This window comes from Paenibacillus sp. BAC0078 (assembly GCF_054483875.1).
Genome location: NZ_JBTLRW010000014.1, coordinates 57,672 through 115,342 on the forward strand (window position 1 = coordinate 57,672; position 57,671 = coordinate 115,342).

Below are 57,671 nucleotides of genomic sequence, written 5' to 3' on the forward strand. Positions count from 1 at the left end.
GCGTAATATCCGGTGTCGCCGTAAGCTGGACATTCGAGTGCGCGGCAGCGTAGGTATCGCCTGGGCCGAAGACCTCTCCGGCATACTGGCCGCTGCTTGGCATCGTCACCCGTACTTGCATCGTCACCGGCTGTGTCTCGAAATTCACGAAATTCAGCAAAATTTTATCTGAAGAAGCCCCTATCGCTGAGGTCCCCAGCGCCGAGGTGTCCACCGCGCGGAAATAAGCCTTTTTCCCGTTTAGGGCGGATGGATTCAGCACTTCGTAGCTAAGCGGACGGCCATGCGTGGCATAAGCGGCAGCCAGTCTGCGGAACGTCTTCAGCCGCGTCTCACCCTGCTCATTGCTGTTCGCGGGAACCGCCACCGTATCCTCGAAGCGGTGTGTGTTCCAGTTGATGCCGGAAGCGAATAATCCGAACTCTGTCCCGTCATTGAAAAAGGCCGCATGCTGCATAATATGGTCCACATAGCCGATATCCCCGCGCAGCTCCCGGTCAAAAGCAGAAGCGAATCTATACGCATACGTGCCGTATTTCGTATTGTCGGAATGGTTGTCGTTGCTGCCTGTCTCGCTCATTGCCATCTTTTTACCGAAGCCTTCGTCTGCTCCGCCGTACACCCGCAGATTCTCATACAGGCTGCCGCCCGGCAGCGGCTGTACACCCGTTCCGCCATAGCTGTGGCCGTTCGTTATATCTGAAAGCGCTTCAATTTCTTCACGCTGTGCAGCATCCCGCTCCCAACCGTCGGGGATTCCGTTGTACGGCCAATAGGCCCAGCCGGGCGCCACAATTTTCAGATAAGACTGGCTATTCGTCTGCCTCTCCTCAGCCATCAGCTCATGAATCGCCAATATAGATTTCTGCGACCACCCGAACAATCCCGGCTCGTTGCCCGTTTCCGCATACTGGTACAAGTCACCGAATTTGCTGACGAATGCGGCATAATTGCTTCTGAGAGCGGCACTGACCGTTCCGTTCACCAGATCGGCATTGCTCTTCCAGTTGCCTCCGATAATATTCATCATCGGTTCCAGATTCAGGTCACGCAGCGTAGCCAGATAGTTCCGTCCCTGCGGGTCCCAGCCCGCGCTTGTATCCGACCAGAAGGAGGTCCGCATCCAGTTGCCGCTGTAGGCAATACCCATCCATTTGGTCATGGGCGCAAGATGGCGGATCGCGTTCTCGTCATATTTGAAGGTGGAGGCGGCAAGGGTCGTTCCCAGATGGACGTATCGCCCATGTATCGGCTCCTCCGCCTGGTGATTCAAGGCCTCCAGCTTGAAATAATCCCACTCGAACCATAGATATTGGTCTCCGTCATAGCCGGGAGACTCCGGGTCCGCGTACAAGCCGCGGTCGACTACGAGCTGAAGCTGATTTTCACCGACATGGAGCTGTTCTTTGGGAATATACAGCCTATAGGTTTGTCTCCATGTACGCTCCAGGGAGACCTCTCCGTTATTCAAGCCGGTGATTTGAAGCAGTCCGCTCATGAGACCGTTTGTGAACACAGCAAGCTGGGGAATGGCGGTGCTGGCGTCGATAACCTTGATGCTGAATTCCGCCCCATACTGCGGAACCGCTTCCAAATCAAATGAAAGATAAACGCTCCCGTTCACACTCGCCTTCATGCCTTTGGAGACTGTATTCCAACTGTCAGAGGGCATAGGCAGGGACAGGTTACTATACACATTATTGAACACTGTAAATTCCGCAGAGCTGTTATCCGGCTCACCCACCTGCCATATCACGCCCGCCGGCTCATAGGTAGCGGTTGTTACCGATGGCAACGGCGTTTCTCCGTAGACGAGGCTGGAGACCTGCTCCGGCGCTTCAGCGGATGGTGCAATTTCCTTAACTACTGCTGCGCCCGGGGGATCGGCCGATACGATACGTTCAGTCGGCATGAGGCAGGACATCACCACTAATACCAGGGTTAGCAGCACACTTGTACTTCTTTGAATTCGCACATTAACACCCTCTTCTATAAGAATAGAAACAGGGCCCCCAATTGCTAATTTGGCGAATGGGAATACCCGACATCCAGGCAGCGGCCATTGCAGGCCCGACTCAGAGAGGCAGGTGGCGGCTATCTACCCGGATATCGGGTCTGCTAATACTTTAATTACTTACTTGGCGGCCAAAAACGCATCCATTTGCGACTGAATTTCGCTTATCACGGCATCCAGACCAGCGGCCTTAAGCTTACTGTTCATTTCCTTCAGGATCGGCTCGGGATCTTTTTCCCCGGAGTACAGGGTATTCTTATATTGCTTCGTAATGTTGATCAGCGCTCCAATCTGCGACTGCACTTTCGTTGAATCGAAGACAAATCCGATGACCGGCGACACTTTAGAATTTTTGTTCCAGTCGGTGTAGAGCTGCACCCGTTTCGGGTCTTCGTCCTTGTTCAGATAGTTGAGCAGTACATTCCCGATCATCCATGAGGATACGGAGTTGTAGCCGCTGTCCGGGATGAACTCCACCGTGTTATCACCCACTTTCTTGTAGTGTTTGCCTTCAATACCAAAGGTGAGCAGGTTATACAGAACCGGATCAGTGTGGATCAGGTTCATGAACATCATGGCCCGCTCGGGATTTTTGGAGGTTCTGGAGATGGCGAGCATCGAGCCCTGCAGGCTTTTGGTGCTTACCTGTACCGGGAGCAGCGTTTTGATGATCATCGGTTTCTCGGCGAGACGGGTCCAGTCATTGGTGGAGGTTGGATTCATGTTGCCGTAGGTGAACCAGGCCTTGCCGCTTTTTACTGCGTCCTTCAGCTCGGTTTTGTCGGTAGCCCCGTTCTTGTTAATATAGCCCGCTTTGTACCATTCCCGGATTAGCTTCAGCCGTGCCAAAATTTCAGGAGTATCATATTCGTTAAAAACCTTCATCGTCTTGTAATCGAGCAGTGTCGGAATTTCGTTGCTGCCGTCGAGGTCTTCACTGTCCGGGTACACCGTGAACCAGTTCAGGCTGTCCGTGTGGTTCATGAACAGCGGCGTGATTGTCGGCTCCTTTTCCTTGATCGTTTTCAGCATAGGTTCAATGTCCTCAAGCTTCTTGATGCTGTTCACATCGAACCCATACTTATCAACAATCGCCTTGTCAAAAGCAAAGCCTACCGACTGGCCCAGCTCTTTTTCCGTTGGAACCGCATACAAATGTCCGTTAACGGTAGCAGCCTGGAGATACGCCGGATTAATCTGGGCTTTGGTCTCCTTGGCATAGGTGTTCAGCAGCTCTTCGAGCGGCAGGTACGCGCCTTTGGCGGCATTGGTCATGAAGTTCCAGGTATAGACCATATCGAACACTTCGCCGGACTGGATCATCAGGTTCACTTTGTCTGCCGGTTTATCCCAGCTCAGTTGATTAATCTTGATCGTGGCATTGATCTTATCCTTCAGATAGTCGTTGATCGCCTGTTCGACGGAAGCCACATCCTTATCCGGCCCGCCGGGCAGATACAGCGACAGCTCCACCTGTTCCAGCTTATTCGTCGCTTCCGTGGCTGCAGCCTTATCCGAGGCGGCCGGTGCGGTGGTGCTTTCTGCCTTTGTCCCGGTAGGTGCAGCCTCCTTGCTGTTATTTCCGCCGCACCCGCTCAGCGATAGTCCGATCAGTAGTACAAGCGACAGCAGCAGACCCGTACCTCTTTTACCTGCCATAGTTTGTTTCCTCCCCTTGATGGTCAATATATGCTAATCGGAATTCCGAGGTTAGCCTTTAATGGAGCCAAGCGTTAAGCCTTTGATAAAATACCGCTGAAAAAAAGGATATGCCAGCACAATCGGACCAATGCCAATCAGCGCCATCGCCATACGGATGGTCTCACCCGGCAGTTTGGCCAGCTCGGTTGCCGAGCCTTGAATCAAAGCCCCGTTGCGGCTCAGGTAATCCGCCTGGGAGATCATTTTGTACATCAGGTACTGCAAGGAATAGAGATCCGTATCCGTCACAAAAATCATGCTGTTAAACCAGTCGTTCCAGTAATGCAGCGTATTGAACAAGCCAATTGTGGCGAACACCGGCAGGGACAGCGGGAACACAATCCGGAAGAACGTCCGCAGCTCCCCTGCGCCGTCAATCTTGGCAGCTTCAATCAGCGCAGGCGGCACACTCATCTGGAAATAGGTTTTCATAATCAGCACATTGAACGGGGACAGCAGCATTGGAACGATTAGGGACCAAATCGAGTTTTTCAGATCAAGCACCTGCGTGTAGACCATGTACCAGGGGACCAGCCCGCCGCCGAACAGCATCGTGAAGAAAATCAGGAAGGCAAAGAAGCCCTTGTATCTGAAATCAGCCCGCGAGATCGGATACGCATAGAGAGAGGAGATAAATACGCTGAGCAGCGTGCCGGTGACGGTTACGAAGATGGACACGCCGTAGGCTTTTGCAATCACGGTATAATCCTTAAAGATATAGGCATACGCCTCCAAACTGAACTTCTCCGGGAAAAATTGATAGCCGTTCAGCACAATGGAATCGTAGTCGGTAATCGAGATCATGAACACCAGCACAATCGGCAGCAGACAGGTGATCGCCAGAATGATAAAAATAATATGGAGTATAATGTTGGCCGGCCTGGATATTTCATTGTTGGTCACTGGTTCCATCCTCCTTCTTCTTCAAAATCCATTGCAAAGGTGTTGCTCGCAACTGCGGTGAATGTTTGGACTTCCGGCCGCTATCGCTCCGTAAGTATCCAAACTTCACCTCCGTTACTCGCACCTTTTTTAGAACACAGCCTGGTCCTTGTCGACCTTACGCACGATCCAGTTCGAGCCGAGGACGAGGAAGAAGCCGACGATGGATTGGTATAATCCGGCTGCAGCGGACATGCCCAGGTTGCCCATGTTGATCAGCGCGTTATAAACATAGGTGTCAATGACCAGCGTGGTCGGATAGAGCGCCCCGGAGTTCAGCGTGGTCTGGTAGAACAGCCCGAAGTCGGAGCGGAAAATGCCGCCGATAGCGAGAATAGTCGTGATGATAATGACCGGACGGATGAGCGGAACCGTAATGTGGAGGATCTGCTGCCACTTGCTGGCCCCGTCGATCAGAGCAGCCTCATAGTACTCATTGTCGATGCCGATAATCGCCGCCAGATAGATCACGCAGCCATACCCTACCCCTTTCCAGAGGTTGATCAGCGGCAGAATGAACGGCCAGTATTTCGGCTCCGAATACCAGTTCAGCTCATTCAGCCCGAACATCGCCAGAACGCCTTTGTTAATGAAACCGTATTCAACATTCAGAAAAGCGAACACGAGGTAGCTCACCACCACCATCGACAAAAAATACGGGAAGAACATGATGCTCTGATAAAATTTTGCCGCCAGCTTATTCTTCAGCTCATTCAGGGCAATCGCAATGGAGACGGCAATCACCAGATTGAGGATAATGAACACGAAATTGTACAGCACCGTATTGCGGGTGATGATCCAGGCATCCGACGTGGCGAACAGAAACTTGAAGTTATCCAGCCCCACCCACGGGCTTCCCAGGATTCCATCCACATAGTTAATATTCTTGAAAGCAATGATGATCCCGAACATCGGCAAATAGTTGTTAATCAGCAGGAAAATAACCCCCGGCAGCAGCATAAGCAGCAGCACCTTGTGTTTCAGCAAATGCCTGAGCATGGAGCTTCTTTTCGCACTCGTCCGCACTTGCACATTCTGCCCGGTACTCAGCAAGCTTCTTTTCTCATGAGTGATCATCCCTTACGCCTCCCGATCCTTCAGCAGTCTCTCTCTTTCCTGTCTTAAGTGTAGCCGGAGAACGGCACAGGCTGAATAAGGCCATCTATAATAAAAGTTCGATAATCTACAGAGTTTGGAGAGGCCCAGCGCGGATATGGTTGTGTATAATAATCAAGATGGATTCAGACGGATAGCACTCATATTGGATGTATGCATTTGGAAGCAAACGGGGTTATCGGGTATCACCAGGCAACCACGCCTCAGCTCCTCCTTATTATGGTTGGGGAAGGCTATGTCCGAGGCGATGGAACAGCATATTGTAAAGTTCACACCGGAGATGCCGTATTCTGGAGCAAAGGGGAGTGGCATGAGACAAAAACAAGTACAGGATTAACTGCCATTGTGATCGAAAGTGAAGAATTACACCCTGCCTCCTATATGCCTTCGGGGAGATAACTGTATCCACGCAGAGCTGTTACCCCTAAATCCGACTACTGCCGAACATCAACAAAAAAGGAGCCTGCGGCCATGTCTTGGACATGCGGAGACTCCTTTTGCTATAAATTTGATACAAGTAAAGACATCTATAGGGAACCGAAGTGGAAAAAGTACCACTAATCCGAAGGATTTGCTGCTCCAGCGACCTTTAGTGGGAAAAAGTATCACTAATTTGCCCGAATTCCTTCATATGCAGTGAATTTCCTCAAAATAGTTGGAGAAATTCCCACTACCCTCTGCTGGGAGACGGATCTCCGCAGAATAGTTTTACTTTTTCCACCTAATCTATTTGCCTCTTCGGACTTTCGGACTTTCGGACTTTCGCACTTTCGCACCTTCGGACTTTCACACTTTCGCACGGACTTTCCGACTTCCTGGCTCTCCCCTCCCAGCCCCTTCGCTTCCAGCTTCTCCTGAACGCTCTACCATCACTCTCACGCAGATCTGCCCGGTCCAGCCCGACCCGATCCCTCCCTCCCTCTCCCTCCCGAACCTCACCGGCTCTCCAGACTCTGCCCCTGCAAAGGCTTCTTCGGATCGAAGTCCGGGTAAATATAATCCTCACGCTTAAAAAAATACCCGGTCGCCGCGATGTCCAGCATCTGGTTGAGCCGGTCACTTTCCGCGCGCAGGCCCGCGCCCACGCTTATTCCGCCGGAAAGGATCTGCAGATAGAGCTGCATCCGGGAGCGGTCACCCGAATCGCGCGGCTCCACGGAGACGGTGTTGGGATCGTATTGGTCCATAATCTGTGGAGAGAGCGGATAGATCGACTCTGCGGCAGTGGGATGGAATTCCTTAAAGTGGCCCAGCCCCGGAACCCGTCTCGGATGCTCCGTGATGCCGTCCACCACCGGCAGTGCCAAGGCCTGCTGGAACAGAATGGTCAGGAAGGCCTGTGACTGCAGGAATTTCCATACCTTCACTGCCGCCCCGCGGTCCGGGGCGCTGCTGTTCACCACCAGCGGGGAGTGCGGAATCATCATCAGCGCGCCGGCTCCCTTCTCGGACGCTGCCCTTACCGGTGGCAGCGCCACTCCCCAATCATCCTTAGGCATATATTCCTGCAATTTCACATAATCTTTGCTGGTTGCATACATCATGCCGATATTCCCGTCGGCGAACTGCCTGAGGGCGCTGTTCCGCTTAAGCAGCGTTTCTCCGGGATACAGGCTGCCCTCTTTCTTCATGTCCAGCATCAGTTGCAGCCACGGCTCATAGACACTCAGGTCATACCTTCCAGTCCGGTAATTATAGAGATATTGCCCGCTGTAGGTGCCTGACATCTCCAGGCCGGTCTGCAGACTGTCCTGGCTGTCGCCAGCCGGAAGCGCGAACCCGTATTTGTTCACGCCAACCCCGGCCCGGCTGATCTTGCCCGCAGCCCGCTTCACCTCGGCAAAGGTAACAGGCGGCTGCGTAGGGTCCAGACCGGCAGTACGGAACAACTGCTTGTTGTAAATTAGGCGCACAGTTTCGATACTTGAGGGGATGAAATAGAGCCCCCCCTTGAACAGCGGGCTATGCGCGTAGTCCCTGGCCCACTGCGGAAATCTGGCCAGATATTCGGGAGTCAGATCACTGTATAGATTGGCAAGATACCCCTTGTTCACATAGGTAGCCAGCCAGCTATTATCCACGCTGAACACATCCGGTCCTTGACCGGAGGTCATCAGCATGTTGAGCGTGTCATCATAGGCATCCGCCTGGATATTCATCATTACAATTTCAATATGGTCAGGATTGTTCAGGTTATATTGCCGGATCGCGTTCTTCACTTCCAGATTGTCCGTCCAGTCATACAGCGCAATCCGCACCTGAATTGCGGGTACAGCCTTGGGCACAGGCTCCGCATTAAATTCCACCAGCAGCGGACGGTCATAGGCTATGGCGTAGATTACAAGTCCGCACAGAGCCAGGCCGATCATGTACAGCAGCAGCCGTTTCATCCTTCACCTCCCGCGTTGACAGCATGAACTAACGCGCCTTACAATGAATACCATCTATTGATGGATATTTTCCAATAATACCTGTTAAATGGCAAGCGAAGATTATCCGCAGAGCTAAAGGGGGTTCAGATGAAGAAATGGTTTGATACGCTATCCAGAACCCTTTTCCTGTACAATTTCAGTATCCGCAGCCGCCTGATCCTCTACTTCCTGTTCCTTGTCCTTCTCCCAACTACAATCATCTCCATTACGGTATATAACAAATCCACGGACATTATCACCCGAAACGTCAACACATCCATCGAAAATAACCTAAACCTGATTCAGGACAATCTGGCTCAGCGGTTTGCCGCAGCTGACAATTCCATGATCGCCCTGTATCTCAATAGCGAATTTGCCGATCTCATCTCCTCCAACCGCCCTACGGACAGTACGGGGATCATTAATGAGCTGGCCGCACTGAACAAACTCCTGGAGAACTTCCCCGGGAGCGGTACACCCGGAAGCAGCTTCGTACCTATGCTCTATATGCTGAACCGCCCGGAATATACGCAATATAATTTCTCCAGACGGGTCTTCAATCTTGACCTTATTTCGCTGAAGCCGTGGTATCTCAGCATTCCGCCCAGGTCCGATTTCACTGTGGTCGGACTCAGCTCGCTGGACTCGAAGTTCACGCTCAAATTTGCAAAACGCCTATTCGGCATCCGCCATGCCCAGTTGCCCTACGTCGGGCTGCTTACCATCGACATTCCGGTGACGGAATTCGACAATCTTCTGGAGCATTACAAACCTACGGCAGGCAGCCGAATTTATATCGCAGACCAGACCGGAACCATCGCGATCAGCCCGGACACGGGACTGGTCGGCCAGAACATCAGCACACAGGAGTACTACAGCCACATGAAGTCCACTGCCGATGGCAGAAGCGGCCTCCATTCCTTCCGCCAGGTCATTCAGGGCGAGAACATGCTGGTCTCCTACACCAAGATACCGGATACCGGTTGGACGATTCTGTCCTTTTCCCCTGTGAGCGAGCTTAACGGGGAACTGGCCTCGTTCCAGCGTGTGATGTATATCGCCATCGGCATCTGCATGCTGATCTCGCTCATGATGGCCCTGCTGCTGTCGGAGAATATTTCGGCGCCTATCCGCAAATTCATCCAGTCGATGTCGCATGCCGAAAGCGGGAATTTCAACATTATAATCCGCTACCGGCGCAAGGACGAATTCTCCTATTTGTTCAACCGCTACAATAAGCTGCTGCAGCAAATCAAAGCACTGATTGATAAGCTCTACGTCACGGAGCTGCGCAAAAAAGAAGCCGAGCTCAAAACGCTCCAGGCCCAAATCAATCCGCATTTTCTCTACAATACACTGGATTCCATCAACTGGATCGCAATCAATCACGATATTCCTGAGATCAGCCATATGGTCACCTCGCTGTCCGACTTCTTCAGATACAGCCTGAGCAAAGGGCGGAATATCATTCCGCTCCGCGACGAGCTGCGCCAGGTGGACAGTTATCTGCAAATCCAGCAGTTCCGCTTCCAGGATAAGCTGGAATATGAGCTGGAGGAGACCGACCCCCGGCTGCTGGAGGAATGCCTTGTGGTGAAGCTGAGCCTGCAGCCGCTGGTGGAGAATGCGCTTATCCACGGCATCCAGAAGCGGCGGGGCAAAGGTAAAATCCGCATCCGCGTGGAATGCTCGCAAGAAATTCTCAGCATTTCGGTATTCGATGATGGGGTGGGCGCAGATCCCGAGCGGCTGAACCTGTTGCTTACGGATAAGCAGCAGGGCAAAGAGTCGTACGGCATCCGCAATGTGCATACGAGAATCCAGCAGTTTTTTGGAGAGGCCTACGGCATTCGTTATTATGCCAATGCCGAAGATGGGTGCGGCCTCTTGGCTATAATCCGGTTTCCGGTGGTGACTACATGGGATGAGGTGATGGAAGATGTTGACGATGATCGTGGCAGATGATGAGCCGTTTATCCGCACAAGTCTGATCCGTGTATTTGACTGGCAGGAGGAGTTTGGCATCGAGATCATCGGGGAGGCCGCGGACGGACAGGAAGCCTATGAATTATGTATGGAGCTTAAACCGGACATTCTGTTCACAGATATTATGATGCCTATGCTGGGAGGCCTGGAGGTAGCAGAGAAGCTGAAGGAAGGGAACTGCCCCACCAAGATTATCGTGATCAGCGGGGCACAGGATTTCTCATATGCCCAGAATGCGCTCAAGGTGAATGCCGAGGGATACATCCTGAAGCCGGTCAAATTGCCGGAGCTTCGGGAGGTCTTTCAGGAGGTTGTCGCCCGTATCCGCCAGGAACAAGAGCGCCAGATGAATGTGGAGCAACTGAAAAAGCAGCTTCAGGACAATATCCCGCTGATCCGCGAGAAATTCCTCCAGAACTGGATTGCGGGGATGTACCGGGATGAAAGCGAGCTTAGGGAGAAAATAGCCTATTTTCAGCTCCCCTTCAAGCAAGGCGACATCTTGACGGCAGGTGTACTTCAGCTCGATGATTACCGGAGCGCAGTTGACAAATTCTCGGAGGAACACAAGCAACTGCTGTATTTCGCCATCCAGAATATGATCACCGAATGCCTCGGGAACCCTCCCGGCGGAATCTGCTTCATCGGCGGCGAGAATGAGTTTATTCTGATCTTCCGCGCGGACGAACCCGCTTCTCCCGGCACTAGCGCCATCTCAAGTCTCTGCGAAAAGATCACGAAGAGCATTAAGACATATCTGCGGCTGGACGCCTCCATCGGCATCGGCAGAGCCTGCCCCCGCATGAGCGAAATGGAGGACTCCTATAAGGATGCGCTGGCCGCGCTGGTGTACACCTTTTATACCGGCCATGCTTCCATTCTCTATATCAAGGATATACAGCCCGAGACGGGGACGCTGCAAAGCACTTTTTTCTACAAATTTCACGCCCGGCTGATGAATGAGCTGAAGGCAGGCCATACCGGCCAGGTCCTGGAGCTGCTGGAGCGACTGTTCGACCGGCTGGCCGCCCCCAAGCTGCAGATCGGCTATGTGCAGAGCATCTGCGCTGAGATTATTTTCACCTCGGCAAGAACCCTGTATGAGCTGGATGAGGATATCGAGGAGGTGCTGGAGGACCGGACCATCATCATGGATGCGCTGTACGGGCAGAAGAATATCTCCGGGCTTAAGGCTTATATGCTGTCTCTTTTTAATGATCTCTCTACCTATGTGGCAGGTAAAAACACGAACAAGAACAGCCGCACCATCAGCAGAATCAGAGCTATCATCCAGGAGGGCTATGCCCAGGAGCTGTCCATCGCACGGATCGCCGAGGAGGTGTATCTGACCCCCAACTACATCAGTCTTATTTTCAAAAAAGAAACCGGCGAAACCATCACCGACTATATCACCAAGATCCGCATCGGCAAAGCCAAAGAGCTGCTGCAGACCACAGATTTGAAGGTCATGGAGATTGCCGAGCGCGTCGGCTACGAGAATCCCCACTATTTCAGCACCGTGTTCAAAAAGACCGTCGGTATGCATCCGCTCAAATACCGCTCCGGCAAGTAAGTAGAAACGGCTGGCCGTTAACGCCGCTACTTAATGATGTAGGAATTGACGCCAATTCTGGAGAATATGGTGTTCCGTGCACCGCTGCCCCCCTTAGGGTACAGTACAGATCGGCTGGACAGTGTCTGCAAATAAGCAAAATCAGGATGGAGCGCTTCATCGGTCAGATAAGCCGAAGTCCGGCTACCCGGAACTCTTTCGCGGTTAAGCGAAGCAATCATGCCTTGCGCGCTTTTAATTCCCAGCCCGTGCCCGTAGTAGCTGTCAGGGCCGAGCAACACGGCATTTTCGCCCTGCCATTCCGGCTTGTCGGGGTCATGATCCGGGTTCTTGAAGTATACGATATCTCCCGGCAGCATCTCGGATTGGCTGAAGGTGGTGATCAGCCGCAGATTGTTGTCATAATTCCAGTCCCACAGGAACAAGTCGGTGAAGTACCGGTCGAACGCCTCTTCCCCAATCATATCAATCGTCGCTTTGTAAAGAATCATGACCATCGCCATAGCACATTCGAAGGCATACAGCTTGCCGTTCACAAAAATATCCTTGATTGCCGCTGAAGGTGTGACATCATCCCTTAACTGGAAGCCCCCATTAGCGGTACGAATCCAATATCTCGGATTGCAGCGCGAGTTCTTAAACGTGGAGAACTCTGTGCCGCCGACATTCATCGCTTTGGCAGTCTGAACGATCCGTTCCCTCATAGTCTGCTCAAATCCCGAATTGGGGTTACCATATCCATAGGCCACTAATCATTTCCCCTTCCATTATTTCTTCACAATAGTTAGGTTATTGTACGTGTCGGGCCTCCGGTTGGTGCGAAGCAGTTTTCGTAAAATCATCCCTCCTGAAACCAGCGGTTGACCTGAGCGGTCTCCTCCGTCAGAATGTCGAGATAGATCGAGGTGCGGTAATCGGTTTCCTTGAGGCTTTTGCCCGTAATCTCGGCAATCCGGTTCAGCCGGTACATCAGGGTATTGGTGTGGATGTGCAGAAAAGCGGCGGACTCCTTGAGATTGCCGTTCAGCGTCAAATAGACGGCGATGGTTTTGAGAAAATCGCTTTTGTGCTCGCGGTCATGCTCCTTCAGCGGATAGAGCAGCGAGCTGCGGCGCGTCCGGCTGCGCTTCTGCTCCATAATGGCCGGGATGTAGGCCCAAAAGCCGATTTCCTCATACAGCAGCAGATGGCGGGCATGATAGGGCAGCAGCTTCTTGATCTCCAGAATCGAGAGCGCTTCGCGGTATGCAGCCGCCGCCGAGGTGTACTCCCGGTAGCCCGGACTGCAGCCCGCAGTAAGCCGGCAGCCTTCACTTGAGTCCATCTGCTGAATCAGCTTACGCACAAATGAAGACAGCAGCTCCGTTCCCTCCACCGGAAACAGGAAGGAAAACAATATAATCAGCCGGTTATGCTCGGCGGTCACAAACAACAGCCGCTGCCCGGCATTCACCTCCATAGTCTGGCGGAACCTCTGCATGAAACGGTCGTCGATGCTTTTATCACTCTCCAGCACCCCAATATAATAGCTCTCCGGCAGCAGAATCGAGAGCACCTCCGCCTCCTGGCGGATACGCAGCTCTGTTTCATAGTGGGAGGTCAGCAGCTTCCAGAAGAAATCCTCATGCGTCTTCTCCTGCTTGGTCTTCCAGCCGCGCTGCTTCAACAGGTAGCGTCCAACAATTCCCGCCGCCTTCTCAACAATGCGCTCCGCATGCCCCTCGGCAAGATCACCGCTGTCCACAACCCAGATGTAGCCGAGAATCTCCTGCTGATGCCGGATGCACATCGCCAGCCTCGGCCCAAGCCCTACCTCCATCACCGCCGGGATGCGAATCGGGTGAGGGGTGTTCTCAAGCTGCTGCATAACGCCTTTTTTGCGCAGGCCGATAATAACCGTATTCGGCACCCTTTTGCCAATTATCGTGGAGATTCGCGCCGGATCACTCTCGAACTGGTGGGAGCTGTAGCCGATCACATGATGATTGCTGTCCTCAATCGTAACCTGCGCCTGCAGCGATTCGCTGATAGTATCCGCCAGGGACTCCATACTGTCAAAAAAACGATCAAACAATGGCTCTGATTCTGTCACTGTCCCCACCCCAACCCCTGAAGAATGGCCGAAATCTTGTACTGCATAAGCTGGTTTTATTATATCCCGCAGTTTTGCGGCTGACTATAGGATGGGTTGTTCTCTGTTGATTGGAAACAGTGTTCCTAATTCTACCTTGCCCTCAGGTCCTCTTAGTATTTCATTGAATGGATTTTTATGTTAATTTTATTGTAACTTTTCCTATTTCACTACGTCTAATGGGAATAGGAGTAGTTAGTAAGGAGATACATCATTGTGAGGACAGGTCATAATAAGAATTAAATTCAGATGAAAGGATGTTTTCTAGTTGCACAGCAAAAAAGACCAAGTTTCTTTATTTTCTTTAATTTTGGCAATTTTGTTTATTAATTTATTTGCTTCCTATTTAAATTTTTTCTTCAATTCGCAAATATATTGCACTTAGCAAAAAAGCGTACATTATGTACTGTATTTAATCTTTTAGCATTATTGGCGGGCCTCAGCACTTTTTTTGTTATTTTATATTCACCAATGGGGATGTTTAATCGAATTTTCTTTTTTATTTTACAAGCCTCCGTTACTTATGCTGAAGTTATTCAATTAAGAATGAGTTTTAGAAAATAAATACAACCACGTATCATCTCAGGCTAGGACCGTTATAAGTAACCATTCCATTGATTATGTGACATTCACTTATACAAATGAAGCCCTTTCGACTCTTATAAAATCGAAAGGGCTGCTGAACAAAATTTCACAATAATTTCAAATCCAAAAGTGCAAGCAGCAAGTACGGTTTAGTGGACAGAAGGCATCTGTTCAGTCTATTAATATCCAACCGCATCATAAGCTGTGGTAGTGTAGTAGGTCCAATAACTGTTAGTAGGATTGACCACTAACTTTTCCCAAGTAGTCACGGTAACTCTAATTCTTCCATACGTTCCGGAGCTTTCTACGAGCGTATGCAGAATTTCAGATAATCTATTTTCTTCAGTGAAATTAGCGATCTGTTAATCGAAGTCTTTCATATTCATGTCATAGACTTTTCCACCATACGCTACATTAGTCTCATATTTTATTATGATCTCAACAATATCATCGTTGCCTGTCTCCGTAATACTATCGAAATCTATCCTACTTTTATCCCCATCGGCACTCTTGGAGATAATTTCCCGCTGATCCTTATCTAATTTATTGAGTTTTTCTAACTCCGCATCGCTAAGGGTGATCGGTTTCTTGCCATCAAGTTCAAGCTGCTTCAGTTTTTGTTCATCGACTTCTTCGATTGTTCCGTCTGCGAGCAATACCCAAGGATTAACCTCGCCATAAAGACGGATATGTTTCCCCTTGCGCTCCAGCTTGAACTTCTTGAACTTGAACTTCGCAAGAATCTGGTCAAGCAAGCCCTTGATTACGATTGTACTGTTAACTCTTAGCTAAAAAACAAAACCAGCAAACCTCTTCATATTGGAGACTTGCTGGTTTCTATATTCGATCCAAATTGACTTATAACTTTTACTGTTACGTGTTAACAACAATAACTGAATGAGTTTTCGCTTATAATTTATTTCCCCTTCTTTCTTTTGACTCTAATCCTGCCTTGCTCTGCAAAATAACGCTATCCCTCAAATCCAATTACAATCCATTCATCAACATAACTCCAAAAATTAATATTGTATTTGGGTTTCATTTTAGACGACCAAAAAGTAGAATTATTATTGTTACAATTTGTATAATCAATAGCTACATAACTTCCCATACCATTACTAAAGAAACCAAATGATGTTTCTAAATTGATTTGAACAGGCTCTTCTAATTCATCAATAACACTCCATTCTAAATCTTCATCTCCAAGATAGGTTACTGATTCGAGAGGCACTAAGCCCATGGATTCACTAGCAAAATAAAAAAAGCCATTATGAACATTTCCATAAAAACTACGTACTGAAGTTGGTATATGACCCCAAGCCTCTTCTAATTCTTCATTTTTTGTTGTCTCTTTTGGATTCCGTCCCTCATAATACATAATTTTTCCTTTGCTATTCTTAACTGTATACAGAATTGAAAATACATTATCAACTTCTATTAATTCAATATTATCCAGGTAATCATGTAAATAAGAAATTGTATTACGCAACTCACTTCCCACGTACTTAGACCATAAATCTAAAATTAATTCGATTCTCCTTTTGATGTTCGTTTCACTAAATATTTCACGCCATGTAATGGGAATAGCCTCAATATTAATATTATTGATCTCATCTTGAGGAACGATTCGAAGACTGTTGCTGTATTCTTTTAAATACATCAGCTTTTCTTCCATATCAATTATTAGCTCCTTTAATAGGATTTAGTTTTTCTTTTTAGTTCTATTCAGTTCAACAAAATCATCAATTTGTTTTTGCAACTTTCTCTCTAATTCCCTTTCAATTTGAATCATCTTACTTCTAAATTCAGGATTAACCTCAATCTCACCTTTTTTCCCTTTCTTGTAGTGTGTCCACTCTTCAAAAGTTTTTGATTGTTTTGAAGTGTTAGCAGATTTACTTAAACCAATAAAGTTCTCTGTGTTATTTAATACGGCAAGTTTCTGTGCTTCTGTTAGATCTCCAAAGCCTTCCATTCTTGTTATTCTGTCCATGGATACTATGTGATCGGCCTCTATTGCTCCTTTAAATGTTTTTCCAGGAAGAACTTCATCTTTTGTTATTGACTTTTTATCATGGCCTTTATTTACTCTATCTCTTAATTCTTGTGTAGGTGTTTGCTCTCTTAATATGTCATATTCTTCATCAGGAATCCGTCTCTCTCCATAGCGCGGTGATGTTCCAACTTCTTCAGCTTTATCCACAGAATCTATTTTCATTTCCGCTATTTTTTTCCACGGATTGATTTGGCCTAAAAGAAAAATATATTCTCTTTTACGCTCCAGCTTGAACTTTTTGAACTTAAATTTCGCAAGAATCCGGTCAAGCAGGACTTTGAGCTTCTTGACCCCCTTCGTGAACCCTTTTTGCAGGCTCTTGATCACTATTTTGCCGCTCTTGATGATCATGCTGCCACTCTTAGAGGCAAGCTTCGCTCCGGTTTTCAGCAGGCTCTTGATACCCTTGGCTCCTGCTCCAACTACGTTCTTCACACCTTTGGCTGTTGCCGCTGCGCCTTTCTTCACGGCTTGTCCAACCTTCTTGAGACCCTTGCCAAGACCCTTGAAGCCCAGCTCCATCGCCAGCTCCACCAGCCCCATCGCCATTGCTGTTGCCAGCGCGATAGCCGCCGGTTCGATCATCTTTTGCCAGCCTTGGCTCAGGTAGGTGCCGATATAGCCCGAGGCTTCAGCCAGTGTCTTCGCCACGGATACAATCGCCTGTGCGTTCATGGCGGCCATTAGTATTTTCATCAAAATCGGAAGAAAAGTCGCGATCGTTCCGCCTGTGAGCGCTAATCCAGCCGCAACGGCGACCAGTCCCCCTACAATGGCGGCCAAGAGCTGCAATCCATGGGCTTTCATCCATTTTATTACATATGTTTTGATCTGGTCAAACAACATTTTGGCATTGTTTGCCCGCAGCGATACGCCGTCTGCGATTTTGCCGCCGAGGCTTTGGTCCGCTTTTCCGGTATCAAAATCCGCCATAATGCTATCCATCGTATGCGGATCGCTGCTGCCCGGCAGCTGCTTGGTTTCGCCGTCCTTGAGGTTAATGTCCTGGACCAGCTCAGGGTCCATTTCGCCCGCTTCCACCGATTCCATTTCGATATCGTCTGCGGTAAGCTTCTCTTCCGGCTGCGGCTCTCCCGCTTCCTGGGTTTGCTCTGCTCCGCCTTCTGCTGCACCTGCGCCTAGCGGCTTCGAAATATCTACTCCCAGCAGATACTCCCACATCTTGCCTTCCAAGTGGCTGAACGACCGCTTCGCTGCCTTGCCGAGCGCCCCGATCCGTTCCATCACATCAAGGAACACGGTTATGAGAAGGTTGCCTATGGTGGAGATTAATTTGGTGTAGAAGTTCTGCACGACCGCCAAGGCCTGATCCACTTTGGTAGCCAGGAAGTCCATGACCTGGGTGACTTTCGTTTTGAGCTTTTGCGCGAGCTGGTTGACAGCTTTGACGGCTTTGTTTACGACACCGTCAATTTTGCTGCAGATTTTGGCCGCGATGCCCGGGAATTTGGCGAACACCACGGAGACCAGCTTTTTGAGCAGCGTGCCTAGGCCTTTGATCAGGCTGGTGATCAGCTTGCGGCCCAGCTCGATGATGCCCAGCACGGCTTGTTTGGCTTTTTCAAAAATAAACTTAACCGCTTTTCTCAGACCCTCGAAAATGAAGTTAACGGCTTTCTTGACAACTTCGACGACAGCTTCGAGCTTGTCTTTCACCCAGCCGAGGAAGCCGCCTTTTTTCTCTTCTTTGGCTTTTTCCTCTTTATGTTTGCCGTCGGCTTCTTTTTTGGCTTTGCTGTAGGCAGTCGTGGCTTCCTGCTCGGCTTCGGACTGACGTTTCTTCGCTTCGCGTTCTTTTTCGGTACGCACGGTGTTAATTTCGCTTTTCTTCTGCTGGGCTGCAGCTCCGGCTTGTCCGGCATAGTCGGCTTCGGCGGCATCAAGTTCTTGTTTCCACTCGCCGCGCAGAGCATTCACTTCGGCTTTGGCTCCGGCCTGCTGGCTGAGCTGCTGCTCCTTGGCTTCGGCTTCGGCCTTCTGGATTTGGGATTGGCTGTCTGCTTTCGAGAGCGTAACCTTGCTATCGAATTTTTCTTTTTCCTTGCTGTATTCGGCCTGCTTGGCCCCGAGCTGCTTGTTCATCTCCGGGGCCAGCGACTTGTTAAGGCCTGCGGTCATTTCTCCCGGGATTGCTAAACCTGGCAGCTTTTTGGCAGCGGGAGTGTTACCGCCTTGCAGCTCTGCGCCAGCCTTCAGGGTCGAGCCATCCGGTTCGGGGAAGATGTCATTCTCACCGAACGGGGTGTTGATCTGACCCATCTCCGCTTGCTTCGCTGCGCCTACTTGCTGGGAGGCTTCCCGACCAAAGCCCTCCACTTGGGAAGGGTCGGCTTCGCCGGTCATGCTGATGCCTGGAGGCTGGGCAGCGGCAGAGCGGATTTCACTCATAATGGCTTCGGGATTTCCCTCTGAGCCGGAAGAGCCGATGTTCATCCGTTCCAGGTTCCCCGGAGCGGCTCCCCCAGACTTTTCGCTCTTATAGCCCTCTGGAGCAGCATGCTTCAGCGCCACCGGCTTCCTCCGGGCTTGCAGCACTTTCCCTTTCAGTCCGGTCGGTGCGGGAATGACCGGGAGGGACTGCTTCGCCTTTTGCTTCTGCTTTGCAAAAGCTCCTGCGGAAACGTCAACCGCCTGGGCATAGGCATCCCCCATCTGCGTAGGCTGAACATGGGTCAGCTGGTCCAGAATCTGTCCCGGATCTTCGCCGCGGATGTTGACCTTCTTGGCTTTGGATGGGGCTTCCTTGTCGTCTCCGGCTATGGCGCCGAGGGCAGCTCCAAGTGAAGGCTCTTTTGACTCGGCTTTTTCGGCTTTTTCCGGGGCACCCTTGCTGCCCTTGCGAGCCTTGGTTACCTTTGCGTCCTGGGGTTCCTTACTGCCTTTCCCCCCTTCAGCTTCCTTCACTTCCTCGCTGCCCTTGGCATCCTCGCCAGCCTTGTCGTCCGCTAGCTGCGAATCGGCCGACTCTGCCGCCGATTCTTTCCCGCTGCCTTCCGGACTCGAAGCGGCTTTCGCTTCTTTCTTTTGCTGAGCCGCTACTTTACCCTCTCCAGCAGCCGAAGGCCCAGTGCCTCCTACACTGCCAGGTGAGGTTTTTCCGGTTACAGAGCTTTCCAGCAGATTCTTCTTTAGAAAGCCTTTGATTCTGTCACTGGTCTTCACCTTCTGATTCAGCTGCGGCTCAGTAGCACCGCTCTGTTTCACCGCCGCCCTTTCTACACTCTGCTCCTGCGGCTGCGGCTCACTCGCCCGCTGCTCCACCTTAACCACTGATTCTTCTTCTACCAGTGCAGATTGTTCAGGTTCGGTTTGTGCAGTTTGAGCCGTCTCTCCCCCTTGAACCTCCTGAACCTCTTGCCCCTCACCAGCCTTCGCCTGACCTCCCGGCTCCTTTCCTTCCAGCTTTCCGCCTGCCTCGTCCTTCTTTTCCTCTTTTTTACCTTTCTTGTTCAGTTCAGATAACAATTGAACGGCGGCGCGGTTGCCCAGGGTGCGCTTGAGCGCCATCTGATCCTCCCGTGTCAACGAAGCCGGATTCTTGCGGATACGCCGGATTATTTCCACCGGGTCTGGCTGCCGCGCAGCCGCTGGTTTCGTATACGTCGGCTCATAGCTGTATGGTTTATGGTGAACGGAAGCCTGTTCCTTTTCCTTGCTCACCTTTACCTGAGTCTGCAAGCTGAGTCCCTCCTCTGTAAAAATCAGTCCTATAGAAGATGTAAATTCTATAGGGGTTTTTACAGCCGGGATGATTAGTAAATCTATTCACTGTTTATTCCAACCACACTATTGATCGTTGGTATATTATAGAATAATATTACATCTATACAGCAAAATTATAATTTTTGGAATTCAGTTAGGTGGTGTATTCATGGTCCCTACTACAGCCACGATTCGCGATTCATTGGCGATGTATCTGTCGCAGGAGGGGATGTCCATTCATCAATTTGCCGGACAAGCCGGAATTAATTCAGGTACGCTCAACCGGGTGCTTAAAGGTCAGCAGCCGATTGCCATGAACCATTTGGAGCGGATCACCAAGGGGATGGGGCTGCCGGAAGACCATTTCTACAGCTTATACGTGGACGAATGCTTCTATCATTCGGCACCAACCTGGCGGCGATTACGGCCGTTTCTATTGCGTTCCGCAGAACTGGGCCGCCTCGATTGCGTTGAACAGGTCGTTCAGAACCTGCTGGAGAATCTGATCTATGTACCGATGCTGTTCGAAGTGGCTGAAGGGCTGTTCCGGGAGGGGCTGTGGCAGGCTGCGGCGTTATTATATAAGAATGTGAGCGCCAGTGAGAAATATCAGAATTCCGAACGGCTGGCGGTATGTCAGTTCCGTCTGTTTCGGATTGCCCTTGGGGACGACCAGACCCAGAATTTGCAGGCTGCACTCCTCTTTGAGTGTTATCTGGACCGGCTGGATGAAGCGGATCAGTTGGATGGATTGAGACATCTGGCTCATGTCTACTTTTCCTTACATAAATGGGACAAGGTAGACGAACTGGCACAGGAGATGCTTCGGCTGGCGACCCTTCGCTATAATCTTCAGCGGAATTCGAAGCGGAGACCGGATCATGAGAAAGTGCCTGAGAAGCCGCTCTACCACTACATCCTATATTCACATCTAATACGTGCGAGTGTCTGCGAGGAGTATAAGGATTACAAGTCGGCGTTGAAATTCGTAGCTCTCTATATGGATGCAAGCTGGATACAAGAAGACGATGAAAATGCCAAGCGAACTGTAGCCCAGTTCCAGGAGTGGGGTACTGCAAACGCGTTGCAATATCGTGTAATGTCAGGTCAGCATGAAGCGTTGTCTGAGTATGTTGAGTATATCTTTCCCCGGACAAATGAGATATTTATAGCTTTATACAATATCATCATATCGGCAAACCTCTATGACTGGAATATAGATCACATTCTGGATCGGTTTTCCGCCTATATTCCCTATCGAACAAATTTCACAGAATTTGGTGAGTACGACCGGCAAATTCTGTTGGATCAGTACGCCAGATTTCTTGCTGAATTAGCAATTTATTATATACATAATAAGCATAATGAAGGAATCAGCCTCATTATGCAAATCTTCACATCTTCCCCTATAATTAATATTAACGAAAACATTATGAACAAATGTGTTGATCTACTTGAACAACATTTAATCAACAGATTACTGCAGGCTAATACGCCAGATTCCTTACCGAACTGGCAAACAACCACTCACATCATTAATTCAATAAGGGGATTAGTCAAAACTGTATAAGCAACCTAATGCAGTCACATCACGACCTCGATCCACAGACCAACCAGCGGTGTTCCCGATATACCGGTTGGGTCCCCGACAAAAGAACATTAATCCCCTAAACAGAATCATACGCAAATAACAACCGCTACCCAGTTCACTGTTTCTACTAAACTTGAACTATTGACCATTGGAATATTATAACATAATATTACATCTATAAAACAAAACCATAATTCTTGGTATTCAGTTAGGTGGTGTCTACATGGTCCCTACTACAGCTACGATTCGCGATTCATTGGCAATGCATCTGTCGCAGCAGGGGATGTCCATTAATCAATTTTCCGGACAATCCGGAATTAATTCAGGAACGCTCAGCCGGATACTTAGCGGTCAGCAGCCGATTGCCATGAACCATCTGGAGCGGATAACCAAGGGGATGGGGCTGCCCGAGGACCATTTCTACAGCTTATACGTGGACGAATGCTTCTATTATTCGTCACCAACTTGGCGGCGGTTACGGCCGTTTCTTTTGCGTTCAGCAGAGCTGGGCCGCCTCGATTGCGTTGAACAGGTCGTTCAAAATCTGCTTGAGAATTTGACCTATGCCCCCATGCTGTTCGAAGTGGCTGAAGGGCTGTTTCAGGACGGGCAATGGCAGGCTGCGGCGTTATTATATAAGAATGTGAGCGCCAGTGAGAAATATCAGAATTCCGAACGGCTGGCGGTATGTCAGTTCCGTTTGTTTCGGATCTCCCTGGGCGACGACCAAACCCAGAATTTGCAGGCAGCCCTTCTCTTTGAGTGTTATCTGGACCGGCTCGATGAAGCGGATCAGTTGGATGGACTGAATCATCTGATCAATGTTTATTATTCCCTGCACAAGTGGCATAAAGTGGACGAACTGGCACAGGAATTGCTACGGCTAGCTACTCTCCGCTATAATCTTGAACAGAAATCTAACCGCAAGCAGAGCAGTGAGAAGAATCCAGAGAAACCGCTCTACCGCTATATCCTATATTCTCATCTAATGCGTGCAAGTGTCTGCGAGGAGTATCAGGATTACAAGTCGGCATTGAAATTCGTGGCCCTCCATATGGATGCAAGCTGGATACTAGAAGACGATGAAAATGCAAAGAGAACTGTAGCTCAGTATCAGGAGTGGGGTACTGCAAACACCATGCTCTATCGTGTCATGTCGGGTCAGCTTGAAGCTCTTACTGAATATGTGGAATATGTATCTTCCCGAAAAGATGAGATATTCGTGGCTTTATATAATATCATCAAATCGGCTAACAACTATAATTGGAATGTCGATCATATTCTGGAACGGTTTGCTGCCTATATCCCTTATCGGACAAATTTCACAGAATTTGGTCAATACAATAAGCAGATTGTAGCAGACCAATACGCCCGCTTTCTTGTCGAACTGGCAGCCTATCATTTACATAATAATCGTAATGAAGGGATTATCTTCATACTACAAAGTTTGGAATCATCTGCTAGAATCAATAACGAAAGTAATGTTATCAAATGTGTCGATCTGTTTGAACAATATCGGCATCAAGCAAATGAAGAAGAGAAAGAACAGTACAAACTTCTGATCAGAGAGGTGCAGAACACAAATGAAAAGAAAACTTATCACGCTTCTAGCTTCGTGTAGCCTGGCTATCGCAATTATTGTACCTGTGGCAACCGTCCAACCTGTAACAGACGGAAATACTCAAATGTTAATTCAAGTTATGGGACACGGTGCAGGTGGTGACTGAATCTTTACCGTGCAGCAATGGATTGATTTCAAGTCCTTTCATTGCCCTTCGTTTTCATTGAAATTCGCAAACCAACCAAACGACGTTCCCGGTATACCGGGAGCGTCTTTCTTTTTATGCAGCTCTTATCCCCAAAGTTATGCACATATTATCCACAACAGAGGGAAATATAACTCCCTTAAAACACAAAAACAGCCCAGCGATTACTCGCCGGACTGCCATTTCCCCTGCTATTCTTCATTTGCTTCTTTGCTTTAGATCAGTGAGAACTCCCGCTCGAATGCTTGCTCTACCGCAAAGTACTCTTCCCCAAGTGCCTCTGCCACGGCTTTGCAGGTGATTTTGCCACCCGCTACGTTAACGCCGCTCTTGAGGCCGGCATCCTCTTTAATCGCCTTGAACACACCTTTATTGGCAATTTGCATCGCATATGGAACGGTAACATTGGTTAACGCGATGGTCGAGGTTTTGGCTACAGCACCCGGCATATTGGCTACCGAGTAATGAAGTACGCCATACTTCTCGAACACCGGATTGTCATGTGTCGTTACCCGGTCAATCGTTTCAACAATTCCGCCCTGGTCAATCGCCACATCTACAATTACGGAGCCGGGTTTCATCGTTTTGACCATTGCTTCGGTCACCAGCTTCGGCGCTTTCGCACCCGGGATCAGCACTGCGCCCACTAGCAGGTCAGCTTCGGCAACAGCTTTGGCAATGTTGTAGGGATTGGAGATCAGGGTATTAATCTGTGCGCCAAAAATATCATCAAGCTGGCGGAGTCTATCCGCGCTCAGGTCAACAATTGTCACTTCCGCCCCGAGGCCGATAGCCATCTTCGCTGCATTGGTGCCGACTACACCGCCGCCGATAATGCTGACCTTGCCTCTGCTGACGCCGGGTACACCGGAGAGCAGAATGCCTTGGCCGCCATAGTTCTTTTGCAGGAATTGCGCACCGAGCTGCACAGACATCCGTCCGGCCACTTCGCTCATTGGTGTTAACAGCGGCAGTGTGCGTTCATGGACAACCGTTTCATAGCCGATGGCGAACACGCCTTTATTTTTCAATGCTGTAGCAAGGGCTGGCTCTGGAGCCAGATGCAGATAAGTGAAGAGGATCAGGCCGGGACGGAAGTAGCCATATTCGCTTTCCAGCGGTTCTTTCACCTTCATGACCATTTCAGCGGCGGCCCATACGGCTGCTGCTTCGGCAATCAGCTCTGCTCCGGCGGCGGCATACTCTTCATTCAGGAATCCGCTGCCTACTCCGGCTCCGGCTTCCACCAGCAATTTATGTCCTTCGGCTACAAGGCTTACAACTCCGGCTGGTGTGATGGCAACACGGTTTTCGTTGTTTTTAATTTCCTTGGGTACTCCAATGATCATTGTTATCGCTCCCGTCTTGTAGATTTCCCTTATGTAAAGAATGATAACATATGAATCCCTTTTGCATTTTGGTGAAAAAGAAAAACTTTATCTGCCATGATTGTGTTTTAACACAATGGAGAAGGAGCAAACTCTAAGATTAGGCGCGTAAAGTATTGGTATATCTAACAATTACACAATCAGCCACGCCAAAAAAAGACACCGTCGCCGGTGTCTCTCCTTCAAAAGCCAATTAATGAGGTTACGGGACTGCTGCCGCACCCTTGCGGAACAAACGCCCTCTTTTCAAACATATACGTTATGTTTCATGACAAAAACTACTTAAAGAGCACCGAAAGCACGGTTTCCAATACAACATTAACACCTTGCTCACATTGCTCGTAAGAGGTCAATTCTTCTTCGCAATGGCTTTTACCGTTCACGCTGGGCACAAAAATCATGGCCGACGGCAGGAAACTTGCGACGAACTGGGCGTCATGCCCTGCTCCGCTGGCGATTTTTTTGCTGCTGTAGCCCAAATGATGCGCCGCCTGCTCCACGAGTGCGCAGATTTCGGGATCGAACCACACCGTATCGCGGCCCCACAGCTTGGTCTTCGACACCGTACAGCCCTGCAGCTCTTCCGGCAAGCCGTTAATGATCTCTTCCACCGTGCGTACGATGTCCATATCCTTGTGTCTGGCTTCAACGGTAAAAATCACCTTGTTCGGTATGACGGTATGGATGTTAGGCAGCACGTTCATTCTCCCCATCGTATACACCAGTTCAGAGTCCAGCACGCCCAGCTTGCTCCGCAGCTCTGTGATAAGATCGGTTGCGGCGAACAAGGCATCCTTGCGCATATCCATCGGCGTTGTTCCGGCATGGTCGGACTCGCCCGTCACCTCAATCTCATAGCAGGCCATACCCACGACGCAGTCCACCAGGCCGATGCTGAGGTTTTCTTTTTCCAGAACGGGCCCTTGCTCAATGTGCAGCTCCAGATACGCCTTCGCTTCCTTAATCCGGTTCGCCGCATCTCCGGCATATCCGCTGGCCTCCAGCGCTTCCGCAAAGGTCGTCCCATCCGGGTCCTTCTTCTTCAGCATCTCCGCCTTGTCGAACTTGCCCGACAGCACACCTGAGGCCATCATCGAAGGCTCGAACCGCGCGCCCTCCTCATTCGTGAAATTCATCACCGTCACCGGCAGGCGCGGCTTGATGCCATAATCCACCAGTGTCCGCACCACTTCCAGCCCGGCGATCACACCGAGCACTCCGTCGAACCGCCCGCCCTTCTTAACCGTATCCAGGTGCGAGCCGATTACGACCGGCGGTCCCTCTTCCGTCCCCGCAAGTGTGGCATACATCGTCCCCATATCATCGACCTTCACCGACATCCCCAGTTCTTCACAGCATGAGGCAAAATAATTCCGCACCCGCACATCCTGCTCCGTCAGCGACAGTCGGGTCACACCGTTATTGTCTGTACGCCCAAAATCAGCAAAGGCCTCAATCGTATCCTTCAGTCTTCCGCCGTTCACGAATATTTGCTTCAGCTGCATGGCCCTACCCCTCCGCTTCGTGGAATGATTGCTTTCTATATATGTTAAATCATTCTCCGGGATTGTCATTTGACACACTGTAATAATTTTTTGGGTAATTATTCACGTTGTGTTACAACACTTCGCAAGAAGTTTGGTAAAATATGAGCTGTCAGCAGGAAGCCCTGGCTGTACCATACATTGTGAAAGGGGAGTCAATCCTAATGAATACTGTTTTGCGCAGCAGCTCGGCGAAAGCCACGATCAGCACCCTCGGAGCGGAGCTTGTCAGCTTCAAAAGAAAGGAATCAGAATATATCTGGAGCGGGGACGCCGCCTTTTGGACAGGCCGTTCTCCGGTACTGTTCCCCATCATCGGCGCAGCCCGGAATGGAGAGATCAGAGTGCAGGGACAAGCGTATAAGCTTGCCAATCACGGCTTCGCCAGACGCAGCGAATTTACAATCGTTGAAGAGGGCGACTCCCGTGCAGTCTTCCGGCTTACCAGCAGCGAGCACACCCTGTCCAGCTATCCTTTCAAATTCAACCTGTATATTACCTATACACTGAATGACAGCACACTGAAGCTGGACTATCGGGTGGAAAATATTGATGAGCAGCAAATCTACTTTCAGCTCGGCACGCACCCTGCTTTCAATTGCCCGCTGGATGAGAACGGAAGCTTCAGCGATTATGTACTTGAGTTCTCAGCGAACGAAACGCTGGATCGGGAGTTCCTGAATAGTGCCGGACTGCGGATTAGCGGCCAACCGGAGACTGTGCTGAGCGGTGAGCGCATTCTTCCGTTAACCCATGAAATGTTCAAGGACGACGCGCTGGTCTTCCAGAATGTAGCCTCCCGGACGATCACGCTGAAAAGCAAGCTCACCGAAAAAAGCGTCACCGTATCCTTCGACGGATTCCCGGATCTCGGCATCTGGCAGAAGCCGAATGCGCCTTTTTTGTGCATCGAGCCTTGGCACGGCGTGGCTGATTCGGATATTTTCGAGGGCGAGCTTAAGGATAAGGAAGGGGCGATTACACTCGAACCAGGCGCACATTTCGCCAGCTCCCTGACGATTGAGATCGGTTAAAGGCCTGCCAAGTAAGCTATATGCTGAACGACTACCGGCTTTAGCCGGTAGTCTGCATCAGCGATTGAAAGTCACCCAATCTCTCATGAACTACAGTCCCGTCCGCTCAATAATGGTTACAATATCTCGTTCCACTTCAAGATGACATATCCCCTTGCCGAGAACAGAATCTTGATGAGTCCGTTTGTCTCTTGAAGTTAATCTCATATTCCCATCAGGCAAAAAAGAGCAGCTTAAAAAGCGGTCGTCATCCATCCACATAAATCTATCGGGATTCTGAAATGTAACGATATCCTTGCCTGTCTCCAGGTCATATAACGTATTCTGATCCTCCTGATCAACTACAGAATAGTATTTTTTATTGATGTATCTGACAAAGTGAATTCCGTTAAAGCTTATTGTGGCCTTGTTGGAAGTTAACGGATCATATCTTGTTACCGATGTAGTAGAACTATCAAAGTGATTCGTATAATAAACAATTTCATTGGAATCAAAAAAATACCCCGCCTGCGCACGATCATTCCCCCATGAATCCATCACATACAGGCTTAGATCCAAAGAACCTTTTCTAACCGCTTCAATAAAAACGTGATCCTCAACCACAACCATATGCTCATCAGCCAAATCCGTACGATGATTTGCATACCATCTCTCCTTCTCAGCGGACAGATACTGGCCTGTTTTGATCACGATATAGTTCACCAGACCCTTCCGCCAAATCGAGAAAAGTTCCAGGTTACTCAAAAGAGAATCCGGAGCAATGAACAACCATTCTCCTGTGAAAGAATCAACAATATAAAAGTGCCTTATTCTTTCTTGACCTAAATGAAAAGAAATGAAAACATAACGTTCATTTATTCCTACAAAGGTTAACAGATTAAATAAATCAACTGCTGATCCTGTAGTACTCCAATTGAAATTCCGTGTAGAAAAACACACACTTTCTTTTGTCCGGCAATTTAATCTGTGGAGCAATATTTCTGTATTGTCATCACTGTAATTCATATAATACAAGGTGGCGGAGCTTCCATTTCCACTCAATGCAAACACATTTTTCTCTGAAAAATAATAAGGCTCTACAGACACTTTGCTCGAATCATGGAAAAAAACTCCCTTGTAAAAACCATATTCAATGGCATGCTGCTCATCTTTGGATAGATCACGTCTATTATGAAATGCAAATAATCGGGTATCCTCATACAAAAAATCCTGCATGTAGATGTCATACGGATCAAGCCCCTGTAAACGAATAACCTTCACACCTGTTCTCTCCTCTCAACCATGTTACCCTCTGTTTCCCAGAAATCACTATATCATACCTTTAACCCATACCTCCGATACCACGAGACTTAGCGGGGTACGCCTTTTATACGGGAAAAACTCATGTATAGCAAGACTTTGGAGATATAAAACTCACGCCCAACAAGTAAACTAAAGTAGTATATACAACCTTTCTCTGCCAATAGTAAGCTTAAGTTAGCTTATAATCCCAAGTAATAATAATAAAAAAAGAATGGGAGAATTGGATAAGGGAGTGGAGTATATGCAAGGATTGTCAGTGGTTATCTGCACGAGGAATCGGGTACAGGACCTGACACGGTGCATTCATTCTATAACTAATCAGGACATTGGCCGGACAACCTCCATAGAAGTTATTATTATTGATGATGGCGCTATACCCGTTAAAATTCTTGGCGAATTTGAAGCTTTACTGACCGCAAGCGGTTATTCTTTTGTCTATCACCGCAAGACTGACCGGGGATTATGGCTGTCCCGGCTCAAGGCGGTGGAGCTGGCCGCTATGGATAAGATCCTCTTCCTTGACGATGACGTCGAAATCCCCGGGCATTACTTGTCCACCCTTATACAGACCTACCTCGATTACCCAAACTGCGCAGGTGTCGGCGGCATCGCCATCGGGATGAGCAACAGCTTTTTCGGTACAATCCGTTGTCTGCTATCCTTCCAGCAATCCCTTTCGAGCGGCAAGCTCTCTCTGAGCGGACAAGCCGGCTCCATGTACAATTGGCATAAGGCGCGGAAGATCTTCAGGACCGAGTTCCAGCACGGCTGCAATATGTCGTTCAGGAAAGAAGCGATTAAGGATCTCAGACCCGTACCCTGGCTCAAAAGCTACAGCGTCGGCGAAGACATTCTCATGTCGCGTATCGCGCAGAAATCCGGCCCCCTCTACATCAATCCCGAGCTGAAGCTGCTGCACCATGAGTCGCCTGCATCCCGAGACAATCTTGAAGATGTCGCCTATACCCGGGTGCTGAACCATGTGCATCTGCTAAAGGACAAGAAGTCAGGCCCGATCGGTTATCTCGCTCTCATATGGACTACAACCTACCTCATTCTCCGGGAGCAGCCTAAGAAGAATATCGCCGCCATCAGAGGCTACAAAAAAGGGCTGAAAGAAATCTTCTCCAGGCAAACCGCAGGATAATCCATCTCACTTCAGGAAGGGAGTGGCCGCATGAGCTTAAGCATTGTAGTTCCGATGTACAATTTAGAACGGTATGTAACGCCCTTGCTGAATTCACTCCTGGATCAGAGCGAGACACGGTTCGAGCTGATTCTGGTGGATGACGGCTCGACGGACCTTACCGCCCGGGTTGCCGAGGAGATTCTCGCAAACCATCCCATTCTCCAGGCCAAGCTGATCCGCACATCCAATGGCGGGGTCAGCGCCGCAAGAAATACGGGACTGGACGCAGCAAACGGCGACTATGTGCTGTTCCTGGACGGAGACGATTATGCGGACGCGAGCCTGGTACAGCGTGTACGGGAATGTACCTCCGGCGGGGATACGGACATCCTCTGCTGGGGTCATAACCTGGTCCGCGAGGACCGGTCAACAATTGTGAGCTTCACTTCAGCCGCTGCGGATACTACGGGAAGCGAAGCGCTGAAGAATATTTTTGTGCATAAAAGTCTAAGAGTCTGGACTGGCAGCATAGCCTTCAAGAGAAGCTTTCTGCTGGAGAACGGCATCCGCTATACTGAGCGCTGTGTGAACGGAGAGGATCAGGAGTTCATCTATAAAGCTTTGTCCCGGGCCGCCCGGGTGATCACGATCCCCGATGTGCTGTCCTACTACTTGCAGCGGACATCGTCGATCACGGGCACGTACAATGTGAACAAATTCGATGTAGTCGCCGCCTTCAAGCGGGTGGACGAATATTTCCGCGCCCATCCGTTCAGCGAGGTCCAGACGATATCCCATCTGCTGCTGAACCGGGAACTGACGGAGAATTATTTTTACAATCTCAAGACCTGCCTGAACGGCACAAGCGGCATCAGCACCCGCAGGCTGCTTCATGATATTGATCTCGCCTACCCCGGCGTGAACCAGGAAATGCAGCAGATTATGCGGGTGTATCAGGGCGATGACCGGCAGCTCGCTTTTCAGATCAAAGCCTTCTTAATTTCCCCGGACCTGTACGGGCGGCTGATTCATCTGGACAGGAGCTGGCTCGGGTTCAAACACAAGCTCAAAGCCGTGATCAGCAGAAAGGAAATTAAGATATGAAGAAAAAAATGATGATCTACGCATACACGGAATTCAATCTCGGCGATGATCTGTTCATCAAGGTGCTGTGCGAACGTTACCCGGATACCCGGTTCATGCTCATTGCTCCGCGATTATATAAGGATGTCTTCAAGAAGCTCCCCAACCTGACGGTCTATGCTTCGGACTCCGTTCTGTTCAAGGGAATCAACTATTTCTTCCGCAAATTGAAGCTGCACCCAAACTTTATGCAGAAGCTTTTGGTGGATCACGGGGACGGCACCGTCCATGTCGGCGGGTCTATTTTTATGCAGGGCGAGCACTGGGCCGAATATGTGGCGAATAACGAGAGCCTCCGCAATAAAAGCAAACCGTATTATCTGATGGGCGCGAACTTCGGCCCCTTTACCGACAAGGCCTACTATGAGGCGCACCGGCGGATCTTCCGGGAATATACCGACATCTCGTTCAGAGAGCAGTATTCGTATGATTTATTCAAGGATCTGAGCCATGTGCGGATGGCCCCGGATATTATTTTTCAGCTAAAATATTCAAATGCTGCGGAGCCTGCCGCCGAAGACCGGTATATCGCCATTTCGGTAATCAAGCCTTCCGCCAAAGCACAGAGCAGTTTTGACAACCTCTATTATGAAAAAATGAAAGATGTTGCAGTCCATTTCATTCAGCAGGGTTATGCCGTGCATTTCCTGTCGTTCTGCCAGCACGAAGGGGATCAGGAAGCCATCGGACAGATAATGGGGCTTATTCCGGCAGAGCTGCAGCGGAGGACGCAGGTTCATTTTTACAAAACGGATATAGATGAGATTCTTGCGGCGCTGGCGGGTGCAAGCTTCATTGTCGCCTCCCGCTTCCATGCGATGATTCTCGGCTGGGTGTTCGGCAAACCGGTCTTTCCTGTCGCCTACAGCAATAAAATGGTCAATGTCATGCAGGACGCTCATTTCCACGGGCAGTATACAGATTTCGCACATTTGGCCGAGGTTACCCCGGAGCAGGTGTATGCGAGCATGGGTACGAACAGCCTTGATGTAACCTTGCAGGCGAACCAGGCGGAGAAGCATTTCGAGCAACTCGATGCCTATCTGTCACCCACGCCGCTTGTGGAAGGGAGAAGAAGCTATGAAAGCTAAACGGAGCATACTGAACCTGGGCTTTGGGCTCACGAGCCAGGTGATCACGATTATTCTCGGCTTTTTCATCCCCCGGCTGATCATGGTCAACTACGGCTCCGAGGCCAACGGTCTGATTGCGTCCATCGTGCAGATCATCAGCTATTTCGCCCTGCTTGAAGCAGGTGTCGGCGCAGCTTCGCTGCAAGCCCTGTATAAGCCGGTCGCGAAGAACGACCACAAGCATATCAATTCGATTCTCACCGCTACCTCCAGCTACTACAAAAAAACCGGGATTTATTATTTCATCTCGGTCGTGCTGCTGGCAGTCATTTACCCGCTTGTGATCCACTCGGAGATGGGTAAGCTGAGCGTTATGGCGATCATCCTGTTCTCGGGCCTGGGCGGGGCGATCAATTATTATTACCAGGGGAAATTCCGGGTACTGCTGATTGCAGAAGGTAAAAGCTATGTGGAGACCTCTATTGTCACCATCGCAAATATCCTGAACAATGTGGTGCGGATCGTTCTGCTGCTGCAAGGCGTGGACATCATTGCCGTGCAGGCGTCCTTCTTCGTGCTGACCGTCCTGCAGATCGTTGCCTTCCACATCTATGCGAAGCGGAATTATAAGTGGATCGACCTGAGCGAGAAGCCGGATTTTGCCGCCATTGGACAAAAAAATTCGGTTATGGTGCATGAGATTTCCTATCTCATCTTCCGCAACACCGACGTGCTGATCCTGACGATTTTTACGAATCTGAAGGTGGTCAGCATCTATGTTATGTACAATATGATCTTCACTATCGTCGATAACATCGTGCAGACCATCAACGGAAGCGTCAAGTCGGCGTTGGGGCAGAGCTATCATGAGGGCAAAGAGGCTTTTGTCAAACTCTATGATGCATATGAAGTCTATTTCATGGGGCTGATCTTCGCCATTCTGACGGTGGTGTACATTCTGATCCTGCCGTTCATGCGGCTGTATACAGCCGGGGTCAACGACGTGAACTATATCAATTTCTGGCTGCCGGTCCTGTTCGTAGTGATCAAGCTGCTGACCAATGCCCGCACCTCATCCAATAATCTGATTACTATCGCCGGGCACTTCCGCAACACCCAGTTCCGGTCGATTATGGAGTCGGCCATCAACCTGGGGGCTTCGATTATCTTCGTTAATTTATTCGGCATTTACGGCGTGCTGATGGGCACCATTGCCGCGCTGCTATACCGTTCCATCGACATTGTAGTGTACGCCAACCGGGTGCTGCTGGAGCGCAGCTCCTGGGTCACGTTCCGCAGATGGCTGACCAATGTCGCCGTGTTCGCGGCCATTGTCTTCATCACCACAAAGCTTGATCTGAGCATCACCTCCTACACTGGCGTGATTCTCTGGGGCGCGGCGCTCGGCCTGATCATCCTGCCGATCTATTACGCAGTCGGCTCCCTGCTTGAGCGCGAGGCGTTCCTCTACGCCTGGGGTTATGCCAAACGCTTCCGCAGCAAGCTGAAGGCGCGGGGCAAGGTTGCTGCGAGCCAGCCTTGAGCGTCGGGGAAGAAGCTGCGCGTAGCTCGGATATCTGGCGGCTTGGAGGGGCGAACGGATTGGGCGTCTCGGCCAAGTAGGCCGGCTGCTCATTTGCTCGGGCCGTTCGAGTGTCTCGGCCCCTAGTAGCTCAGAGCGCTCGACCATCTTGGTCCAGCAGCCCGGTTACTCGGATCGCTCGACCGTCTCAGCCCGAATTAAGTGGAAAAAGGCCACCTAATTCTCGATTCTTCGTGATAATTGAGTATTTATGTGGAAAAAGTATACCTAATTCTCTTCTTTTCGCCGAAATTCGCTTGATCACGATGATTTAAGTGGAGTTTTTCCACTCCGCATTTATCGACCTCTTGCTCAGAAGAAATTAAGTGGAGAAATTCCCACTAGCACATTAGGCGTAGATAGGTTACTCAAGTAAAACTAACTAAATCTGTACTAAATCGGGAATTTCGGCAAAGTAGGAGCGTAGCTCCATTAAACTTAGCAGAGGCTTACGAAGAAAGTTTTGCACGAAGAGGATTCAATGAAGTAACGCTCACAAAACTTAGAGGAGGACTGATTATGGCTCAGAGCGAGGAGTTGCACCAGGCTGGGTATAGATTACTGAAACAGCTCCATGACGATATTCAGCATCCGCAAGCCGGCGGGCCTCAGGGCACAGATCTGCTGAGCAGATACAGGGCCAGCATTGACAGCGAAGCGGACGCCGGTATCCAGCAGAATCTGGAGACGCTGACCGGAGTGATCCAGGCTTACTTATCGGAGCGGGCTTCCGAGGATGCTCTGGAGTATTATTTATCCCAGCAATTTAATATTGAAGCCACGAATATCCGCGAGCTGCTGACCAGCCTTGCCGAAGCAAGGACGGATAACGGAGAACAGGCCAACCCCCTGACCACGGCCGCCGATCCCTCCACACTGCCCAAAATTAGCGTAATCATCACAACCTATAATAGAAAAGAGTTCCTGCACCAGGCCGTCCAAAGCATTCTGCGGCAGGATTATCCCCATAAAGAGATTACGGTAATTGACGACTGCTCCAGCGACGGCACCGCAGACATGATGAGCCGGAGCTTCGGAGATGATCCGCATGTGATCTACATGCAGAACGAAACCAACCGCGGGCCCGGGAATAACCGGCGCAAGGCGCTCTCCGCCCACGGCGACGGTGAATACATTCTGTTCCTGGACGACGATGACTATCTGATCGACCGCAGCTATTTCAGCAGGGCTGTGCATTTTCATCAACAGCACCCGGAGCTTGCTTTTGTAGCCGCCAATGTATTCCTGGAGTATTCCAAAATCGGCCAACTGAAGCCCTCCAGCCTGCAGCTAAGCGAGATAACCCCGAAGGAGGCTTATTTCAGAAATTTTGAGCAAAAGGGCTATCCCAAGCCTGCCTCCACCTTGACTGCAATTTTCAGACGGGATGCGCTCATGAAGATGGATATCCTGAACATGAATATGGTCAACGACGCATCCATTTACCTCCGGGCCCTGCTGATCGGTGACGCCGGGTTTATTGATACTATAGCGGGAGTCTACCGGATTCACGGCAACAATATTACCTTTCACCTCAGCCAGTCTTTCCTGATCGAGAATCTGGAGGAGAAGCGGCTCATCCGCAATATGGCCATTGAACGCTACGGCTACAACAAGACGGAAATGAACGAATGGTTCAACCACAATGTGTATGACACCATCTCCTACTACCTGATGAATTCCGCCAAAAGCCACACCGACTTCAAGTCGATGTACAGTTGGGCCAGCACCCACAGCCCCAAGGCCTACAGCCAGTTGAAACGCCAGTTTCGTACCAAGCTGCTGAAAAAGCAGTTGCTGCGCGTGTCGTTTGTCAGGGCGTTGCTGAACCGGTAGATTTCATTCTTATCCATATATATAAGCAAAAGACACCTTTTTCGGGTGTCTTTTGCTTATATTTTATCTCAATGAACTGGCGGCTTATTTTGTTAAAACTACTTTTTATGTGGTACCTAGGTTTAAATAAAAACCCAGCTCCACTAACGAAGCGGAGAAGGGTTATCTTTAAAGTGCAGCCAGCTCTACTAACGAAGTGGAGAAGACTACACTTAAATAAGTATATATGTAAATTAATAGTATTATGCAGGATTGTAGAAGTCAAGTATACCCCCTGCGGTATGATGAAACGAAAGGAGCTGCGAAGTGAGTTTTCATTTGTATTCTAATGAAGCTAACAAGATTGAGAATGATGTTAGGTTATAAAGATGAACTTGAAGGCAGAGGCAGGAATTCATTCTTGTTGCTATAGCATGTAAAAATCAAAAAGCGGCACATCCAACATGCCGCTTCCCTTCCTTCCATTCAAGCCTCTCTCATCAACCTATCCAGCAGCCCGAACGCCGCTTCCAGCTCGGACTTAACAATGCCGCCGTACAAGTCTCCAATATTCAATTCATAAGAACACGAGGACTCGCCGGTTTCCTTCAGCCGCGGGGTCAGGCCTACGCTTGTTGCTTCTGTGACTTGGATCAGAATCGGCTCCACCTGCTGCCTTGGCAGGGTAAAATGCACATGGAACATGTTCGACACCGGCACCTCCGGCAGAGTACTTACGTTAGGGCAGCCGTTGAACCGGGCCGCAAGCTCCTTGGCCTCCGCATAATATTGTCCCATTTTGCCCACTCTCATCTGATAATAGTACCGGGCAGGGATAATGTAGGGATACAGGCTGATCAGGTCGCCGCCGTGCCGTCTTTTCCAAATCTTCGATTCCCCGGTAAAATCCTCGCTTCCCGCAAGAATAGCTCCGGCGATCCCGCCAATGCCTTTATAAAAGGAGACATATACGCTGTCGAACAGGCTGCAGACCTCGGCGGCGGTTTTGCCGTAATACGGCAGCACCTCGAACAGACGCGCACCGTCCAGATGCAGCATGATGCCCTGCTCACGGCAATACTCCGAAATCGCTTCAAGCTCCGCATATTCCGGCAGTTGTCCGCCAATCTCGCGCTGCGGCAGCTCCAGCAGGAGGCAGGCAACGCCTGTACCCATATTTTTCACATCGTCCAGGGAAATCAGACTGTCCTTGTCGGCAAGCAGGAGCGGCTCCAGATGATGCAGCTCTTTTAGCCCATCCTGCTCGTGGATTTCCAAGTGGCACAAGGGATGGTACGCCACACGCCTGCTGCCCTTGCGGTCACTCCAGATTCTAAGCGCAATCTGCTGCGCCATCGTGCCGCTGGGGAAAAACACCGCCGCTTCCTTGCCTAGCACCTCCGCCATTTCAGCCTGAAACTCCTCGATCAGCTTGCCCGTACCGTACATATCACTGCTAAGACTGTCCTCCACCCCGGCAAAAGCCTCTTTTAGCACCCTTATGTCCCGTTTACCGTGACCGGCCAGTTGTATAGGAGCAGCACTGTAAGCTTCCGCCAAGGCTTTACTGTTATCCGTTACTGTCTCTGTTTTCGTCTGATCCATTCACGCAATTCTCCTCTCAAACCAAACCTCATCTGAATTAATCTTTACAAATTATATCATTTCGCCCCAAATTCCTGCTTTTTTCTAAAGTTCACGTTTTGTTCCTCTAATCCAAGGTGAAAATAATTGACCGCTGTGCTACAATATTGGAATTGCAAAGGCAATTGCTTAGGGAGGTTTATTACAACACCATGCTTATTATTGGTATCGCCGGCGGGACCGGTTCTGGCAAAACGACAGTAGCACGCTCCGTCATCGACCGTCTGGGAACAGATAAAGTGACGTTCATATCTCAGGACAACTACTATAAAGACCATTCACACCTCAGCCTGGAAGAACGCGGAGCGATCAATTACGATCATCCGCTTGCTTTTGACACCGAGCTGCTGATTGAACATTTGAATTGTCTCAAAACCGGACAAGCCGCGTATGCCCCGGTCTATGATTTTACCGTTCATGCCCGTTTTACGGACAAAACCGTGGAGCTTCAGCCCAACAACATCGTCATTGTTGAAGGACTGCATGTCCTCTCCGATGAAATGCTCCGCGCGCAGCTCAATATTAAAGTTTTTGTCGATACCGACCCGGATGTGCGCATCCTGCGACGTGTGCTGCGGGACATCGAGGAACGCGGACGCACCATCCGTTCGATCCACACCCAATATTTGACTACGGTCAAACCGATGCACGAGGCCTTCATTGAACCGTCCAAAAAATACGCAGACCTCATCATCCCCGAAGGCGGACAGAATGAAGTAGGCATTCAGCTATTGTCCGTGCTCACCGAGAAATACTTGTCGGGCGACCAGCAGTGGACTGGAAAGTAAGAGTTAAAGTTTATAAAGGCTGCCGAGACTTCTCGGCGGCTTTTTTTTGTATGAACCATCTTTGATATAATTGGGACAAAATAATATAGAAAGAACGGTGATCGCATGACGCTGATGGAGGAGCTTATTTTTGTGTATTTGCACCATTCCAACGAACACTCTTATGTTCTTGACCTGCCGTTGTTCACGCCACTCCCGGCCTCGGCTCTCCCAACAACGGCATTTCTGCCGTTGTTGTTCCAGAAGCCCCCTTTAGCGGCTGACAAGATGCTTAAATTCAACGCAAGCTCACGACATATATATGGAACATTACATTACATAACAAACCATTATCTTCTAAATTACCCTCGCGCAAATAACTGATTCAGCAACAACACGTCATATTTTCTTACTGGTAGCGCTTTATTCCGTGAATTTAGGGTTGATTATTTTCTCCCCATCCTCTATGATAATCTCAACAGGTTGCTTATAAAGTTTAAGCGATTAAACTTTAGTTTCCGCGAACCCTTATTTTAAATATCAAGATATATCTGTTTGTCCTAAAAATTAAAGCGCTTATACTTTCCAATAAGAAGGGTTGTGTGTCTGTGATTAAGAGTGAAGGCCGGCGGCAGACTTTTTACATGTATATGTTCATTTCTCCTTGGCTAATCGGGTTTCTTATCTTCGCCCTGTACCCCATTCTTTCGTCGCTCTACTACAGCTTCACCGATTATGACATTATCCACCCGCCCAGGTTCATCGGACTCGCCAATTACACGGAGATGTTTCATAATGAGCTGTTCTGGAAATCGGTCACGGTCACGCTAAAATATACTTTCATCAGTGTACCCATCCAGCTCCTGCTGGCCCTCGGCTTCGCACTGCTGCTGCACCAGACCATCCCTCTGAGAGGGTTCTTCCGCACCGCGATGTATTTTCCAAGCATGGTGTCCGGGGTGGCGATGTCGCTCCTCTGGTACTGGATTTTCAATCCGCAGATCGGCCTCTTCAACTATATGCTCTCCTGGTTCGGCATTCACGGCCCGGCCTGGCTGATGAACCCGGATACTGCGCTGTACGCCTTGATCATCATGTCCTTCTGGACCGCCGGTTCAGGCATGATCCTTTTCCTGGCCGGACTGCAGGGTGTGCCTGCAAGTCTAGTCGAAGCCGCCAACCTCGACGGAGCCGGACGGTTCCGAATTTTTCTAAACATCACGCTGCCCATGATCTCGCCTGTGCTGCTGTTCCAGCTCATTATGGGCCTGATCGACTCTTTCCAGGTCTTTACCCAGGCGTTTGTCATGACACAAGGCGGTCCCAATTACTCCACCTGGTTCTACGTCTACAATCTTTACACCAGCGCCTTTAAGGAATACCGCGCCGGATACTCCTCCGCCCTCGCTTGGGTGCTGCTGATCGTTGTTATGTTATGCACGGCCATTATTATGAAGCTGTCGAACCGTTATGTTCATTACGAAGGAGGCGGACACCGATGAGCACCGTCAAAATGACAAACGTCCCGGCTGCCGCTTCCGCGCACCGCCGAAGAATGGACCCCGTAAAAGCAGCCAGCTTCATCACTTTGTTGATTACTACCTTCCTTATGCTGCTGCCGCTGTTCTTCATGGTCTCCACCTCGCTGAAATCGAAGCGCGAAATGCTGAAGTTCCCGCCAACCTTTTTGCCGGAGAGCTGGGCTTGGAGCAACTACAGAGATATTTTTGAAACGCTGCAGTTCGGCACTCTGTACAAGAACAGCCTGATTATCGCTGTGTTCACCGTCATTGGCACCCTGATCTCCTCGGCGCTGGTCGCTTACGGGTTCGCCCGGTTCAAGGGCAGAGGCAACCGCTTCCTGTTCATCCTGCTGCTGAGCACGATGATGCTGCCCTATCCGGCGATCATGATTCCGCAGTTCGTGCTCTTCTCCCACTTGAACTGGATCGACACCTTCCTGCCGCTGATCGTGCCTGCATTCTTCGGCTCGGCGTACAATATCTTCCTGCTGCGGCAATTCTTCTCCACCTTGCCCGAGGAATTGTTCGATGCCGGGCGGATCGACGGCTGCGGCGAGCTGCGAATATGGTGGACCATAGCTCTGCCGCTGTCCGGGCCGGCACTGGCGACCGTGGCGATCTTTGCTTTTATCTACAGCTGGAACGACCTGCTTACACCGGTGCTCTATTTAAGCTCATCTGACAAATTCACGCTTCCCGTCGGCATGGCCTCGCTCACCTCATCGCGCTTCCGTATTCCGCCGTGGCATCTCTTGATGGTCGCTTCCGTACTGGCGATGCTTCCTATCGTAACGCTGTTCGCCATCGCCCAGAAGCAGTTCGTGGAAGGCATCGTGCTGACAGGCATCAAGTAATATCCGCCCTAATCCGGCGGTTCATTCCAGAAATAATATCACTTGAAATCATGGAGGGATTGACTGATGAACAACAACCGTAAGAGGAAAATATCCGCGCTGCTCCTTGCAGCAGGCCTCACAGTGGCGGCATTATCCGGCTGCAGCGGAGGCAAATCGGCAGGCAACGTTGCCACGGGGAACAATGGGGCTTCCGGGAACAGCGGCTCGGGAGAACCGGTGACGATTACGCACTACACCATTGATTCCGAGGACCGGACCTTCATTGAGAAGCTGATTCCCGACTTCGAGAAGGAGCACCCGAACATCAAGGTGAAGGTGGAAAAAGCACCCTACGAGCAGTTCGACAGCAAGCTCCAGACCCTGATTGCCGGGGGCAAATCCCCCGATGTGACCAGCCATTACGGGTATGGCGGCTTCGCTGAATATTACAACAAAGGCATGCTGCTGGACTTGACCGACCTGATCAAGGAAGACGGCTTCAAGCCGGAGGATTATCACATCCCGGACAATCTGATGAAAATCTACACCGTCAAAGACCGCACCTACGGCATCCCCGTCAACATGTATGTTACCTTGATGCTATATAACAAAGACATGTTCGATGCCGCGAAGCTCCCTTACCCGCCAAGCGATTACGAGGACAAGAGCTGGACCTTTGACAAAATGGTCGAAGAAGCCAAGAAAATGACCGTCGTCTCTGACGACATTGCCAAAACCCAGTACGGCGTGGACTTCACCTGGGCTGAGCGCGATATGCGGCCGCTGTATTTTGGAGCTGAGCCTTATTCCGCAGATACCTGGACGAATGGCGGCGTGCCTTCCGAGACCTATTTTGACTCTCCCAAGGTGATTGCCGCTTACCAGAAGCTCTTCAATCTGATCTTCAAGGATAAGGTCTCTCCTACCTCCGAGTGGAGCAAAAGCGTAGCGGGACAGAACGGCGATCCCTTCGTCGCAGGCAAAATCGGCATGTCCATCGGCGGCTCCTGGAACCTTGCGGGCGCTAATGACTTTCCCTTCAGCATCGGCGTAGCCGCTGTGCCGTGGGGTGGCAATGACAAGGTGCGCAGCACGCTGTTCGTCGATCCGCTGCTGATTCTGAAGGATTCCAAGCATCCGAAGGAAGCTTTTGAATGGATCAAATATTTGATGACCACTGAGGTTCAGGAGAAATCCATTGACTTAAGCGGCGGCAATCCGCCGGTGAACACCGAGGCTGCGGAGGTCTATTACAAGCATTTTGACGGCATTGATCCGGCAGATGTGAAAAAGGTCTATGAAGGCGCGGTTAAATATGGCTATGAATCCTACAATCACCTGATCACCAACTACTCGCAGATCAATGACATGTTCATCAACGAGCTGCAGCCGGTCGAGACCGGACACAAGACGCTGGAAGAGGTGATGCCGGTGATTCAGCAGAAAGTGACTGAGATTATTAAAAGATAAGCCCATACGTTTAGCGGATATTCGGCAAGCCCTGTATACTGAAGGTAGAGTACAAGGTTCGGAAAATCCGACGCAAGGAGCGCCTAAGATGAAAGTGAGTATTTTTGATGTAGCCAAAAAATCCGGATTATCCGTTGTCACGGTATCCCGGGTCATAAACGGAGCAGGCTCGGTGCGCGAGAAGAACCGTCAGAAGGTGCTGGAGGCGATAAAAGAACTGGATTACCGCCCCAACGCGGCGGCCCGCAGCCTGGCCAGCGGCAGGACCGGCATCATCGGCCTGATAGTAACTACACTGCAGGATTCCTTCTTCGATGCCGTGGTCAAAGAGCTGAATGAGCTGCTTGCGCTGCACGGATATTTCCTGGCGATTTCCGTCTCTACCGGCATCGGCTCGGACGAGAGCCACTATCTGATCCAGGAGGACCGGGTAGACGGCCTGATTCTGCTCTCGCCGATGAAAGAGGACAATTATATCGTGGAGCTGAAGCGGCGCGGCATTCCTTATGTGCTGATCGACAATCAGCAGCCGGGGAATGACAGCTATTCCATTACCGTCGATAATTTCAAGGGCGGGTATGCCGCCGCCAGCCATCTGCTGGAGCTGGGGCATACCTCAATCGCCCATCTCTGCGGTCAAGAGATGTTCCGCAGCACAAGAGAACGCCGGGGAGGCTTCCTGAAGGCGCTGGAGGAAAAAGGCCTTGCGCCGTTTGAAATCGTTCACGGCGATTTCGAAATCGCCAACGGCTACGACACCGCGCGGCGCTGGCTGTCGGAGGGCAAGCTGCCCACCGCCGTATTTGCCGGCGATGACAACATCGCCCTCGGCGTGATCAACGCCTTAATGGAAGCCGGAATCCGCGTGCCGGAAGAAGTGGCTGTCATCGGCTATGACGACCACATCATCGCTTCGCAGCTCCGCCCCCATCTGACGACCCTGCGTCAGCCCGCTGACAAAATCGGCGTGGCCGCCGCCGACATGCTGCTGAAGCGCATCAGCGGAACTATGAAACGCGGCGGAGGAATTCGGATTGACCCGGAGCTGATTGTGCGTGAATCTACCTCGCGCATGCTACAAAACTAAGCGTATGCTTTCGAAGCGAGTTTTGCGAAGTATATCAAGGAAGCGTGAGCTACAAAACTTTAGGAGTGACGACCATTGACTTACTACTTGGGGCTCGATGGCGGAGGAAGCAAAACCTACGCCCTGCTCTGCGATGAGCACGGCAATGTGCTCGGCAAGGGCAGGAGCGGAAACGGGAACCACCAGACGGGAGCCGCAAAGGCCACAGCCAACATCCGTGCCGCCGCCTTCGCGGCGCTGGCGGAAGCCGGACTCCTGCTTGGCGATCTCAGCCATGCTTACCTGGGACTCGCCGGCGCCGACCGCAAGACGGATTATGATATCCTGCATCCGCTGATCCGCGGTATCGGATTCACCCGGTATACGATCAGTGGCGACCCGATGATCGGCTTGCGGGCGGGGACGGACCGCCCTTACGGCGTGGCCCTGATCTGCGGCACCGGCACGAACGCCGCTGGACGCAGCCGCGAAGGCCAGCATTACCAATGCGGCGGCTTCGACTATATGTACGGCGATTTCGGCGGCGGCGGGGCGCTGAACATCGAGGTGTTCCGCACCGTGCTCCGGGCCTGGGACGGGCGCGAGGCGCCTACGCTGCTTACGGAGCCGCTGCTGAAGCTGCTCGGCTATGGGCGGGTGGAGGACATGTACAATGATTTCCTTGACCACGGAAAGTCCGTGCCGCTGGACGCCGCCCGCCTGCTGTTCCCGGCTGCGGCCGGGGGCGATGCCGCCGCGCTTGCCATTCTGGAGCGCCAGGGGGTAGAACTGGGCAAAGCCGCTGCTGCCGTAATTCACAGGCTGGGTATGGAGAACGAGACCTTTGACGTGGTCCTTGCGGGAAGCCTGCTAACCCGGGGCGACCGGGGCTGGATTCGCGGCCCCATTGAGCAGGCTGTGCATAAAGTGGCCCCGGGCGCTTCCGTTGTCACCTTGGCTACAGAGCCCGTTGTCGGCGCCGTCTGGTCGGCCCTGGAACAGGGCGGCATCACTGTGACGGCAGATATTCATGATAAGATGCGTGTGTTTCAGGATTTCGAAGCGATTCCCATCACAGCCAGACAGGAGTGATTTATCTTGGCAGCTAATCAAGGTCTTAAGATCGCCGTAATCGGCGGCGGCTCTTCCTATACCCCGGAGCTTATCGAGGGCTTCATTCTTCATCATAAGGAGCTTCCCGTCCGCGAGCTGTGGCTTGTGGACATCGAGCCCGGCCTGCGCAAGCTGAACATTGTCGGCAGCCTCGCTAAGCGTATGGTTGAGAAATCCGGGCTTCCCATTGAAGTCCACCTCACAACAGACCGCCGCAAGGCTATTGAAGGCGCGGATTTCATCAGCACGCAGATTCGTGTCGGCATGCTGGATGCCCGCGCGCGCGACGAGTCGATCCCCCTGAAATATGGCGTGATCGGACAAGAAACAACCGGTCCCGGCGGCATGCTGAAGGCGCTGCGTACGATTCCCGTAATTCTGGACATTTGCCGGGATATTGAGGAGCTGGCCCCGAATGCCTGGCTGCTCAATTTCACCAATCCGGCAGGCATGGTTACCGAGGCCGTACTGAGATATTCGAACGTAAAAAGCATCGGACTGTGCAACGCCCCCATCGGCTTGATCAAGCAGGTGTCGGCCAAATACAATGCCGCTCCCGACCGGATCTATGCCGAATTCGTCGGCTTGAACCATCTGCACTGGATCACCCGCATTGATGTGGAAGGCGAAGACAAGCTGGATGAAATGCTCGCCGATACCGCCGGCTACAGCGCGAAGAATGTACCTGCCCGGGAGTGGAATCCTGAGTTTCTGCAATCCTTGCACGCCCTGCCCTCCTACTACCTGAAATATTTCTATATGACCGATGCCATGCTCGCAGAGCAGCTGGAGTCGTTCAAGCAAGGCGGCAACCGCGCCGAGGTAGTGAAACGCGTAGAGGAAGAGCTGTTCGAAATCTACAGCAATCTTGAGCTAAGCGAAAAGCCGAAGCAGCTTGAGCAGCGCGGCGGGGCCTTTTATTCCGAGGCAGCGGTCAACCTGATGCGCTCGCTCCACAATGGCACGAACGACATCCAGACGCTGAACGTTGCGAACCGCGGCATTCTCGGCTTCCTGCCGGACGATGCCAGCATTGAAGTCAACTGCGTTGTCACCAAGACCGGACCGCTTCCACTTCCGCTGACCAAGGTTCCGCCAATGGCCAAGGGACTGATCCATGCCGTCAAAACCTACGAGCAGCTCGCCATCGACGCCGCCGTAACCGGAGACCGCAGCTTGGCTATCCAGGCGCTGGCGCACCATCCGCTTGTGCCTTCTGTAGAGGTAGCCATAGCGATGCTGGACGAAATGCTGGAAGCGAACAAGGAGTATTTGCCGAACTTTTTTGCCAAAGAGGCCGCCGGGAAACCAGCACAATAAATATGTTAAGCAAACAGAGACTGCCCATATCCGCAGATCATGCTGCGAATAGGCCAGTCTCTGTCCTTAAATCAGTTATTCTAAATCTTCACCGTTGCTTCGGATAACCTTTTGGTACCAATAAAATGATTTTTTCCTGCTGCGTTTCAGTGTCCCGTTGCCTTCATCATCACGATCCACGTAAATAAATCCATAACGCTTGCTCATTTCGCCCTTGGTGGCACTAACCAGATCAATACATCCCCAAGTCGTATACCCCATCAGCTCAACACCATCTTCTTCGACTGCTGCTTTGAACGCCTTAATATGCTCGCGCAGATAGTTGATCCGGTAATCATCCTCGACATAGCCGTTTTCATCTGGCGTATCCACCGCACCAAGCCCATTTTCCACAATAAATAATGGCTTCTGATAGCGGTCATATAAAACATTCAGCGCTGATCTTAATCCCAAGGGGTCGATCTGCCAACCCCATTCGGAGGATTTCAAATAAGGATTTTTAATGGATTTAAATATATTTCCAGCCGTTTCGTGTGAAACAGATGAATCGGTGGCAACAACCCTGGAAGAGTAATAGGAGAACGAAATAAAATCAACTGTATTCTGCTTTAATAGTTCCCGGTCCCCTTGTTCCATCACAATATGAATATTTTCCCGTTCAAACTTCTTTAGTGCATAATTCGGATAGGCGCCCCGGGATTGAATGTCAATGAACAGATAATTCTCCCGATCCTTTTCGATTGCTTTCGCATAATCCTCCGGACGGCAAGAATAAGGATAATTATTACCGCCTGCCAGCATACAGCCAATCCTATTCCCGGGATCCACTTCATGCGCTATTTTAGTGGCAACAGCACTGGCTATTAATTCATGATGCATCGCTTGATATTTGGCCTGTTCTTCATTTTCATCCGGTTCAAAGCACAAGCCGGCGCCCAAAAACGGTGCATGCAGTATCATATTCACTTCATTAAAGGTCAGCCAGTATTTTACCAGCCCTCTGTAATGATTGAATACGGTACGGCAATAGTTCTCAAAAAAACCGATCATTTTCCGATTACGCCATGAACCGTATTTTTGGATAAGATTAACCGGAACATCAAAATGGGCTAAAGTTACCAATGGCTCGATATTGTGCTTACGTAATTCCAGAAATATATTCTTATAAAAGGTTAACCCTTCTTCATTCGGCTTCTCATCATCCCCGTTAGGGAAAATTCTAGTCCATGACATCGACAGGCGATAAGTTTTAAAGCCCATTTCTGCAAATAACCTGATGTCATCAATATAGTGATGATACATATCAATTGCTTCTTGAGCCGGATAAAAGTGCTGGTCATCAAATTCAAGCATTTTAAGTTTCCCAGCCATTACCCCTGCCCGATCACTGCCCGTAGGCAATAAATCAACATTTGCCAAACCCCGGTTTCCTAAATTATATCCCCCTTCACTTTGATTTGCCGCAGTTGCGCCGCCCCACAGAAAGTTAGGATTTAGCCCCATTCTATATCACCTCATATGATTATTGTTTTGCGATTATCTTTTCACACCGATCAAAAGAACATCGCTTTCGAAATCATGCATATCAATTACTGTCGTTTTCTCTTTAACAATTAATGAAGCTGCCGCGACTCGGCGGTGTTCAAGGTCAATGATGGTGAAATCGTATTCACCAAGGTCTGCATTTAACTTCAAAACGGTGTTGACGGGGACATAAACAGCGATCTTCGATAAATCTGCATTCGCAGCCGCCCGGATCTCTTCCGTATTCTTAAGCACGATATCCCACGGCCGCAAATCGGTTAGCCCGTACATCTGAAACAGCCACTTGGCATATCCGTAGTCCCAAGCCCCCTCAAATTTCAAGGCGGTCTGCCAATCATAGGGGCTGTCAAACCCTTCCCCGGTAACTCCGAATCGTCTTCCTTTCTTATGCCAGCTCCAAATTCCGTGCGCTCCGTAGGTTACACCTGCAGCCGCCCCGGATAACAGGCTTTGCCAGGCAGCCTTCCGCACATCGGCACGGTTGAACCGGCCGTAAGCTTGGCGGCTGTAACCCATCATTTCGTAGCAAGGCTCCGAATTTAACACCGGCCGCGTTACCGGCTTGCGATTGAAATCCAAGGCCAAGGTGTAGGCCATCGGCTGAAACTGCGAATTATGGCCGGACTGGTACATATAAAAATCCAGATCAGGATCATTTATGAATTCGTCCGGCACCGCCGATGTTCTTCCTTGAATATGCAGGGTGGTCAAGCACTCCGGGCTGTGGCTTTTCACTGCACGAAGTGCGGTCCGGTAATATTCGTTCGCCCGCTCGGATGGAAAGTCCGTGTCCCCGCTCACAACATAAATCGGGCAGTATTTGGAGAAGCGGTCCGCTGCATAACGCACATAAGGTTTCACTGCATCAAGCGGCATCTTTTTATCCTCCCGGATTTTGGACGCCCAGGTATCCGGAATATAATTACACCAGAGCAGGACCAGGGCCGGCACAAAACCTTTGCTTACCGCTATTTCCACCATCTGCTCGGCCCTTGCGAAATATTCATTATTTAACGAATAAAAATCATAAGTGCCATCCTCGCATAGCGCAAACGGCTCAAGCTTCAAATCACTGCCGCTGGCATCCCACTGCCGCAGGAGGTTGATCTGGAGAACATTAAAACCCTGGCTTTTCCTGTAGTCCAGATAATAGTTCCATTCCTCCAGCGTAATATTGGTAAATGCGCTCCAAACCGTATCCGCCAGGTAGAAAAACGGAGCTCCCCCGCTGACGAAATAACGTTTGTTCTCCGCTATGCCAAGCTTGATCATACGATTGTTCCCTCCTCTTGGAGTAATGAAGAAAACGGCGTTTTATCGCCGTTTTCCGGTTTGTTTTCCGCTTATGAGGTGACTGCTCCGGCATTGACTCCGGCCGTTTCCTCCTGTTCCGAGTTCTCCTGTGCTTCACGTTCCCTCTCCAGCGCCTGTCTGTCGAGTATTCTAAAGAATGGATAATAGATCAGCATACAAACGGGAATGAGCACAAGCTGTGCAGCCGCAAGCCTCCAACTGCCCTCAATGAATCCCAGAGCAAATATCGGGGTTCCAAATGCAGGATAAATCCCGATAGGTGCCGGCAGCAATCCGATGGTGGTCGCAACATACCCCAGCACCACACAAACGATAGGGGAAGCGATAAACGGAACCGCCAGAAGCGGATTCAGAACGACCGGTATGCCGAAGTTCAGGGGCTCGTGTATCGAGAAGAACGTCCCCGGGAGGCCCAATTTCCCAATTGTGCGCAGCTGCTTGCTCTTGGCCAGAAAGACCAGCAGCAGTGCGAAGCCGAGCATTGGTGCATAATTTGCAAAGATGTACCAGAACGCCAGTCCGATAATGTTCGGCAACGGTGCACCGGCCTGAAATGCGTCAAGGTTCGCAAGATCCAGACTCATCCAGATAGGCTTAACGATAGCCAGAGTCACGATGGCTCCGTGAATCCCGAACATCCAGAGTGTCTGCATAATGATCAGCGCGATAATCAGGGCCCCCAGCGATCCGCCCAGCCCTTCCAGCGGCACTTGCAGATAGGTATAAATAAATTGATGGACCGTAATAAAAGATGTCTGCATGAACAAGCCGGAGATTACGACGAAGAGGAGGGCTACAAGTATTGCTGGAATCAAGCCGGAAAAGGTTTTGACGACCGTAGGCGGAACCCCCTCCGGCATTTTAATGGTCCAGTTACGATCGACAATCCATATATACAGTCTTGAAGCGAGCAAGCCGACAAACATGGCCACAAACAACCCCTGGGCTCCAAGCCATTGAAGCGGCAGCGCCCGAACCTTCTCGAAGGTCTCAACCGGCGTCAGGATAAGGAACGAGAGCAGCGCAGTCGCAGCAGGAACCAGCGGGTCCTTGTCGAAAGCCTGGGCCAGTCTGTAAGCAATGAAGAATACGGCGTACAAGGCGATGATACCCGTGGTCATGGTTGATGCCAAACCGATGATGCCCTTTACCGGTGCAATAAAGTTCTGATAAGGCTCCCAGGCAAGCGCGGAGAACAGCGTCGAGAATGCCCCGACAATCAAAAATGGGAGTGTCGACATCAGTCCGTTCGAAATTGCGCTCATATAGCGATTTTGCTGGATTTTGCCCGCAAATCTTTGCAGCTTATGGGATAGCATTTGTTCATTTGCCATATCCGTTCAACTCCTGCTTTAGAATTTCATCTTTCCACTCAGTAGATAACGCTTCCAATTGATGAAATTACCTTACAGATTCAAAGCATCTGTCAGCACTTTCTCGCCATTCATCATTCCGTAGTCCATCCGGTTAATTACAGCCACTTTAATGCCTTTAGGTTCATATTTGCTTTTAAAATCGTTTTCCAAATAGCCGACTTGGGGCCCAATCAGCAGCACATCCGTCTTGTCCGCATACTCCTTGAAGGAGCTTTCAGAGGTGGCTCTGATCTCCACCTCGGCATTTATGGCCTGGGCGGCCTTCTGCATCTTCTGTACCAGCATACTTGTTGACATTCCCGCTGCGCACACCAGAGTAATCTGTTTCATCGTTAGTCCTCCTTGATTGTAGTGTTATGAAGAGCCGCTGCTTCATATCGGTTCAATCTGCTGTACAATTCCACAATATGTCCGGCCAAATCCTTGGTCGTAATAGCCGACATCAGGTGATCCTGCGCATGCACCATCAGCAGTGTCACTTCGTGTGCAGTTCCGCCTGCTTCCTGCTGGATCAGTCTTGTCTGCGATTTATGCGCTTCCACCAACTCGTCCTTGCATTCTTTCAGACGTTCTAACGCCTGTTCCGCTTGGCCTTCCTGAGCAAGAGCTATAGCTTCCATTGCCTTGCTCTTGGCGATTCCCGAGTTGGTTATTATACCCATAATAATTTCCTGATACTCGTCCATTTCACTCACCTCTGCCAGTTTCGTTTCTATTTCTTACAAGTTCAGTGTATACGATTACATCCCACTTCTAAATGCAATCCTTTTCCGCTAGAAGCGGAAATGCTTACCCCGTACATGTATCTTCGGCAAAATAAAAGACTCCACACCGCGCCTACCGGAAAATCCGGCTGATCGCCTGGCAGAGCCATATTAAATCAATACAGTTTATGATTGACAATGATTTGGGCAAACTCCGCATACTGCTTGCATGCCAGCATTTGCTGAATAATCTCGGAATCGTCAACCAGTCCCATTAGGTGTTTGTACATTCTTGCCGGTGGTTCTTCCCCGCTCTTGTCAATACTGAGCAGACAGACAAATTGCACCGGCCGGCCGGACCAGTCAATGGGAGATTTGAGTGTACATATCGCCCATACCGTCCGGTCGCTTTGCGGAATGATAGGATGAGGAATGGCCACCAAGTTCCCATAGGCCGTCGGTGCGGCATTTTCCCGTTCCAGAACTAGACCGATGAAACCTTCGGAGGAGCGGATCAATCCGAGTTCATACATTTTTTGCCCAAGAAAAGTTATGATCTCCTCCTTTGCAGTAAAGCTCTGTCCCAGGAACACGAGCTCTTTCATAATGTAGCGGAAGGAATACGGCTTCTCACCGGTCAGTAATGCTTCAATATTATCCATGTCGCCGCCGCCAAGGAGGCTCTGCACGACGACAACCGGGACAGAGAGCGGCTCCGGGATCGGGATGGTGCTCACCACAAAATCAATATCCTGCAAAGAGACCTGCTGCAGCTTGTAGAACTCGGTCGTCCCCACAACATCAAGTCTCTCGCCGAATTTACTCTTTAGCTTATAATATAGCAGACGCGCACTGCCTACGCCCGAAGTGCATACCACAAGGCATCGTTTGGGTCTCTCCTCCATCTGCTGTCTTTCCATGGCTGCTCCAATATGAATCGCCAAGTATCCCATTTCCGTCTCCGGAATCGCAATGTTGAGTTTGCTTTCAATCAGCTTGGCTCCGATCACCCCTGCCTGAAAAGCCAGCGGATAATTGCTCTTCACATGCTCCAGCATCGGATTTCGGATGTTCATTCCGTATCTGACACGGTTCAGCGCCGGCTTTAAATGCAGGCATATCCCGATAAGCAGTTCTTGATCCCAACTGACGTTCAGATTGAGATCACGGTCAATTTCAGCAAGAATCTCCTTTCCAAGCTCATAAATACCGCGATCCAGCAGCTTCTCAGGCCCCGCCTCCATCGTCTGTTCTCCGGCCAGGCCTGAAAACCACTTGTTGCCGGATAGATGCATGGCTATATAAATAACCTCATCCTCGGGAAAAGACAAATTCAGCTCTTGTTCAATCATCGCGACAATCTGCTCGGCGGCCCGGAATTCTTCGGCGGCCCGAAATTCATCTCTTTCATTCGACAGCATCGCGACCTGGTTCCCTTCTCGTATCCGCTTACAAGCAATTGCGATGTGAACGGAAAGATTGCTAAAGGCAATATCCGACAATGTCACATCAAGCTTCTGAATCTGCTCCAAAATAATGCTGCGTATTAGCGCCATCTCACCAGGAGAGACCATTCGAGGCGCAGACTTCAATTCTCCGACGCTCTCTTCATCCGAGCGGTTGACGATAAACTCTGACATGCAAAAACGCAATCGGACTTCATCCCCCGTCAGCTTGACGCCATAGTTTGGGCGTTTGTCAATGCCAAGCCCATAGGACAGCAGCGTCTGCTTGACTTCCTTGAAATCATTCTGAACAGTGGACTTGCTGACATACAGCTCATCCGCCAAATCCTCCAGCTTCAAATATGCTCCGGCCAGCAAAAGCCGCCTGATTAAATAACGCTGCCGGTATTCAGGAGAACCCGGATCATCCGGTTCATTGTACATGAACAACTGCTGGAGCAGCGTGCGGAAGCTGCCGTCGTCTGTGATTTTCAACTCGTAGCCTCTTGAACGAACAGGTTGAACCGATGCTCCATGCTTGGCCAGGAAATCATCAAGCTCTCTGATGTCACTGCGCACCGTTCGTGATGTAACCTGGATCAATTTTGCCAGATGCTCACTTTTGACAGGAGCGTCTGCAGCCAGCAAATGCTGTAAAATCGACACCATGCGTGAATTCATTTAAGGTTCCCCCTGTTCTTATTTGATGCATTGAAGTTTACACCGAATCTAAGGATGATGCAATTGTTTGTTTAATTAAATTTAGTAAGTTTAGTATAAAAAAGAACTAATTTACGCGTTTATACTGCTGAAATGTGATGTTATTATGGCTTCACACTAAAAATAAACATTTATTTTTTAGTTATTTCAACTAAACTATTCACTTCATTAGTTCACCTCTCACTCCCCCCGGTTCTGCTTGCGGTACTGCAGCGGCGAGCGTCCCGTGATGCTTTTGAACACTCTGCCGAAATGGGCGATGCTCTCGAACCCCGTCTCCCGGGCAATCCGGACTATCCTCCAATCCGTCTCCTTCAGCAGATCTTTTGTCTCCCGGATGCGGACATAATTCAGATACTCAACAATCGTAAACCCCGTCGTCTGCTTGAACGTCCGGCACAGATACGGGGTGCTGATGAAGAAATGCTCGGCAATCCCGCCAAGCGTCAGTTTCTCGCTATAGTGCGCATCTAAGTGCTCAATAATATCGTACACCCTGCGCTGCCCCTCGCTTTGTTCAGGGTTTACCACCGAAGGCTTCGCCTCCCGGATACGGTCCAGCCGGATCAAGAGCTGAAGCAGCAGTGTCTGCAAATAGAGCCTGCTCCGAAGCTGATTATCCCGCTGCTCGCGCAGCATAGCCTGGAACAGGTCAGCAAGCTCCCCTTGCTCATGTGCGGTTGGCCGAAGCAGAAAGCTCTCTCCCGCAAATACCCTCATCCAGTCCATATCCATTCCGGCCACCGGCCTCAGGAACCGGTCATCGAAGCTGATCAGAATCCGCTCATGCGGCGAACGGTTGCGGCTGGTCGTGCGGTGCAGCTCATTTTTATTGATAAAGACGAGATCCCCCGCCTGCAGCGCATAAATCCGGTTATGAATGTAGTAATGCCGCTCCCCTGAGAGCAAATAATAGATTTCATAGAAATCATGAAAATGGTCGGTATCCATATTGAAGTTCCCGGTCCGCCTGATCTGCTCCACCTCAAATATTGAATCCATCCCGCGCCTCCAAATCAGGTTAATATACGCATACTTTACTCTAAATCAGACTAATTCCCGTTCACTTTTAACATTTTCTATACTATAAAATAGAAACAAATCCAAGTAAATGGAGTGATCCCCTTGTCCAAAAAGAAGTATGCCATCGTCGGCATCGGCGGCCGGGCAGAATTTTACTACGGCGAACTTGTTACCGCTTACAAAGAAACCTCTGAGCTGGTGGCCTTCTGCGATGTCAATCAGACCCGGATGAATGTTGCCAACCAGATGCTAAAAGAGAAATACAGCTATCGTGAAGTCCCTACCTATAAAGCCGAGGATTTCGACAGGATGATTGCCGAGACTAAGCCTGACTTCGTGCTGGTAACCACCATTGACCGCACACATCACAAGTATATTATCCGTGCGATGGAGCTGGGCTGTGATGTCATTTCCGAGAAGCCGATGACCATTGATGAGGAGAAATGCCGTGATATCTTCGAGGCCATTGAGCGTACCGGCAAGAATCTGCGCGTCACCTTCAACTACCGCTATGCCCCGCATAATACGAAGATCCGTGAGATTATTATGGACGGCGTGCTGGGCGAAATCCTGTCCGTCAATTTCGAGTGGCTGCTGAACACCCAGCACGGAGCAGACTATTTCCGCAGATGGCACCGGGACAAGCGGAACAGCGGCGGCCTGCTGGTGCATAAATCGACGCATCACTTCGACCTCATGAACTTCTGGCTGGCATCGCAGCCGGATACCGTGTTCGCTATGGGTGATCTGCGGTTCTATGGCAAGGAGAATGCCGAGAAACGGGGAATCACGGAATTTTATCAACGCGCTTATGGCAGCAAGGCGGCCGAGAATGATCCGTTTGCCCTGCACCTGGACAGGAACGAGAGCCTGAAGCGCATGTACCTGGATGCCGAGCATGAGGACGGCTACCAGCGCGACCAGAGCGTCTTCGGCGATAACATCAGCATCGAGGACACGATGAATGTAATGGTCAAATACAAGAACAAGACCGTCATGAACTATTCGCTGAACGCTTATATGCCGTGGGAAGGCTTCATTATCGTCTTCAACGGCACAAAGGGCCGGATGGAGGTTCGCATCACTGAACAATCCTACGTTAATTCCGGCGGCAAAAAAGAAAGCGAAGGCGCGCTGGAAGCGGTCAATATTACCATCTATCCGCATTTCCAGGAGCCTTACCGCGTTCAGCTTGAAAGCGCCGCAGGCGGACACGGCGGGGGTGATCCGGTGCTGCTGCGCGATATTTTTGATAAAAAACAGGAGGACCGCTTCAACCGCGCTGCCTCCCACAAGGACGGCGCAATGTCGATCATGACCGGCATTGCCGCCAACCGCTCCATGCGCACAGGACAGCCGGTGAAGGTTGACGACCTGTGGCGGATGTAGCTTTTAAATAAAGAGCTTATACAAGAACAGGCGTGTTTTCCAGTCAAAGACCGGAGAGCACGCCTTCTTATTATGGAATGATCCATCCGTTCTCTGCCGAACAGATTCGGTTACCAACTATACCCGATCGCTCAACAAGTCCTGCTTTAGCTTCTGCAAAAACTGCAGCTGCACCTCGCATTGCTCATACATATTTTCAAAGATCAACAGCACATTCTTTGAAATTTCAGTATACTTCTCCTTTTCCTTTTGCCCCGCTTTCATTTCATCATAAATATTTTGAATCGCCTGCTGCTGTACCTCTAGTGCTTCAATGATTTCTTCCTTCGGCGCTTCATCTATGAACGTAAGGACTGTGTACAGAGCGGATGGGAAAACAACAGAAGCCTTCTTGAACGAGCTGATCAGCATGCTGTTAAATTCATCCTTACCCTTGGGTGTGATGGAATAAATGGCTTTTGAGCGGTTGCCTGTTTGCTCAATCTTTTCCAGTCGGACTAACCCATCCTTTTCGAGCTTTCTTAGTGCATGGTAAATAGATGCAGGCTGCACATATGCCCATTTATCTGTTTTAGCAGAGGCCATCGCTTGTTGGATTTCATAGCCGGACATCGGCCCATATTTTAATAGCAGCCCCAGAACCATTACGTTTGTCATGATCTTCGCTCCACTCAAATAATAAAATCATAATATTAAAACTATAGTATCCATCTACACCATTAAATACTATATATGAACCTGCCATCTGTAAAGATCATCAATGTAAAACTCTCCCTTTACACAATATGGGTTAGTTGCTACAATACAATCGTAAAACCAATACTATAATTTTAGTATTATACTTTTAGTATTCACTTAGGAGGATGGAAATTATTTATGAACACGATTACCAAATCACAGCAAAAAGCAGCTCTGTTAGTTGTCGGTATAGCGATTTTTCTGGATATGCTGATTTATGGACTGGTGGTGCCCATTCTTCCTAAATATGCTAGCGCTCTTGGGGCATCCCAGACAGAAATCGGCTTGCTTTTTGGAAGCTACGCTCTCGCACTCTTCATCGCAACGCCTATATTTGGAGCATTATCAGACCGGATTGGACGGCGCGCCCCTATGCTATGGGGATTACTTGGCTTGGCTGCAGCCACGCTATTATTTGCATTTGCTGAACAATATTGGATGCTTATAGTTGCGAGAGCCTTGCAAGGACTTGCCGCTGCAATTACCTGGACATCGGGATTAGCCATACTTGCTGATCTGTACCCTTCCGATGAACGCGGCAAAGCCATGGGGCTTGCATTGTCAGGACAGGCGGCAGGAATCCTGCTTGGGCCTAGCTTAGGGGGCTGGATGTACCAGTTAGGCGGCTACAGGCTTCCTTTCCTGTTCGCAGCAGCTCTGGCCGTAGCCGACGGGATGCTTAGAGTCTTTCTATTACGAGATTTACCAGAGAAAAAATCGGACACTTTTCGCTCATCCTTCGGTTTGCTTCGGAATCGGGGTCTTCTGCTGATCAGCGGTGTTGTTATTATTGGTGCGGCAATACCCAGTGTGCTGGAGCCGACCCTCCCGCTGCATTTGCAAGAGAAGTTCAACGCTGAACCGGGTTTTATCGGAATGTTATTCGCTATCCCCACATTATCCTACGGACTCGCTACCCCTTGGATCGGCAAGCTATCCGGCACAATTGGGTATAAAAAAGCGATGTTAATCGGACTTGCAATAGTCTCCATAATCCTGCCGCTCGCAGCCCTGCCGAACTCCATGTGGATACAGGCAGCTTCATTAGCACTTTTGGGAATCAGTATGGGCATAGTCCTTGCACCTTCTCTTCCCGCACTCGCAGACATTTCGGAACAAAGCGGAATTTCTTCATATGGAATGACCTTTGCCCTCTATAACACCGCCTATTCGTTAGGAATGATCCTGGGACCCGTGACCAGCAGCGTGCTGACCGATGCCATCGGGCTAAAGCTTTCATATCTCGCGATTGGCTGTGTTGCACTTGTGTATATGCTCATCATGCTTCCAAGTGTCCGAAGGACTGAAGGAGTTCGCAAGTCTGATTAAAATACAAATGACCCGTAAGAGGGCCACTTTTTCAAAGCTCCCATCTTACGGGTCACAGTGCATAATATCTTTACCCTATATAACGCGGTGCTGATACCATTTCTCCCCAAGAAAACGCCGGAGGAAGATAAAGCCGCGCACACCCCATTCACAGTTCATCGCCAGCCACACCCCGATAATGCCCATGTGGAGCACAATGCCGAGAATGTAGCCCAGCACCACGCGGAACAGCCACATGGAGAGCATGGAGACCATAGAGGTGTACTTGGAATCGCCCGCTGCTCTAAGTGCGGAAGGCGTAATGAAGCTTACCGACCACAGCGGAATCTGGGCAATTGAATTGATCAGAAAGACAATGAAGATGTCCCTGAGAATCTCAGCGGGAGGATGGAACAGCGACACCAGCGGATTGTACAGCGGGAAGATCAGCAGCGCCATCAGCACAAAGGAGGCCGAAGACAGCCACAGAAACGATTTGACAAATTTGCGCGCATCCTTCGTATTCCGGCTCCCCATACATTGGCCGACGACCGTAATGAGGGTCAGTGACAGAGCATTTGCGGGAATCTGCATAACCCCGGCGAGCGCGGAGCAGATCGCATTCGTGGCAATCGCATAGGTGCCAAGACTGACTATGAAGATTTGCGTCAGAATTTTACCGCCGTTGAAGAACATCTGCTCCGCCGCGAACGGCAGACCAATGAACATGATTCTTTTGAGCATCGACCAGTTCAGAACCAGCAG

At 50.1% G+C, this 57,671-nt stretch carries 42 protein-coding genes (2 of these 42 cut by a window edge); 19 read left to right on the forward strand and 23 right to left on the reverse strand.

From position 1 onward, the window contains the following. The 5 genes from ACX1DY_RS22480 to ACX1DY_RS22500 all read right to left on the reverse strand — a co-directional run. Nucleotides 1-1,975, reverse strand: partial view of a polysaccharide lyase family protein gene (locus ACX1DY_RS22480; RefSeq protein ID WP_458966426.1) — the 5' portion only. The gene continues 1,538 nt to the left of window position 1, outside the view; only the first 1,975 of its 3,513 coding nucleotides appear in the window; it begins with the start codon at nt 1,973-1,975; its stop codon lies off the left edge, out of view. A gap of 159 nt (nt 1,976-2,134) precedes the next feature. Next, nucleotides 2,135-3,673 carry an ABC transporter substrate-binding protein gene (locus ACX1DY_RS22485; RefSeq protein ID WP_458966427.1) on the reverse strand — a complete coding sequence of 513 codons (1,539 nt, stop codon included), beginning with the start codon at nt 3,671-3,673 and terminating at the stop codon, nt 2,135-2,137. A gap of 51 nt (nt 3,674-3,724) precedes the next feature. Further along, nucleotides 3,725-4,627, reverse strand: a complete 903-nt coding sequence (locus ACX1DY_RS22490; protein ID WP_458966428.1) for a carbohydrate ABC transporter permease — start codon at nt 4,625-4,627, stop codon at nt 3,725-3,727. 120 nt (nt 4,628-4,747) lie between these two features. Next, nucleotides 4,748-5,734: an ABC transporter permease gene (locus ACX1DY_RS22495; protein ID WP_458966429.1), complete on the reverse strand. Its 987-nt coding sequence runs from the start codon at nt 5,732-5,734 to the stop codon at nt 4,748-4,750. A gap of 974 nt (nt 5,735-6,708) precedes the next feature. Next, nucleotides 6,709-8,163 (reverse strand): ABC transporter substrate-binding protein, encoded by a 1,455-nt coding sequence (locus ACX1DY_RS22500; RefSeq protein WP_458966430.1) that lies wholly within the window; start codon nt 8,161-8,163, stop codon nt 6,709-6,711. A 129-nt stretch (nt 8,164-8,292) separates the two neighbouring features. Between ACX1DY_RS22500 and ACX1DY_RS22505 the strand changes: the two genes are divergently transcribed. Continuing rightward, nucleotides 8,293-10,149: a cache domain-containing sensor histidine kinase gene (locus ACX1DY_RS22505; protein WP_458966431.1), complete on the forward strand. Its 1,857-nt coding sequence runs from the start codon at nt 8,293-8,295 to the stop codon at nt 10,147-10,149. Further along, complete coding sequence (locus ACX1DY_RS22510) at nt 10,124-11,743, forward strand: response regulator (protein ID WP_458966432.1); 1,620 nt, start codon at nt 10,124-10,126, stop codon at nt 11,741-11,743. The genes ACX1DY_RS22505 and ACX1DY_RS22510 overlap by 26 nt, the downstream gene beginning before the upstream one ends. Before the next feature lie 26 nt (nt 11,744-11,769). Here the strand turns inward: ACX1DY_RS22510 and ACX1DY_RS22515 are convergent, their stop codons facing one another. The 5 genes from ACX1DY_RS22515 to ACX1DY_RS22535 form a co-directional block, all read right to left on the reverse strand. Beyond that, a complete protein-coding gene (locus ACX1DY_RS22515) occupies nt 11,770-12,492 on the reverse strand; it encodes a protein-glutamine gamma-glutamyltransferase (protein ID WP_458966433.1) in 723 nt (240 codons plus the stop codon). 89 nt (nt 12,493-12,581) lie between these two features. Next, nucleotides 12,582-13,835, reverse strand: coding sequence for a PucR family transcriptional regulator (locus ACX1DY_RS22520; protein WP_458966434.1), 1,254 nt, complete (start codon nt 13,833-13,835; stop codon nt 12,582-12,584). Nucleotides 13,836-14,821: 986 nt separating this feature from the next. Continuing rightward, on the reverse strand, nt 14,822-15,214 hold the full coding sequence (locus ACX1DY_RS22525; protein WP_458966435.1) for a hypothetical protein: 393 nt from the start codon (nt 15,212-15,214) through the stop codon (nt 14,822-14,824). Between the two features lie 215 nt (nt 15,215-15,429). Then, nucleotides 15,430-16,134, reverse strand: a complete 705-nt coding sequence (locus ACX1DY_RS22530) for an SMI1/KNR4 family protein (RefSeq protein WP_458966436.1) — start codon at nt 16,132-16,134, stop codon at nt 15,430-15,432. A gap of 27 nt (nt 16,135-16,161) precedes the next feature. Continuing rightward, entirely contained in the window at nt 16,162-20,214 is a 4,053-nt protein-coding gene (locus ACX1DY_RS22535) for an HNH endonuclease (protein WP_458966437.1), read from the reverse strand. Nucleotides 20,215-20,407: 193 nt separating this feature from the next. On the opposite strand from ACX1DY_RS22535, the gene ACX1DY_RS22540 reads away from it, so the two are divergent. Then, nucleotides 20,408-21,808 (forward strand): helix-turn-helix domain-containing protein, encoded by a 1,401-nt coding sequence (locus ACX1DY_RS22540; protein WP_458966438.1) that lies wholly within the window; start codon nt 20,408-20,410, stop codon nt 21,806-21,808. A 244-nt stretch (nt 21,809-22,052) separates the two neighbouring features. After that, nucleotides 22,053-23,450 (forward strand): helix-turn-helix domain-containing protein, encoded by a 1,398-nt coding sequence (locus ACX1DY_RS22545; protein WP_458966439.1) that lies wholly within the window; start codon nt 22,053-22,055, stop codon nt 23,448-23,450. 360 nt (nt 23,451-23,810) lie between these two features. Here the strand turns inward: ACX1DY_RS22545 and ald are convergent, their stop codons facing one another. Both ald and ACX1DY_RS22555 read right to left on the reverse strand, forming a co-directional pair. Then, the gene (ald, locus tag ACX1DY_RS22550; RefSeq protein ID WP_458966440.1) at nt 23,811-24,944 is read right to left on the reverse strand and encodes an alanine dehydrogenase; all 1,134 of its coding nucleotides are present in this window, start codon (nt 24,942-24,944) and stop codon (nt 23,811-23,813) included. 317 nt (nt 24,945-25,261) lie between these two features. After that, a complete protein-coding gene (locus tag ACX1DY_RS22555; RefSeq protein ID WP_458966441.1) occupies nt 25,262-26,488 on the reverse strand; it encodes an allantoate amidohydrolase in 1,227 nt (408 codons plus the stop codon). A gap of 203 nt (nt 26,489-26,691) precedes the next feature. On the opposite strand from ACX1DY_RS22555, the gene ACX1DY_RS22560 reads away from it, so the two are divergent. Next, nucleotides 26,692-27,561 (forward strand): aldose 1-epimerase family protein, encoded by an 870-nt coding sequence (locus ACX1DY_RS22560; protein WP_458966442.1) that lies wholly within the window; start codon nt 26,692-26,694, stop codon nt 27,559-27,561. A gap of 90 nt (nt 27,562-27,651) precedes the next feature. On the opposite strand, the gene ACX1DY_RS22565 is transcribed toward ACX1DY_RS22560, so the two are convergent. Continuing rightward, nucleotides 27,652-28,821, reverse strand: a complete 1,170-nt coding sequence (locus tag ACX1DY_RS22565; RefSeq protein WP_458966443.1) for a hypothetical protein — start codon at nt 28,819-28,821, stop codon at nt 27,652-27,654. A gap of 283 nt (nt 28,822-29,104) precedes the next feature. Here ACX1DY_RS22565 and ACX1DY_RS22570 point away from each other — a divergent pair, with 283 nt between their 5' ends. The 5 genes from ACX1DY_RS22570 to ACX1DY_RS22590 all read left to right on the forward strand — a co-directional run bounded on the left by ACX1DY_RS22570 (nt 29,105) and on the right by ACX1DY_RS22590 (nt 35,626). Beyond that, complete coding sequence (locus ACX1DY_RS22570) at nt 29,105-30,010, forward strand: glycosyltransferase family A protein (protein WP_458966444.1); 906 nt, start codon at nt 29,105-29,107, stop codon at nt 30,008-30,010. A 30-nt stretch (nt 30,011-30,040) separates the two neighbouring features. Next, on the forward strand, nt 30,041-31,096 hold the full coding sequence (locus ACX1DY_RS22575) for a glycosyltransferase family 2 protein (protein ID WP_458966445.1): 1,056 nt from the start codon (nt 30,041-30,043) through the stop codon (nt 31,094-31,096). Then, nucleotides 31,093-32,226 carry a polysaccharide pyruvyl transferase family protein gene (locus ACX1DY_RS22580; RefSeq protein WP_458966446.1) on the forward strand — a complete coding sequence of 378 codons (1,134 nt, stop codon included), beginning with the start codon at nt 31,093-31,095 and terminating at the stop codon, nt 32,224-32,226. The genes ACX1DY_RS22575 and ACX1DY_RS22580 overlap by 4 nt, the downstream gene beginning before the upstream one ends. Next, a complete protein-coding gene (locus ACX1DY_RS22585; RefSeq protein ID WP_458966447.1) occupies nt 32,216-33,751 on the forward strand; it encodes a lipopolysaccharide biosynthesis protein in 1,536 nt (511 codons plus the stop codon). The genes ACX1DY_RS22580 and ACX1DY_RS22585 overlap by 11 nt, the downstream gene beginning before the upstream one ends. 558 nt (nt 33,752-34,309) lie before the next feature. Beyond that, a complete protein-coding gene (locus ACX1DY_RS22590) occupies nt 34,310-35,626 on the forward strand; it encodes a glycosyltransferase family 2 protein (RefSeq protein ID WP_458966448.1) in 1,317 nt (438 codons plus the stop codon). A gap of 465 nt (nt 35,627-36,091) precedes the next feature. On the opposite strand, the gene ACX1DY_RS22595 is transcribed toward ACX1DY_RS22590, so the two are convergent. After that, a complete protein-coding gene (locus ACX1DY_RS22595; protein WP_458966449.1) occupies nt 36,092-37,210 on the reverse strand; it encodes a threonine aldolase family protein in 1,119 nt (372 codons plus the stop codon). Nucleotides 37,211-37,401: 191 nt separating this feature from the next. On the opposite strand from ACX1DY_RS22595, the gene udk reads away from it, so the two are divergent. The 7 genes from udk (at nt 37,402) to ACX1DY_RS22630 (ending at nt 45,344) form a co-directional block, all read left to right on the forward strand. After that, a complete protein-coding gene (gene udk / locus ACX1DY_RS22600; RefSeq protein ID WP_458966450.1) occupies nt 37,402-38,037 on the forward strand; it encodes a uridine kinase in 636 nt (211 codons plus the stop codon). A gap of 623 nt (nt 38,038-38,660) precedes the next feature. Then, complete coding sequence (locus tag ACX1DY_RS22605; protein ID WP_458966495.1) at nt 38,661-39,518, forward strand: carbohydrate ABC transporter permease; 858 nt, start codon at nt 38,661-38,663, stop codon at nt 39,516-39,518. Continuing rightward, nucleotides 39,515-40,393, forward strand: a complete 879-nt coding sequence (locus ACX1DY_RS22610) for a carbohydrate ABC transporter permease (protein ID WP_458966451.1) — start codon at nt 39,515-39,517, stop codon at nt 40,391-40,393. Before ACX1DY_RS22605 ends, ACX1DY_RS22610 begins: the two co-directional genes overlap by 4 nt. A gap of 66 nt (nt 40,394-40,459) precedes the next feature. Beyond that, nucleotides 40,460-41,845, forward strand: coding sequence for an ABC transporter substrate-binding protein (locus ACX1DY_RS22615; protein ID WP_458966452.1), 1,386 nt, complete (start codon nt 40,460-40,462; stop codon nt 41,843-41,845). 88 nt (nt 41,846-41,933) lie between these two features. Beyond that, nucleotides 41,934-42,932 (forward strand): LacI family DNA-binding transcriptional regulator, encoded by a 999-nt coding sequence (locus ACX1DY_RS22620; RefSeq protein WP_458966453.1) that lies wholly within the window; start codon nt 41,934-41,936, stop codon nt 42,930-42,932. A gap of 75 nt (nt 42,933-43,007) precedes the next feature. Next, complete coding sequence (locus ACX1DY_RS22625) at nt 43,008-44,003, forward strand: N-acetylglucosamine kinase (protein WP_458966454.1); 996 nt, start codon at nt 43,008-43,010, stop codon at nt 44,001-44,003. A 6-nt stretch (nt 44,004-44,009) separates the two neighbouring features. Beyond that, on the forward strand, nt 44,010-45,344 hold the full coding sequence (locus tag ACX1DY_RS22630; protein ID WP_458966455.1) for a 6-phospho-beta-glucosidase: 1,335 nt from the start codon (nt 44,010-44,012) through the stop codon (nt 45,342-45,344). Between the two features lie 75 nt (nt 45,345-45,419). Here the strand turns inward: ACX1DY_RS22630 and ACX1DY_RS22635 are convergent, their stop codons facing one another. The 7 genes from ACX1DY_RS22635 to ACX1DY_RS22665 form a co-directional block, all read right to left on the reverse strand. Continuing rightward, on the reverse strand, nt 45,420-46,847 hold the full coding sequence (locus tag ACX1DY_RS22635) for a 6-phospho-beta-glucosidase (protein WP_458966456.1): 1,428 nt from the start codon (nt 46,845-46,847) through the stop codon (nt 45,420-45,422). A 33-nt stretch (nt 46,848-46,880) separates the two neighbouring features. After that, nucleotides 46,881-48,161 carry an apiosidase-like domain-containing protein gene (locus tag ACX1DY_RS22640; protein ID WP_458966457.1) on the reverse strand — a complete coding sequence of 427 codons (1,281 nt, stop codon included), beginning with the start codon at nt 48,159-48,161 and terminating at the stop codon, nt 46,881-46,883. A gap of 71 nt (nt 48,162-48,232) precedes the next feature. Next, a complete protein-coding gene (locus ACX1DY_RS22645) occupies nt 48,233-49,537 on the reverse strand; it encodes a PTS sugar transporter subunit IIC (protein WP_458966458.1) in 1,305 nt (434 codons plus the stop codon). Between the two features lie 72 nt (nt 49,538-49,609). After that, the gene (locus ACX1DY_RS22650) at nt 49,610-49,909 is read right to left on the reverse strand and encodes a PTS sugar transporter subunit IIB (protein WP_458966459.1); all 300 of its coding nucleotides are present in this window, start codon (nt 49,907-49,909) and stop codon (nt 49,610-49,612) included. A 2-nt stretch (nt 49,910-49,911) separates the two neighbouring features. Continuing rightward, nucleotides 49,912-50,265: a PTS lactose/cellobiose transporter subunit IIA gene (locus tag ACX1DY_RS22655; protein ID WP_458966460.1), complete on the reverse strand. Its 354-nt coding sequence runs from the start codon at nt 50,263-50,265 to the stop codon at nt 49,912-49,914. Between the two features lie 194 nt (nt 50,266-50,459). Then, a complete protein-coding gene (locus ACX1DY_RS22660; RefSeq protein ID WP_458966461.1) occupies nt 50,460-52,409 on the reverse strand; it encodes a BglG family transcription antiterminator in 1,950 nt (649 codons plus the stop codon). Nucleotides 52,410-52,628: 219 nt separating this feature from the next. Next, nucleotides 52,629-53,450, reverse strand: coding sequence for an AraC family transcriptional regulator (locus tag ACX1DY_RS22665; RefSeq protein WP_458966462.1), 822 nt, complete (start codon nt 53,448-53,450; stop codon nt 52,629-52,631). A gap of 123 nt (nt 53,451-53,573) precedes the next feature. Between ACX1DY_RS22665 and ACX1DY_RS22670 the strand changes: the two genes are divergently transcribed. Next, nucleotides 53,574-54,860, forward strand: a complete 1,287-nt coding sequence (locus ACX1DY_RS22670; RefSeq protein WP_458966463.1) for a Gfo/Idh/MocA family protein — start codon at nt 53,574-53,576, stop codon at nt 54,858-54,860. A gap of 117 nt (nt 54,861-54,977) precedes the next feature. Here ACX1DY_RS22670 and ACX1DY_RS22675 read toward each other — a convergent pair whose 3' ends face one another. Further along, complete coding sequence (locus tag ACX1DY_RS22675; RefSeq protein ID WP_458966496.1) at nt 54,978-55,517, reverse strand: helix-turn-helix transcriptional regulator; 540 nt, start codon at nt 55,515-55,517, stop codon at nt 54,978-54,980. Between the two features lie 219 nt (nt 55,518-55,736). Here ACX1DY_RS22675 and ACX1DY_RS22680 point away from each other — a divergent pair, with 219 nt between their 5' ends. After that, complete coding sequence (locus ACX1DY_RS22680) at nt 55,737-56,927, forward strand: MFS transporter (RefSeq protein ID WP_458966464.1); 1,191 nt, start codon at nt 55,737-55,739, stop codon at nt 56,925-56,927. Between the two features lie 75 nt (nt 56,928-57,002). On the opposite strand, the gene ACX1DY_RS22685 is transcribed toward ACX1DY_RS22680, so the two are convergent. Next, nucleotides 57,003-57,671 carry the final stretch of an MATE family efflux transporter gene (locus tag ACX1DY_RS22685; protein ID WP_458966465.1) on the reverse strand. The gene runs 723 nt beyond the window's last position, so 669 of the gene's 1,392 nt are visible here — the last part of the coding sequence; its start codon lies off the right edge, out of view — the gene reads right to left on this strand; the stop codon is at nt 57,003-57,005.

Excerpts from the sequence above, each read along its gene's own strand:
- ACX1DY_RS22485 (WP_458966427.1), bottom strand. The coding sequence starts at position 3,673 with ATGGCAGGTAAAAGAGGTACGGGTCTGCTGCTGTCGCTTGTACTACTG.
- ACX1DY_RS22490 (WP_458966428.1), bottom strand. The coding sequence starts at position 4,627 with ATGGAACCAGTGACCAACAATGAAATATCCAGGCCGGCCAACATTATA.
- ACX1DY_RS22495 (WP_458966429.1), bottom strand. The coding sequence starts at position 5,734 with ATGATCACTCATGAGAAAAGAAGCTTGCTGAGTACCGGGCAGAATGTG.
- ACX1DY_RS22500 (WP_458966430.1), bottom strand. The coding sequence starts at position 8,163 with ATGAAACGGCTGCTGCTGTACATGATCGGCCTGGCTCTGTGCGGACTT.
- ACX1DY_RS22505 (WP_458966431.1), top strand. The coding sequence starts at position 8,293 with ATGAAGAAATGGTTTGATACGCTATCCAGAACCCTTTTCCTGTACAAT.
- ACX1DY_RS22510 (WP_458966432.1), top strand. The coding sequence starts at position 10,124 with ATGTTGACGATGATCGTGGCAGATGATGAGCCGTTTATCCGCACAAGT.
- ACX1DY_RS22530 (WP_458966436.1), bottom strand. The coding sequence starts at position 16,134 with ATGGAAGAAAAGCTGATGTATTTAAAAGAATACAGCAACAGTCTTCGA.
- ACX1DY_RS22540 (WP_458966438.1), top strand. The coding sequence starts at position 20,408 with ATGGTCCCTACTACAGCCACGATTCGCGATTCATTGGCGATGTATCTG.
- ACX1DY_RS22545 (WP_458966439.1), top strand. The coding sequence starts at position 22,053 with ATGGTCCCTACTACAGCTACGATTCGCGATTCATTGGCAATGCATCTG.
- ald (WP_458966440.1), bottom strand. The coding sequence starts at position 24,944 with ATGATCATTGGAGTACCCAAGGAAATTAAAAACAACGAAAACCGTGTT.
- ACX1DY_RS22555 (WP_458966441.1), bottom strand. The coding sequence starts at position 26,488 with ATGCAGCTGAAGCAAATATTCGTGAACGGCGGAAGACTGAAGGATACG.
- ACX1DY_RS22560 (WP_458966442.1), top strand. The coding sequence starts at position 26,692 with ATGAATACTGTTTTGCGCAGCAGCTCGGCGAAAGCCACGATCAGCACC.
- ACX1DY_RS22570 (WP_458966444.1), top strand. The coding sequence starts at position 29,105 with ATGCAAGGATTGTCAGTGGTTATCTGCACGAGGAATCGGGTACAGGAC.
- ACX1DY_RS22575 (WP_458966445.1), top strand. The coding sequence starts at position 30,041 with ATGAGCTTAAGCATTGTAGTTCCGATGTACAATTTAGAACGGTATGTA.
- ACX1DY_RS22580 (WP_458966446.1), top strand. The coding sequence starts at position 31,093 with ATGAAGAAAAAAATGATGATCTACGCATACACGGAATTCAATCTCGGC.
- ACX1DY_RS22585 (WP_458966447.1), top strand. The coding sequence starts at position 32,216 with ATGAAAGCTAAACGGAGCATACTGAACCTGGGCTTTGGGCTCACGAGC.
- ACX1DY_RS22590 (WP_458966448.1), top strand. The coding sequence starts at position 34,310 with ATGGCTCAGAGCGAGGAGTTGCACCAGGCTGGGTATAGATTACTGAAA.
- ACX1DY_RS22595 (WP_458966449.1), bottom strand. The coding sequence starts at position 37,210 with ATGGATCAGACGAAAACAGAGACAGTAACGGATAACAGTAAAGCCTTG.
- udk (WP_458966450.1), top strand. The coding sequence starts at position 37,402 with ATGCTTATTATTGGTATCGCCGGCGGGACCGGTTCTGGCAAAACGACA.
- ACX1DY_RS22605 (WP_458966495.1), top strand. The coding sequence starts at position 38,661 with ATGTATATGTTCATTTCTCCTTGGCTAATCGGGTTTCTTATCTTCGCC.
- ACX1DY_RS22610 (WP_458966451.1), top strand. The coding sequence starts at position 39,515 with ATGAGCACCGTCAAAATGACAAACGTCCCGGCTGCCGCTTCCGCGCAC.
- ACX1DY_RS22615 (WP_458966452.1), top strand. The coding sequence starts at position 40,460 with ATGAACAACAACCGTAAGAGGAAAATATCCGCGCTGCTCCTTGCAGCA.
- ACX1DY_RS22620 (WP_458966453.1), top strand. The coding sequence starts at position 41,934 with ATGAAAGTGAGTATTTTTGATGTAGCCAAAAAATCCGGATTATCCGTT.
- ACX1DY_RS22635 (WP_458966456.1), bottom strand. The coding sequence starts at position 46,847 with ATGGGGCTAAATCCTAACTTTCTGTGGGGCGGCGCAACTGCGGCAAAT.
- ACX1DY_RS22640 (WP_458966457.1), bottom strand. The coding sequence starts at position 48,161 with ATGATCAAGCTTGGCATAGCGGAGAACAAACGTTATTTCGTCAGCGGG.
- ACX1DY_RS22645 (WP_458966458.1), bottom strand. The coding sequence starts at position 49,537 with ATGGCAAATGAACAAATGCTATCCCATAAGCTGCAAAGATTTGCGGGC.
- ACX1DY_RS22650 (WP_458966459.1), bottom strand. The coding sequence starts at position 49,909 with ATGAAACAGATTACTCTGGTGTGCGCAGCGGGAATGTCAACAAGTATG.
- ACX1DY_RS22655 (WP_458966460.1), bottom strand. The coding sequence starts at position 50,265 with ATGGACGAGTATCAGGAAATTATTATGGGTATAATAACCAACTCGGGA.
- ACX1DY_RS22660 (WP_458966461.1), bottom strand. The coding sequence starts at position 52,409 with ATGAATTCACGCATGGTGTCGATTTTACAGCATTTGCTGGCTGCAGAC.
- ACX1DY_RS22665 (WP_458966462.1), bottom strand. The coding sequence starts at position 53,450 with ATGGATTCAATATTTGAGGTGGAGCAGATCAGGCGGACCGGGAACTTC.
- ACX1DY_RS22675 (WP_458966496.1), bottom strand. The coding sequence starts at position 55,517 with ATGACAAACGTAATGGTTCTGGGGCTGCTATTAAAATATGGGCCGATG.
- ACX1DY_RS22680 (WP_458966464.1), top strand. The coding sequence starts at position 55,737 with ATGAACACGATTACCAAATCACAGCAAAAAGCAGCTCTGTTAGTTGTC.